This window comes from Marinicella marina (genome assembly GCF_030065545.1).
Lineage (GTDB): Bacteria > Pseudomonadota > Gammaproteobacteria > Xanthomonadales > Marinicellaceae > Marinicella > Marinicella marina.
Genome location: NZ_JASJNC010000009.1, coordinates 57,672 through 114,798 on the forward strand (window position 1 = coordinate 57,672; position 57,127 = coordinate 114,798).

At 42.8% G+C, this 57,127-nt stretch carries 59 protein-coding genes, 2 tRNA genes and 1 other RNA gene (1 of these 62 running past the window's edge); 45 read left to right on the forward strand and 17 right to left on the reverse strand.

Features of this window, described 5'->3' with window-relative positions; all coding sequences use genetic code 11:
* The 4 genes in view from QNI24_RS13635 to QNI24_RS13650 are tightly spaced (at most 12 nt apart) and all read left to right on the forward strand, a layout consistent with a single transcriptional unit that may run on beyond the window.
* A protein-coding gene (locus QNI24_RS13635; protein WP_267177361.1) for a sensor histidine kinase crosses the window boundary here: on the forward strand, positions 1-246 show its final stretch. It extends 882 nt beyond the left edge of the window; the window shows 246 of its 1,128 coding nt (coding positions 883-1,128); the start codon falls outside the window, past its left edge; it ends in the stop codon at positions 244-246.
* A gap of 12 nt (positions 247-258) precedes the next feature.
* Entirely contained in the window at positions 259-900 is a 642-nt protein-coding gene (locus QNI24_RS13640) for a response regulator (protein ID WP_267177360.1), read from the forward strand.
* Positions 901-909: 9 nt separating this feature from the next.
* Positions 910-1,485, forward strand: coding sequence for a MiaE family protein (locus QNI24_RS13645; protein WP_267177359.1), 576 nt, complete (start codon positions 910-912; stop codon positions 1,483-1,485).
* Positions 1,482-2,714 carry a hypothetical protein gene (locus QNI24_RS13650; RefSeq protein ID WP_267177358.1) on the forward strand — a complete coding sequence of 411 codons (1,233 nt, stop codon included), beginning with the start codon at positions 1,482-1,484 and terminating at the stop codon, positions 2,712-2,714. Before QNI24_RS13645 ends, QNI24_RS13650 begins: the two co-directional genes overlap by 4 nt.
* Here the strand turns inward: QNI24_RS13650 and QNI24_RS13655 are convergent.
* Positions 2,674-2,764: transfer RNA gene (locus tag QNI24_RS13655), tRNA-Ser, on the reverse strand. The two genes, QNI24_RS13650 and QNI24_RS13655, sit on opposite strands and share 41 nt — an antisense overlap.
* Positions 2,765-3,192: 428 nt before the next feature.
* Between QNI24_RS13655 and nhaC the strand changes: the two genes are divergently transcribed.
* Positions 3,193-4,593 (forward strand): Na+/H+ antiporter NhaC, encoded by a 1,401-nt coding sequence (nhaC, locus tag QNI24_RS13660; RefSeq protein WP_267177514.1) that lies wholly within the window; start codon positions 3,193-3,195, stop codon positions 4,591-4,593.
* A 7-nt stretch (positions 4,594-4,600) separates the two neighbouring features.
* Here the strand turns inward: nhaC and QNI24_RS13665 are convergent, their stop codons facing one another.
* Together QNI24_RS13665 and QNI24_RS13670 are read right to left on the reverse strand one after the other, a co-directional pair.
* The gene (locus QNI24_RS13665; RefSeq protein WP_267177513.1) at positions 4,601-5,467 is read right to left on the reverse strand and encodes an acyl-CoA thioesterase; all 867 of its coding nucleotides are present in this window, start codon (positions 5,465-5,467) and stop codon (positions 4,601-4,603) included.
* Positions 5,460-6,029, reverse strand: a complete 570-nt coding sequence (locus QNI24_RS13670; RefSeq protein ID WP_267177512.1) for an N-acetylmuramoyl-L-alanine amidase — start codon at positions 6,027-6,029, stop codon at positions 5,460-5,462. The genes QNI24_RS13665 and QNI24_RS13670 overlap by 8 nt, the downstream gene beginning before the upstream one ends.
* Before the next feature lie 204 nt (positions 6,030-6,233).
* On the opposite strand from QNI24_RS13670, the gene QNI24_RS13675 reads away from it, so the two are divergent.
* The 28 genes from QNI24_RS13675 (at position 6,234) to QNI24_RS13810 (ending at position 32,159) form a co-directional block, all read left to right on the forward strand.
* Positions 6,234-6,755, forward strand: a complete 522-nt coding sequence (locus QNI24_RS13675) for a YceD family protein (RefSeq protein WP_267177511.1) — start codon at positions 6,234-6,236, stop codon at positions 6,753-6,755.
* 21 nt (positions 6,756-6,776) lie between these two features.
* Complete coding sequence (rpmF, locus tag QNI24_RS13680; protein WP_267177510.1) at positions 6,777-6,974, forward strand: 50S ribosomal protein L32; 198 nt, start codon at positions 6,777-6,779, stop codon at positions 6,972-6,974.
* A gap of 97 nt (positions 6,975-7,071) precedes the next feature.
* Positions 7,072-8,034, forward strand: a complete 963-nt coding sequence (locus QNI24_RS13685) for a phosphate acetyl/acyltransferase (protein WP_267177509.1) — start codon at positions 7,072-7,074, stop codon at positions 8,032-8,034.
* Between the two features lie 82 nt (positions 8,035-8,116).
* Complete coding sequence (locus QNI24_RS13690; RefSeq protein ID WP_458368010.1) at positions 8,117-9,094, forward strand: beta-ketoacyl-ACP synthase III; 978 nt, start codon at positions 8,117-8,119, stop codon at positions 9,092-9,094.
* A 69-nt stretch (positions 9,095-9,163) separates the two neighbouring features.
* Positions 9,164-10,087, forward strand: coding sequence for an ACP S-malonyltransferase (gene fabD, locus QNI24_RS13695; protein ID WP_267177508.1), 924 nt, complete (start codon positions 9,164-9,166; stop codon positions 10,085-10,087).
* A gap of 7 nt (positions 10,088-10,094) precedes the next feature.
* Positions 10,095-10,832, forward strand: a complete 738-nt coding sequence (gene fabG / locus QNI24_RS13700) for a 3-oxoacyl-ACP reductase FabG (protein ID WP_267177507.1) — start codon at positions 10,095-10,097, stop codon at positions 10,830-10,832.
* A gap of 138 nt (positions 10,833-10,970) precedes the next feature.
* A complete protein-coding gene (gene acpP / locus QNI24_RS13705) occupies positions 10,971-11,210 on the forward strand; it encodes an acyl carrier protein (protein ID WP_267177506.1) in 240 nt (79 codons plus the stop codon).
* A 96-nt stretch (positions 11,211-11,306) separates the two neighbouring features.
* Positions 11,307-12,554: a beta-ketoacyl-ACP synthase II gene (gene fabF / locus QNI24_RS13710; protein WP_267177505.1), complete on the forward strand. Its 1,248-nt coding sequence runs from the start codon at positions 11,307-11,309 to the stop codon at positions 12,552-12,554.
* A 22-nt stretch (positions 12,555-12,576) separates the two neighbouring features.
* Positions 12,577-13,902 carry an aminodeoxychorismate synthase component I gene (locus tag QNI24_RS13715; protein ID WP_267177504.1) on the forward strand — a complete coding sequence of 442 codons (1,326 nt, stop codon included), beginning with the start codon at positions 12,577-12,579 and terminating at the stop codon, positions 13,900-13,902.
* 2 nt (positions 13,903-13,904) lie between these two features.
* Entirely contained in the window at positions 13,905-14,720 is an 816-nt protein-coding gene (gene pabC, locus QNI24_RS13720; protein ID WP_267177503.1) for an aminodeoxychorismate lyase, read from the forward strand.
* Positions 14,720-15,733, forward strand: coding sequence for an endolytic transglycosylase MltG (mltG, locus tag QNI24_RS13725; protein ID WP_267177502.1), 1,014 nt, complete (start codon positions 14,720-14,722; stop codon positions 15,731-15,733). Before pabC ends, mltG begins: the two co-directional genes overlap by 1 nt.
* Positions 15,726-16,361, forward strand: a complete 636-nt coding sequence (gene tmk, locus QNI24_RS13730) for a dTMP kinase (protein ID WP_267177501.1) — start codon at positions 15,726-15,728, stop codon at positions 16,359-16,361. The genes mltG and tmk overlap by 8 nt, the downstream gene beginning before the upstream one ends.
* A complete protein-coding gene (locus QNI24_RS13735; RefSeq protein ID WP_267177500.1) occupies positions 16,358-17,326 on the forward strand; it encodes a hypothetical protein in 969 nt (322 codons plus the stop codon). Before tmk ends, QNI24_RS13735 begins: the two co-directional genes overlap by 4 nt.
* Positions 17,327-17,328: 2 nt before the next feature.
* Positions 17,329-17,685 carry a PilZ domain-containing protein gene (locus QNI24_RS13740; RefSeq protein WP_267177499.1) on the forward strand — a complete coding sequence of 119 codons (357 nt, stop codon included), beginning with the start codon at positions 17,329-17,331 and terminating at the stop codon, positions 17,683-17,685.
* A 1-nt stretch (position 17,686) separates the two neighbouring features.
* Positions 17,687-18,181 carry a hypothetical protein gene (locus QNI24_RS13745; protein ID WP_267177498.1) on the forward strand — a complete coding sequence of 165 codons (495 nt, stop codon included), beginning with the start codon at positions 17,687-17,689 and terminating at the stop codon, positions 18,179-18,181.
* Positions 18,168-20,720, forward strand: a complete 2,553-nt coding sequence (locus QNI24_RS13750; protein ID WP_267177497.1) for a putative bifunctional diguanylate cyclase/phosphodiesterase — start codon at positions 18,168-18,170, stop codon at positions 20,718-20,720. Before QNI24_RS13745 ends, QNI24_RS13750 begins: the two co-directional genes overlap by 14 nt.
* A gap of 48 nt (positions 20,721-20,768) precedes the next feature.
* The gene (rpoE, locus tag QNI24_RS13755; protein WP_410174836.1) at positions 20,769-21,398 is read left to right on the forward strand and encodes an RNA polymerase sigma factor RpoE; all 630 of its coding nucleotides are present in this window, start codon (positions 20,769-20,771) and stop codon (positions 21,396-21,398) included.
* Entirely contained in the window at positions 21,388-21,981 is a 594-nt protein-coding gene (locus QNI24_RS13760) for a sigma-E factor negative regulatory protein (protein WP_267177496.1), read from the forward strand. The genes rpoE and QNI24_RS13760 overlap by 11 nt, the downstream gene beginning before the upstream one ends.
* Positions 21,978-22,442 (forward strand): SoxR reducing system RseC family protein, encoded by a 465-nt coding sequence (locus tag QNI24_RS13765; protein ID WP_267177495.1) that lies wholly within the window; start codon positions 21,978-21,980, stop codon positions 22,440-22,442. The genes QNI24_RS13760 and QNI24_RS13765 overlap by 4 nt, the downstream gene beginning before the upstream one ends.
* Before the next feature lie 83 nt (positions 22,443-22,525).
* The gene (locus tag QNI24_RS13770; protein ID WP_267177494.1) at positions 22,526-23,887 is read left to right on the forward strand and encodes a Do family serine endopeptidase; all 1,362 of its coding nucleotides are present in this window, start codon (positions 22,526-22,528) and stop codon (positions 23,885-23,887) included.
* 101 nt (positions 23,888-23,988) lie between these two features.
* A complete protein-coding gene (gene lepA / locus QNI24_RS13775) occupies positions 23,989-25,773 on the forward strand; it encodes a translation elongation factor 4 (RefSeq protein ID WP_267177493.1) in 1,785 nt (594 codons plus the stop codon).
* 13 nt (positions 25,774-25,786) lie between these two features.
* Complete coding sequence (lepB, locus tag QNI24_RS13780) at positions 25,787-26,602, forward strand: signal peptidase I (protein WP_267177492.1); 816 nt, start codon at positions 25,787-25,789, stop codon at positions 26,600-26,602.
* Positions 26,603-26,675: 73 nt separating this feature from the next.
* Complete coding sequence (locus QNI24_RS13785) at positions 26,676-27,032, forward strand: DUF4845 domain-containing protein (protein WP_267177491.1); 357 nt, start codon at positions 26,676-26,678, stop codon at positions 27,030-27,032.
* 11 nt (positions 27,033-27,043) lie between these two features.
* Complete coding sequence (rnc, locus tag QNI24_RS13790) at positions 27,044-27,703, forward strand: ribonuclease III (RefSeq protein WP_267177490.1); 660 nt, start codon at positions 27,044-27,046, stop codon at positions 27,701-27,703.
* The gene (era, locus tag QNI24_RS13795) at positions 27,700-28,623 is read left to right on the forward strand and encodes a GTPase Era (protein ID WP_267177489.1); all 924 of its coding nucleotides are present in this window, start codon (positions 27,700-27,702) and stop codon (positions 28,621-28,623) included. The genes rnc and era overlap by 4 nt, the downstream gene beginning before the upstream one ends.
* 14 nt (positions 28,624-28,637) lie before the next feature.
* A complete protein-coding gene (gene recO, locus QNI24_RS13800) occupies positions 28,638-29,297 on the forward strand; it encodes a DNA repair protein RecO (protein WP_267177488.1) in 660 nt (219 codons plus the stop codon).
* 82 nt (positions 29,298-29,379) lie between these two features.
* Positions 29,380-31,269: an acetyl/propionyl/methylcrotonyl-CoA carboxylase subunit alpha gene (locus QNI24_RS13805; RefSeq protein ID WP_267177487.1), complete on the forward strand. Its 1,890-nt coding sequence runs from the start codon at positions 29,380-29,382 to the stop codon at positions 31,267-31,269.
* A complete protein-coding gene (locus QNI24_RS13810; protein ID WP_267177486.1) occupies positions 31,266-32,159 on the forward strand; it encodes a hydroxymethylglutaryl-CoA lyase in 894 nt (297 codons plus the stop codon). Before QNI24_RS13805 ends, QNI24_RS13810 begins: the two co-directional genes overlap by 4 nt.
* Here the strand turns inward: QNI24_RS13810 and QNI24_RS13815 are convergent.
* The 8 genes from QNI24_RS13815 to QNI24_RS13850 form a co-directional block, all read right to left on the reverse strand.
* The gene (locus QNI24_RS13815; RefSeq protein ID WP_267177485.1) at positions 32,156-32,944 is read right to left on the reverse strand and encodes a hypothetical protein; all 789 of its coding nucleotides are present in this window, start codon (positions 32,942-32,944) and stop codon (positions 32,156-32,158) included. The genes QNI24_RS13810 and QNI24_RS13815 overlap by 4 nt on opposite strands.
* Positions 32,941-33,513 (reverse strand): sigma-70 family RNA polymerase sigma factor, encoded by a 573-nt coding sequence (locus tag QNI24_RS13820; protein ID WP_267177484.1) that lies wholly within the window; start codon positions 33,511-33,513, stop codon positions 32,941-32,943. Before QNI24_RS13820 ends, QNI24_RS13815 begins: the two co-directional genes overlap by 4 nt.
* A gap of 23 nt (positions 33,514-33,536) precedes the next feature.
* Positions 33,537-35,246: a vWA domain-containing protein gene (locus tag QNI24_RS13825; RefSeq protein WP_267177483.1), complete on the reverse strand. Its 1,710-nt coding sequence runs from the start codon at positions 35,244-35,246 to the stop codon at positions 33,537-33,539.
* Between the two features lie 132 nt (positions 35,247-35,378).
* Positions 35,379-37,424 (reverse strand): M13 family metallopeptidase, encoded by a 2,046-nt coding sequence (locus QNI24_RS13830; RefSeq protein ID WP_267177482.1) that lies wholly within the window; start codon positions 37,422-37,424, stop codon positions 35,379-35,381.
* Between the two features lie 96 nt (positions 37,425-37,520).
* On the reverse strand, positions 37,521-40,259 hold the full coding sequence (locus QNI24_RS13835; protein ID WP_267177481.1) for a hypothetical protein: 2,739 nt from the start codon (positions 40,257-40,259) through the stop codon (positions 37,521-37,523).
* Positions 40,259-41,245, reverse strand: coding sequence for a tRNA dihydrouridine synthase DusB (gene dusB / locus QNI24_RS13840; protein WP_267177480.1), 987 nt, complete (start codon positions 41,243-41,245; stop codon positions 40,259-40,261). The genes QNI24_RS13835 and dusB overlap by 1 nt, the downstream gene beginning before the upstream one ends.
* Position 41,246: 1 nt before the next feature.
* Entirely contained in the window at positions 41,247-42,458 is a 1,212-nt protein-coding gene (locus QNI24_RS13845; protein ID WP_283708746.1) for a TraB/GumN family protein, read from the reverse strand.
* Positions 42,459-42,763: 305 nt separating this feature from the next.
* A tRNA-Ser gene (locus tag QNI24_RS13850) sits at positions 42,764-42,854 on the reverse strand.
* Between the two features lie 227 nt (positions 42,855-43,081).
* Here QNI24_RS13850 and QNI24_RS13855 point away from each other — a divergent pair.
* Positions 43,082-43,531: a peroxiredoxin gene (locus QNI24_RS13855; RefSeq protein WP_267177478.1), complete on the forward strand. Its 450-nt coding sequence runs from the start codon at positions 43,082-43,084 to the stop codon at positions 43,529-43,531.
* 47 nt (positions 43,532-43,578) lie between these two features.
* Here QNI24_RS13855 and QNI24_RS13860 read toward each other — a convergent pair whose 3' ends face one another.
* The 6 genes from QNI24_RS13860 to purM all read right to left on the reverse strand — a co-directional run bounded on the left by QNI24_RS13860 (position 43,579) and on the right by purM (position 48,562).
* Complete coding sequence (locus tag QNI24_RS13860) at positions 43,579-43,869, reverse strand: polyhydroxyalkanoic acid system family protein (protein ID WP_267177477.1); 291 nt, start codon at positions 43,867-43,869, stop codon at positions 43,579-43,581.
* Between the two features lie 20 nt (positions 43,870-43,889).
* Positions 43,890-45,716 carry a M56 family metallopeptidase gene (locus QNI24_RS13865; RefSeq protein ID WP_267177476.1) on the reverse strand — a complete coding sequence of 609 codons (1,827 nt, stop codon included), beginning with the start codon at positions 45,714-45,716 and terminating at the stop codon, positions 43,890-43,892.
* 12 nt (positions 45,717-45,728) lie between these two features.
* Positions 45,729-46,109, reverse strand: a complete 381-nt coding sequence (locus QNI24_RS13870) for a BlaI/MecI/CopY family transcriptional regulator (RefSeq protein ID WP_267177475.1) — start codon at positions 46,107-46,109, stop codon at positions 45,729-45,731.
* 119 nt (positions 46,110-46,228) lie between these two features.
* Positions 46,229-46,918 carry a hypothetical protein gene (locus QNI24_RS13875; RefSeq protein WP_267177474.1) on the reverse strand — a complete coding sequence of 230 codons (690 nt, stop codon included), beginning with the start codon at positions 46,916-46,918 and terminating at the stop codon, positions 46,229-46,231.
* Positions 46,911-47,525 (reverse strand): phosphoribosylglycinamide formyltransferase, encoded by a 615-nt coding sequence (gene purN, locus QNI24_RS13880; RefSeq protein ID WP_267177473.1) that lies wholly within the window; start codon positions 47,523-47,525, stop codon positions 46,911-46,913. Before purN ends, QNI24_RS13875 begins: the two co-directional genes overlap by 8 nt.
* Complete coding sequence (gene purM / locus QNI24_RS13885; RefSeq protein WP_267177472.1) at positions 47,525-48,562, reverse strand: phosphoribosylformylglycinamidine cyclo-ligase; 1,038 nt, start codon at positions 48,560-48,562, stop codon at positions 47,525-47,527. Before purM ends, purN begins: the two co-directional genes overlap by 1 nt.
* Positions 48,563-48,681: 119 nt before the next feature.
* Here purM and QNI24_RS13890 point away from each other — a divergent pair, with 119 nt between their 5' ends.
* The 11 genes from QNI24_RS13890 to cmoB all read left to right on the forward strand — a co-directional run bounded on the left by QNI24_RS13890 (position 48,682) and on the right by cmoB (position 56,970).
* A complete protein-coding gene (locus tag QNI24_RS13890) occupies positions 48,682-49,704 on the forward strand; it encodes a DUF2066 domain-containing protein (protein ID WP_267177471.1) in 1,023 nt (340 codons plus the stop codon).
* On the forward strand, positions 49,701-50,270 hold the full coding sequence (locus tag QNI24_RS13895) for a CDP-alcohol phosphatidyltransferase family protein (RefSeq protein WP_267177470.1): 570 nt from the start codon (positions 49,701-49,703) through the stop codon (positions 50,268-50,270). The genes QNI24_RS13890 and QNI24_RS13895 overlap by 4 nt, the downstream gene beginning before the upstream one ends.
* A 2-nt stretch (positions 50,271-50,272) precedes the next feature.
* Positions 50,273-51,406, forward strand: coding sequence for an AI-2E family transporter (locus QNI24_RS13900; protein ID WP_267177469.1), 1,134 nt, complete (start codon positions 50,273-50,275; stop codon positions 51,404-51,406).
* Between the two features lies 1 nt (position 51,407).
* A complete protein-coding gene (locus QNI24_RS13905) occupies positions 51,408-52,103 on the forward strand; it encodes an HdaA/DnaA family protein (RefSeq protein WP_267177468.1) in 696 nt (231 codons plus the stop codon).
* 53 nt (positions 52,104-52,156) lie between these two features.
* Positions 52,157-52,252: signal recognition particle sRNA small type (gene ffs, locus QNI24_RS13910), an RNA gene on the forward strand.
* Positions 52,253-52,277: 25 nt separating this feature from the next.
* The gene (gene dnaX / locus QNI24_RS13915) at positions 52,278-54,005 is read left to right on the forward strand and encodes a DNA polymerase III subunit gamma/tau (protein WP_267177467.1); all 1,728 of its coding nucleotides are present in this window, start codon (positions 52,278-52,280) and stop codon (positions 54,003-54,005) included.
* Position 54,006: 1 nt separating this feature from the next.
* Positions 54,007-54,330 (forward strand): YbaB/EbfC family nucleoid-associated protein, encoded by a 324-nt coding sequence (locus QNI24_RS13920; protein WP_267177466.1) that lies wholly within the window; start codon positions 54,007-54,009, stop codon positions 54,328-54,330.
* A complete protein-coding gene (gene recR, locus QNI24_RS13925; protein ID WP_267177465.1) occupies positions 54,330-54,917 on the forward strand; it encodes a recombination mediator RecR in 588 nt (195 codons plus the stop codon). Before QNI24_RS13920 ends, recR begins: the two co-directional genes overlap by 1 nt.
* A gap of 24 nt (positions 54,918-54,941) precedes the next feature.
* Positions 54,942-55,286, forward strand: a complete 345-nt coding sequence (locus QNI24_RS13930; RefSeq protein WP_267177464.1) for a histidine triad nucleotide-binding protein — start codon at positions 54,942-54,944, stop codon at positions 55,284-55,286.
* A 9-nt stretch (positions 55,287-55,295) separates the two neighbouring features.
* Positions 55,296-56,009, forward strand: coding sequence for a carboxy-S-adenosyl-L-methionine synthase CmoA (cmoA, locus tag QNI24_RS13935; protein WP_267177463.1), 714 nt, complete (start codon positions 55,296-55,298; stop codon positions 56,007-56,009).
* A gap of 37 nt (positions 56,010-56,046) precedes the next feature.
* Positions 56,047-56,970, forward strand: coding sequence for a tRNA 5-methoxyuridine(34)/uridine 5-oxyacetic acid(34) synthase CmoB (gene cmoB, locus QNI24_RS13940; RefSeq protein ID WP_283708747.1), 924 nt, complete (start codon positions 56,047-56,049; stop codon positions 56,968-56,970).
* Positions 56,971-57,127 lie beyond the last annotated feature (157 nt).

Genomic DNA, 57,127 nt, shown 5'->3' on the forward strand with positions numbered 1-57,127 from the left:
CGATGCGCACAAGAATTAATCACCAATACCATGAAACATGCCCAGGCCACACATTTATTGGTCAAATTGGAGCGCACCGACGAGTTTATGGTTTTAATGGTCCAAGATAACGGTGTGGGTCTGGGTAATTCCAAAATGGGTAATGGCATGACAGGGATGGCTGAACGTGTTAAATTATTGAACGGTGAATGTGATTACGTTTCACAAAATGGCTTAAAATGCACCCTAACATTTCCAATTGGATAAACTGAGACACAGATGATAAAAGTTTTATTGGTTGATGACCAAAATTTAGTGAGACAAGGTGTACAAGCTTTGTTGGATATAGCTGATGACATTGAAGTTATTGGTGAAGCAAAATCCGGGCAAGAAGCTTTGGTTATGGTGCCAGAATTGAATCCGGATGTGGTGCTGTTGGATATGCGCATGCCAGGCATGTCTGGCTTAGATGTTTTGCATGAGTTATCACAAGCTGATCAATTGCCTCCGACCATCATCTTAACTACATTTGATGATGAAGAACTTATCTTGGCCGGGGTCAAGGCTGGAGCCAAAGGTTATTTACTCAAAGATGTGCCTTTAGAGGAGTTGGTTGAGGGCATCAAACAGGTGGCTGAGGGTAAAACCATAGTCAGGCCACAGATTACCAAGCGCATACTGGAAAGCGTAGAAGGTCTGAAGAATGACTTCATCAGTTTTGAAAGACCAGATCCATTGACTAACCGAGAAACTGAAATTTTACGCTTGATGGCTGGTGGTTACAGTAACAAAGAAATCGCTAACTCAATTTTTGTAGCCGAAGGAACGGTTAAGAATCATGTTTCGAATATATTATCAAAGCTGGGTGTTCGTGATCGGACACGGGCTGTGTTGAAAGCATTGGAATTAGGGCTGATTTAAATGAGCAACATGGAATATGAACTTCGGGTGGCAACATCACCCGAATGGGTTAAAGTGGCCAAAGCCAATTTTGATACTTTTTTAAAAGACCACGCTGCCTGTGAGCGTAAAGCGGCGGCACTGGCCATGTCTATGGTGCAGCATTATCCTGATAAGCCTGATTTGATCCGCGGTATGATTGATTTGGCCATGGAGGAAATGGCGCACTTTCGTGAAGTGATGAAAATCATGCTTGATCGGGGCTTACAACAAGACAATGATGAGAAAGATCCTTATATCAAAGCGCTATTGGGCATGATAAGAAAAGATGGTCGCGTGTACTTACTGGATCGTTTACTGATTTTTAGCATCGTGGAAAAACGCGGTCATGAGCGTTTCATGATGATGGGTGAGTCGTTAGAAGAGCCTAAAATGAAAGACTTTTATGTGCGATTGGCCAAAGCTGAATACCGTCATTACACCTTGTTTGTTAAATTGGCGCACCAATACTATGATTCAAGTGAAGTCCTTGAAAGGTTGGATGAATTACTGGATGCAGAAGCAAAAATAGTTAAAAACTTGCCTTTTCGTGCTGCGGTGCATTGAAGCAAGCAACCAAGAAACAACTTCAAACCTATATAGACAAATTTTCTCGTGCGGTTGACTTGAGTGCATGGCCGCTTGATCAATCATGGCAAAACGTCATGATACTGCCTGTTTGTGCTGAATCTCATGAATCAGTGGTTGACGTTTTTCAACACCTCTCACAACCTTCGGTGTTGGTTATTTTGGTGCTCAACCGGCCTGAAAAACACCCCCAAACCAATGCTTGGTCAGAGCAAAACAATAATTTCAAGCAAGCATTGTTGTCAGATTATAATAATGTTCAGCATATCAGTGCTGACCATTGTTTATTGACGGCTGGTACGTTACCAGATGTGTTGTTTTTGGACTTCAATCGATCTCCTTTCAATCACAATGAAGGTGTGGGTTTGGCCCGACGCATTGCAGCAGATACGGCATGCGCTTTGATTGGGCTTGATTGCATTAAAGCGCCATGGATTTTCAGTACAGATGCCGATGTCACTTTACCCAGTGGCTACTTTAAAGTGGTTGATGATTATCCAGATGCAGCTGCTTTGAGTTTAGGTTTTAACCACCACAGCAAAGACAAAACCATGGCTGCCCATCAACAAAAATATGATTTCAAATTGAAATACTATCAGCTGGGCGTTAAGTTCATCGGTGCCGCTTATGATTACATTCCATTGGGCAGTACATTGGTCATCAATGCAATTGCCTATGTCAAAGTGCGCGGCTTTCCGGTTCGCAGCGGCGGAGAAGATTTTTATATATTGAATAAGTTAGCTAAAGTGGGAAACATCGAACAGCCCGCTGAACCCGTGGTGCAAATCAAGGTGCGCCAATCAGACCGGGTGCCCTTTGGTACGGGTCCTGCCGTAAGGCAAATCGCAACAAATCAACAATCAGGTGTTGCAATGAATTACTACCATCCAATGATATTTGTGCGTTTAAAACAATGGCGCGATGAATTATTTGCTTATTACAATAATAAGGCGCTACCTCAGGATAAGGCGTTGAATGATTACTGGGACATACAACAAGTGATTAATAAAGCTGAAAAGCAAATTCAAACAGCAACCAGATGGCAACAATTCACTCACGAATGGTTGGATGCTTTCAGAATTTTAAAATCGGTGCATTTTTTGCAAGCATTTCATCCCAATCAAACCCGCCAGGAGTTGTCACAGCATGAGCGATTTATTGAAATAATGGCGGTGAGAGAGGGATTCGAACCCTCGATACGCTATTAACGTATACCCGCTTTCCAGGCGAGCGCCTTCAACCACTCAGCCACCTCACCGCACTGGGGTGTGGATTTTACCTGTTTTTGATTGGGAATGGAATCATTGAGTTTGTAATTGTGAGAGAGGGATTGATAAAATACGTCCTGTATTTTCCACTTCGTGCGCCTGCGGCGTCACTTTTGTTCCTGACGAAATTTTCGAACCCTCGATACGCTATTAACGCCATAAAAATAACTTGGCCCGCTTTCCAGGCGAGCGCCTTCAACCACTCAGCCACCTCACCGCACTGGGGTGTGGAATTTAACTGGTTTTTGGCGCGGAATGGAATGTTTGAATTCCTAATTCTGCCAGATGAATGGTCTAAATGGCTATTGGCTTGTTTCTCATTGAAGAAGAAGGGTGTTTTGTTGCTTCAATTCCAATTACCCTGCGCAGCCAAAAAGAAACTATAATGAACAATGATCCCAATAGAAAATTTATATAGATGAACAAAAAAGTCAGCTTCTTACACGCATTCATGGTTTTTGTTGGCTTGTTGTTGTGTATCACCACTGGCATGTTCTTTTGGGGTGGGCAGTTGCATGTGGCTTTGTTCCTTGGTTTGATTTGGGTGGTGGTCAATGCCACCGCTTTGGGTTATCGCTACCTGACCATCAGAGAGATGATGAACGGGGCCATCAGCAGGGCTTTACCAGCATTCTATATTTTTATGCTGATTGGTTTGGTGATCGCTGCTTTGATGAAAAGTGGCACTGTTGCGACGCTGATTTACTATGGCCTGGATTGGCTTTCACCCCAATGGTTTCTACCTGTGGGGTTTATATTGTGTGCATTGATGTCAGTATTAACTGGCACTTCATGGGGTACCGTGGGCACGCTTGGTGTGGTTTTTATGGGGATGGCAGCGGCTTTAGAGATACCGCTATATTGGGCTGCAGGCATGGTGATCTCAGGCGCCACCTTTGGCGATAAAATGTCACCCATTTCTGATACCACCAATTTGGCCGCCATGAGCAGTGACACTGATTTATATGCCCATATTCGTTCAATGATGATGACCACCGTACCCACATTTGTGATTGTGTTGTTGTTATTTGCAGTCATCGGTTATCAGTTTGTTTTGAGTGATGACACTTTACAACAAGCACAAAACATGCAAATTACATTGGCTGAGGAATTTTACCTGAATCCATTGGTTACACTGCTGCCGGTGGTGGTGATGGCTGTTTTGAGTTACCGCAGAATGCCTGCTGAAGTCAGCATGACCTCATGCGTTTTGGTGGCGGTGCTGATAGCTGTATTGGTTCAGCAGACGCCACTCACAGTTGTGGTCAATGCGCTGTGGTCAAACACGCCTGCGACTACTGGTATTGATAGTTTAGATGCCTTGTTGGGTCGAGGGGGGCTGTATGCCATGGCTTGGACGCTGTTGCTGGCGATCATCGCTGTGGCTTTGGGCGGCGTGTTGCAAGGTGCGGGATTTGTTTTGGCGTTGTTGCGCGGGTTGATAGCGCGTATTCAATCTACCGGGTCTCTGATTGCCAGTACCATCGTGACTGGTTTATTGAGCGTGATTGCGATGAGTGAGGCTTACATTGCCATCATCCTGAACAGTGAAATTTATAAAAAAGTATACCGTGAAAGAGGCATAGATACAGCCGTGTTGTCGAGGTCGGTCGAGGAGGGTACAACATTGATGGCGCCTTTGATTCCATGGTCGACTGCAGGTGCTTTTTATGCGGCAACTTTGGGGGTCGCAGTGGTTGAATATGCACCTTTTGCCTTGTTGAATATTATCAATCCATTGTTAGCTATTTTATTTGCCTACTTAGGGCTGGCACTCATAAAAAGTAGCAAAAAAAACCGCCGTTCAATAAGTTTTTGAATTGGCTTTAATCTTTTGGTTTGTCCCACAATCGCATCAAACCTTGTTGCGCGGTTGAGGCCACCAAATTGCCTTTGATGTCAAACACATGCCCAGTAGCAAAACCGCGAGACTCTGATGCGCTGGGACTGTCACAGTCATAAAGCAACCAATCATCTATTTGAAACGGGCGGTGAAACCACATGGCATGATCAAGGCTGGCAAATTGTAATTTGGGGTCTAAATAGGAAACGCCGTGAGGTAAGGTAGCGGTTGAAACCAAGTGGTAATCTGAGACAAAGGTAAGCAGCGTTCGATGCATGTCTTGATCTGCATCCAGTGGGTAGCGGGCTTTGAACCAAATGCGTTTGATTGGTTCTTTGGGTTCACTGTCAAATGGGTCAACATCATCAACGAAACGAAACTCAAAAGGACCTTGGGTGGTTAATGTTCTTCTCATCCTTGGAGACAACTGTTTAATCTTATCGCCTGGTATCAAGGTTTTTTCAGTTAATTCATTCGGCAATGGTATATCTGGCATGGGTTTTTGGTGTTCCATACCTTGTTCAAACTTCTGAAAAGAACAAGCCAGTATCAAAATAGGTTTGCCATTTTGTATGGCAGAAACACGGCGGTTTGAAAAAGTCCTGCCATCTCGAGCACGTTCCACTTGGTAAATGACTGGTTTGTTGCAATCACCTTCACGCAAGAAATAAGCATGCAGAGAATGAACTTGGTGCGCTTCAGTAGTTAAGTAAGCGGCTTTAAGTGCTTGTGATAAAGCCTGGCCACCAAAGATTCTGCCCGTTCCGATGTCCAGAGATTGACCCCTGAATAAATTAACCTCCAGGTGTTCAAGATCGAAGTATTTAAGTAACTTTTCTAATTCATTCATATTTTTTTGCCGTGCTGCCGATGTTAATAAGTTGTGTTTTTTGGGTGATGTATTGCCACGGAAAGAGTGGGCCTGGATCAATTTTTCTGCGTACTTTAATGGCAGGGTCATTGCTCGCAGTGACTCTGCTTTGGTCTAAATCCTCATGTCCTGTGATGTGATTCAGGCTGGGTATGGTGCGATGTAGATGATTAATCAGTGCAATCAGTTGATCTATCTGCTCATCAGGATAAGCTTCGTCAGGTTCTTGGTTGTTGCTATTGAGCCAATCGGGGTACCTGCCGGTATTGACTAATTCTACGCCAATCGACTGTTTGTTGTGGCCTTTGACATGGTGGGCTATTTTTTCCGGCTTGACCCACTGTTCAATGGAGCCATCTCGATCGATGTAAAAGTGACCAGAGTTACCGGTGCCACTGGGATACAAGATTTTTTCACCGTAGGTTCGGGCTGTCGTTAAGTCAGGTAATTCAGTGCAGTGGATGACCAATAATTGAACTTGTTCGATGGGTCTGGAATCTAATTTTTCTTCATATTCCAGTGGTTGTTTATTGATTTGCAAGTCAGTTCACGTCTAGTTGATTGATGGCTATGATAACAAACCCAATGGTGATTTAAAATCATTGCAATAAGCCTTCTTAACCTGGCAGTGAATTTTGCTGGTATTTTTCGATATTATTTTCATCTCCATGGCCTTATAATTATTAACAATTAACGTGTAAATTGGTTTGCAATCAAAAGCTAAAACCTTTAGAATTCGCCGGCTATGGCTAAATCACTACCAGAATCTATTGATTTGAATGCAGCTGTTAGAAAAGAATGGCAGTTAAGTGGTGAATTATTACTTTCAGATTTGGACAGGATGCCAGCAGAGTTAATTGCTTCTGCTGATGCGCCAATCAAGTATGAAATCCAATTCAGACATTCAAAGTCGGTATTGGGTGAAGCGATAATTCGCATTGAAGCACAGTTAGAACTCATATGTCAGAGAAGCTTAGAGCAGTTTAAGTTCGAACTCATCACTCATAACACCATTGGTTTTATCAGTGAGATTGAGGATGAAGCAAAACTCGATGCTGATGTGATGCCCTCTTGGGTTGAGGACATGCAAGTTGAGCCTAAGGCATTATTGGAAGATGAGATATTGTTAAAGATACCTGATATTCCATTGAAACCTGGTGCTGAACTTAACAGCGAGTATTTGGTTAACGGTGATGATGAAGAGCCCACAAACGAAGAAACACAAAGTCCTTTCGCTGCATTAAAGCAGTTAAAAGACAAAAATTAAGTAAAATTTTGGAGAATCAAAATGGCAGTACAAAAAAGCCGTGTTACCCCTTCTAGAAGAGGTATGAGACGCGGACATGATAAGTTAAAGACACGTGCATTATCGGTTGAAGCTGAAACAGGTGAAACTCATTTGCGTCATCACGTAAGTCCAGAAGGATTTTACCGTGGTAAAGAAGTGATTCAATTTGACGTCAAAGAAACAGACGCTGAGGCATAAAAGCTACATTACAATTTTTTTGTAGTGCATTGAAAGAACGAGTAAATGGGTAAAGTCAACTTTACCCATTTTCTTTTGTGGCATAATAAAAATAATAATGAATCACCACAGCATCATAGCCGTTGACTTGATGGGCGGAGACCACACCGCAGTCAGCCGGCTGCATGCCTTAGAAAAATTTCACACACAACACCCCCAAATTAAGCTAAGGGCCTATGTCGATGAGGCTTTTGCCAAAAATCAACAACAGTCAATAGAAAATCTTGAGGCCATCGCGGAAGTGATTGTGGCTGATCAGATGATTACAATGGATGAGTCGCCTTTGTTGGCATTGCGCAAAAAACGCATGAGCAGCATGTCCTTATCTATCAAGGCTGTGGCTGATGCTGATGCAGATGCAGTGCTGACTGCAGGCAATTCAGGTGCCTTGGTAGCACTGGCGAAATATTGGTTGAAGTCAGATGCGGGCATTGAAAGACCGGCACTGGCTACTGTACTGCCTGGTGTGCCCAAACCGACGCTGTTACTTGATATTGGTGCAACCCTTGAATACAACGCAGAGGAGCTGTTTGCCTTGGCTGAAGTGGGGGCTCAAATAGCGCCTCAACTTTTAGCTTGTGGCAAGTCGCCAGAGGTGGCCTTGTTGAATGTTGGGACCGAACACATCAAAGGACATGACACGGTGCAACAGGCCGATCGATTGATGCAAGATTCAGACATCAATTATCTCGGGTTTTGTGAGGGCACTCACTTGTTCAAAGGTTACGCCGATGTGATTTGTTGTGACGGATTTGTTGGCAACATCACCTTAAAAGCTTGTGAAGGTTTGATGCAACAACTACAAAGTAACGCCACCAAGACTTGGTGGCAGCGATGGATTGAGAAAAAGTTTTGGCAATATAATGGTGTTAATTTGAATCCAGCCCAATATAATGGAGCGTTGCTGTTGGGATTGGATGGATTGGTGGTCAAGGCACACGGTAACAGTGATGAAATTGATTTCTATCACGCTTTGGTGCAGACAGCAACGTATATCGATAAGGTTAAATTAGCACTTTAACAAGCTTGAGATGGTCTCATAACAAGACACAAGATCTTGTTTAAACCCCAGGCTTTAAACTCTTAGAAAATAGTGGGACAAACTGAGCATGAGAATTTATTCTAAAATCACCGGTACCGGCAGTCACCTGCCCGAGAAAATTCTAACCAACGCTGATCTGGAAAAAATAGTTGATACCGATGATCAGTGGATTCAAGATCGCACAGGCATCAAGCAAAGACATGTGGCTGGTGAAGGAGAAACCACTTCAACACTGGGTTTGGCGGCAGCCAAAAAAGCATTGGAAGCTGCAGGTTTAACCGCTGATGACATCGATTTATTGGTGGTCGGTACCACCACGCCAGATTTGGTATTTCCCAGCACGGCATGCTTGATTCAAAAAGGATTGGGCTGCAGCGGCATCACTGCCATGGATGTGAATGCGGCTTGTAGTGGCTCTATTTATGCCTTGGGCGTTGCTGATAAATTTATCCAGTCAGGTCAACATAAGAAAGCCTTGGTTATCGGTGCTGAAACTTTAACCAGAATGGTTGATTGGAGCGATCGGACCACCTGTGTGCTATTCGGTGATGGTGCCAGTGCCATGGTGCTTGAAGCCAGTGAAGAGCCTGGTGTTTTATCGACGCATTTACATGCCGATGGCATGCATGATCACTTGCTTAATGCCACCGTTGGGGTGTCCACAGGCTTGAAAAACGAACCCAATGGCGGTTTAAAGATACGCATGAAGGGCAACGAGGTGTTTAAAACTGCGGTGATGACGCTGGGACGCATTGTTAAAGAGACCTTGAAAGCCAATGATATGAAAAAAACTGACATTGATTGGCTGATACCGCACCAAGCCAATTTACGAATCATTACCGCCACAGCCAAGAAATTGAGCATGAGCATGGATCAAGTCATCGTTACTGTGGATAAACATGGAAACACATCAGCGGCTTCTGTTGGGCTGGCTTTGGATGAGGCCATCAGAAGCGGCAAAGTCACACGTGGGGACGTGTTGTTATTGGAGGCCTTTGGTGGTGGATTCACTTGGGGTTCTGCACTCATTAAATATTAGTACCAACACTTTGGTTCTGTTGTCCAGAATCGAGTGTGGTTGTCTTTAACAACAAAAAAAATAAATTATATGAATAAAATTGCTTTTGTCTTCCCTGGTCAGGGATCACAATCCGTCGGTATGATTGATGCTTTGGCAGATTTTTCACATGTGGCCTCTCATTTGAGGCAAGCTGGTGATGTTTTGGGCGTTGATTTGCTGAAAATGGTTAATGAAGGCCCTGCTGATGAACTCAATAAAACCGAGTGGACACAGCCGGCTTTATTGGCCGTTTCAGTCGGTGTTTTTGCTGCTGTGAGCGCCAAAAAGGAAGTTTCTATTGAGGTTATGGCAGGTCATTCCTTGGGTGAGTACTCGGCTTTGGTCTGTGCTGGTTCATTGGCTTTTAACGATGCCATTGCATTGGTTCACAAACGTGGTTTGTATATGCAGGAAGCAGTTCCTGCTGGCACTGGCTCAATGGCGGCGGTGCTTGGATTGGATGCGGCGCTGATTGAAAAAGCTTGTGAAGATGTGGTTGGCACGGTCAGTCCGGCCAATTACAACTCGCCAGGTCAAATTGTTATTGCTGGCGAAATCAAAGCAGTTGAAGAGGTCAGTGCATTGTGTGCTCAAGCTGGGGCTAAAAAAGTCATGCCCTTGGCAGTCAGCGTACCATCTCATTGTGAGCTGATGAAACCAGCAGCTGAAAAGTTATCTGCCGATCTGGCAGCCACTGATTTGGTTGTCCCAAATATTCCGATTTTACATAATGTTGATGTGCAATCGCATCAAGACACTACAGCGATCAAAGACCGACTGAAACAACAGCTTTATCAACCTGTCAGATGGACCCAAACCATGCAGTCATTGCAACAAATGGGAATCACGCATATCGCTGAATGCGGTCCCGGAAAAGTATTGTCTGGTCTGTTCAAACGTTTTGATCGCGCCTTACAAGTAACGCCATTATTGAACGCCAAGGGCATCGAATCAATTACATCTGAGGAATGAGGTTATTATGAATTTATCCGGTCAAATCGCTTTAGTTACTGGTGCCAGCAGAGGCATAGGTAAGGCCATCGCTGAGAAACTGGCTCAAGCTGGTGCCACGGTGGTTGGAACTGCCACTTCACAAGCCGGTGCTGAAGGCATTTCTGCCTACTTATCAGAATACAATGGTCAAGGCCAAGTGTTGGATGTTGCTGACCAAGACAGCATAGATACATTGCTTAAATCAATGAAAGATACTGTGGGTTTGCCAACAGTGCTGATTAATAATGCCGGCATCACCAATGACAAATTGTTGATGCGCATGAACGCCGATGACTGGGATCAGGTCATCAACACCAATTTATCATCAATATACAAAATGAGTAAGGCATGTATCCGCGGCATGATGAAAGCTAAAAACGGTCGAATCATCAACATTGGATCAGTCATTGGCAACTTAGGTAACCCCGGTCAAAGTAATTACGCGGCAGCCAAGGCAGGTATGCTGGGTTTTTCTAAATCATTGGCGCGCGAGATTGGTTCTCGTGGCATCACTGTCAATGTAGTGGCACCAGGTTACATTCAAACTGATATGACCGATGAGCTGGATGAGGTGCAACGAAACAACCTGATGGAACAGGTGCCGTTGAAACGTCTTGGATCTACAGCAGACATCGCCAATGCTGTTTTGTTTCTGGCATCTGATGCAGCGGCCTACATCACCGGTGAGACCTTGCATGTGAATGGTGGCATGTATATGTCTTGATTAATGACACATAATCATACAGACGTTTGAAACAAATTAAGACCACAAGCTTGAATTCGCCGATGTTGGCACAATTTAAGGGTGGAATATTTTATAAACCTTGCATACAATATGCTTTTTTACATAGGTAAACACTAAATGAGTGACGTAGAAAACAAAGTTAAAGAAATCGTTGTTGAACAATTAGATTTAGACATTGAAGTTTCAGATTTGAACAATTCTTCATCTTTCGTAGACGATTTGGGAGCCGATTCATTAGATACTGTTGAATTGGTCATGGCATTAGAAGAAGAATTCGAGTGCGAAATTCCTGAAGAAGATGCAGAAAAAATCACCACGGTTCAACAAGCCATAGATTACGTGACTGAAAACGCCTGATCTTTTATAGATTGAATACAATGAAAAGCTGCGATTTATTCGTGGCTTTTCGAGTTTATATGGCCTGCGAAAGCAGCCATTAAGCGGGGACAAATTATGACAAAACGCAGGGTTGTAGTAACTGGTATGGGGATCATCTCACCAGTTGGTAACACATTAAAAACTGCTTGGGACAATATTGTGAATGGCGTCAGCGGAATTGGCCCCATCACACACTTTGATACCAGCGACTTCAGCGCAAAGATAGCAGGCGAGATCAAAGATTTTGATGTCAAACAGTATATCTCAGCCAAAGAAGCCAAGAAAATGGATCCATTCATTCACTATGCCATGGCGGCAGGTGAAGATGCCATCGCCGATTCTGGCCTCACCATCACAGAGGAAAATGCTGAACGGGTTGGGGTTTATATTGGTGCAGGCATTGGCGGCATTTTGGGCATTCAAAACACCACTGAAACTTGGTTAAGTAAAGGCCCAAGAAGAATTTCACCATTTTTTATTCCCAGTACCATCATCAACATGGCTTCGGGTAATTTAAGTATTAAGTATGGGTTGAAAGGCCCTAATTTGGCCATGGTGTCGGCCTGTACATCTGCCACTCACAGTATTGGCATGGCCTACCGCTCGATTGTTTATGGGGATGCTGATGTGATGGTCTGTGGTGGCGCAGAATATGCTTCAACCCCAATTGCTATCGGCGGTTTCTCACAGTCCAAAGCTTTATCAACCAGAAACGATGACCCCACCGCTGCATCCCGTCCATGGGACACTGAACGAGATGGATTTGTGTTGGGTGACGGTGCTGGCATCATGGTGATTGAAGACTATGAGCACGCACTTAAAAGAGGTGCTCACATCTATGCAGAAATTTCAGGTTTTGGCATGAGTTCAGATGCGCACCACATGACCGCGCCATCACCTGGCGGAGAAGGGGCGGCAAGGTGTATGGTTAATGCCATCAACGATTCAGGTTTTAACGCCAGTGATTTTGATTATGTCAACGCCCACGGTACTTCGACGCCACAAGGTGACAAAGGTGAGAGTGATGCTGTTAAGGTCGCTTTCGGTGATCATGCGCACAAGTTGGCTGTGTCATCAACCAAATCAATGACTGGCCACCTTTTAGGCGCTGCCGGTGGTATAGAAGCCATCTTCAGTGTCATGGCATTGAAGGATCAAATTTTGCCACCAACCATCAATTTGAACAACCCTGACCCTGAATGTGATTTGGATTATGTGCCCAATGTGGCACGTGAATCCAAGGCCGATGTGGTTATTTCTAACTCATTTGGCTTTGGTGGAACCAACGGCTCTTTGGTGTTTAATCGTTTGCAAGCCAAATGATCAGATAGGTGTTGAAACTCAATTGATTAATCGCAAGCTGACCACAAAGCCCGATTTGTTGGCACTGACTGCAAGTCAACCGGGCTTTTTTCCGGCCCTACTAGAAAGCCAATCATTGAATGAAAAAATCGGCAGGTATGATATTTTATTTGCCGCACCCAGCATTGAGTTGGTGGCTTATGATGGACCTCAATTACAACAGCTGTTAGCAACAATTGACACCGCATTCAGCACCAATAACAATGAAAACCCTTTTCAGTACGGGTGGTATGTGTACTTTTCTTATGAGTCCGCCTATTACCTTGATCAGAAGTTAGCAGGCCTGGCACCCAGTGAAACTCACGAGCCGCTGGCGGTGGCGATTTATTGTCAGGGTTCACTGGTTATTGATCATTTCAAGCAAGAACAGCACCTGTTCGCTGACTCAGAAACAGTTGCTGATGCCATAGAGATGGCTATGGCAGGTGAACTGAGGCCTTTGGATCAACGGCTGTATTTAGATGAAGTGGCAGAAGCGCCAGGTAAGGATTTTGAACAAGCGGTTACTTATGCCAAAGCATTGATTGTTTCTGGCGACATTTATCAGGCCAACTTATCCAGGCAATACCAAGCTCACATCGCAAACGTCCATGTGCCAGCGGATTTATACGCTCAATTGCGTTTGGCAAATCCAGCGCCATTTGCCGGGATGTTACAAATCGGTGATTTTGCAATCATCAGTTCTTCACCAGAACGTTTATTTAATGTCAAAGATTTGCGTATTGAAACCAGACCAATCGCAGGCACCAGACCGAGGGGTGTTGATGATGCAGCAGACAAACAATTGATTGAGGAGCTGTTAAAAACGCCAAAAGAACGTGCTGAGCACATCATGCTAATTGACCTTGAGCGCAATGATTTAGGCCGGGTTTGTGAAACTGGCAGTGTAGAAGTGGATGAATTGATGGTGGTGGAGACTTATGAGCATGTGCACCATATTGTCTCTAATGTCAAAGGGCAGCTGCCGCCAGGGCAGCGGTTTATTGAGGTGTTAAAAGCACTGTTCCCTGGTGGAACCATCACCGGTTGTCCTAAAATTCGTTGTATGGAAGTCATCCATGAAATAGAACAACGCGACCGCGGCGCCTACACCGGCAGCATGGGTTATATCAATCATGATGGACAAGTTGATTTAAATATTTTAATTCGCACCATCACTGCGCATGATGACACCCTGACATTCAGTGCCGGAGCAGGTATTGTTTTCGATTCTGACCCAGCAGCGGAGCTGGCCGAAACCAGGCACAAAGCCAAAGGCATGATTCACGCACTGCTTGGCGATTCTGATCAGCAGCTTGGCAACAATTGATTGTGATAATCAGCGCTTCATTCGATACCAAAGACCCCAGCCAGTGGTTTAACCGGGCCTTGCAGTATGGTGATGGTGTGTTTGAAACCATGCGTGTGCAAGAGGGAAGGATACCATTGTTGCAATGGCACATGCAGCGCCTACAGCACAGTTTAGTCAAACTCAAGCTGAATGCCTTCAATGATATCGAGATAGACCAAGCATTGGCTGCAATTAAAAACCTTGGACAACAATCTTGGGTGATGAAGTTGGTGGTTTTCAGGGCCTCACAAAAACGCACTTACCAGCCCCTGACAAAAGACCATGAGTGGGTATTGAGTGTCGAGCCACTGGTGGTTGATGATGTTGCTGAGCCAATGCAGCTGGGTGTGGCTGATAATCATTTAAGTCATCAAGAGCGATTGGCTGGTATCAAACACCTAAGCCGTCTTGAACAAGTCATGTTGGCTGATGAATTGAATGATCAGCCTGGGTGTGATGATTTATTGGTTTTGGATAGGCTTGGTAACATCATTGAGACCACTTATCAAAATATTGTTCTGATAAAAGACAATAAGCTGTTTACCCCTGATTTAAGTCATTGTGGTGTAGCAGGGGTTGCTTTGTCATGGTTGAGCTCAGCGGAAAAAGTCAGGAAAATAGACATCAAAGTCACAGAGCTCATGGCTTTTGATGCCATGATGGTTGGTAATTCAGTTCGAGGTTTCAGGCCTGTGGGTTTGGTTAAAAACATAACAGCAAAGAACGACATATCATTTGCCACAGAGCATCCGATACAAGATAATATAAGTCGAGTTTGGTTAAATCTATTTTCTTGATGAAAAAATTGTTCCTTAGTTTTGTGTGTTTGATTTTATTGCTTGGCATAGTAAGCGGCTCTTACTTGTATTACCAATACAATCAATTTCTGATCCAGCCAGTGTTCAATCAATTGCCGGTGGTATTAGAGATAAAAAAAGGTACCGGTTTCAGTCAGTTTGTCCAAATGGTTCATGCCAAAGGGGGTCAAGGCAGCGAATTGAACTGGAAAATAATGGCGCGCTTTAATCAATTAGACAACAGCATAAAAGCAGGTGAATTTGAAATAACCGCAAGTATGTCACCACGTGAATTGGTAACTTACATTGATGAAAATAACGTTAAAACCTACAGCATAACGATAGTTGAAGGCCAACAATGGAGAGAAATCAAAAGAACCTTTCTGACCAGCAGTCTGAAATCTACACTACATGACTTGAGTGATGCTGAATTGAAGATCAAGCTGGGTATAGAAACTGGCAACCTAGAAGGTCAGTTTTTACCTGAAACCTACCAGTTCGTCAAAGATGACACTGATTTAGATGTTTTGAGCAGGGCGCATGAAGCGCTTAAAGTGGTGCTTGAGGAAGCCTGGGAGCAGCGTGCCAATGACTTGGCGCTGAAAACACCTTATGAATTATTAACACTGGCATCAATCATCGAGAAAGAGACTGCCAAAAGCAGTGAACGAAATGTCATTTCAGGCGTTTTTAATCGGCGCTTAAAAAAAGGCATGCGCCTGCAAACAGACCCTACTGTGATTTATGGCGTTGGCAGTGCCTATGCAGGGGATATCACCTCGGCACACCTGAGAACTGATACACCATATAACACTTACACAAGAGCTGGTTTGCCGCCGACCCCCATAGCGGCAGCAAGTGCAGCCTCCATCAGAGCAGCTGCTCACCCTAACCTAGGCAAAGAGTTGTATTTTGTGGCCAACAACAAAGGTGGGCATAAATTCAGCGAGGACTATGAACAACACAAAAAAGCAGTTGCTGATTACCTTAAAGGGTTGCGTTTGAATGACTGATTTAAAAGCTCAATTTGTAACCCTTGAAGGGTCAGAGGGGGCGGGTAAAACAACTGCCATGCATGTGATAACTGAATGTCTTGATGCTTGGCAGGTGCCTTATATCACCAGCAGAGAACCTGGTGGTGAATACAATGCAGAACAAATCAGAGAATTGCTGCTACACAGTGAGCATTTGGATGCAAAGACCGAATTGTTGCTGATGTTCGCTGCCAGAAATGAGCATTTAGTTAAGGTCATCAGACCAGCGTTGGCAGCCGGTAAGTGGGTGGTTTCTGACCGCTTTGTTGATGCCAGTTATGCCTACCAAGGCTATGGTCGCGGTATTGAGTGGAGCAACATTGAATTTCTGGAACAGATGATTGTGGCTGAAACCCAACCTGACTTAACCATCTTGATGGACGTTGATACCCAAGTCGGGCTGGAACGAGCGGCTAACAGATCGGTGAAAGATCGGATTGAAAAAGAAGCGATGCCATTTTTTGAAAACATCAAAAAAGGCTATGCGAAGCGGTTGCAAGCTGAACCCCATCGAATCAAATCAATTGATGCAAACGCCAATCTGACAGCAGTTAAGAACGATATCGTTGCGGTGATGCAAGCGTTTAAAAACGGGCTGAATCAATGAACTATTTTTGGCTGGATAAATACTTGGAACAGTGGCAAAGTGCCATTCAAACCAATCACAAGCCGCAAGCAGTGATTATCAGTGGTCCTAGTGGACTGGGTAAAGAAGTATTGTTGAATCAGATTTTAGCTGATTTGGTATGTCGAGAAGAAGCGGGGCATTGTGGAAAATGCCAGAATTGTTTGTTATTCAAACAAGGTCATCACCCAGATATCAATCGCATTGAGCCTGAAAATGAGCTGATTAAAGTTAAGATGATCAGAGAGTTAACTCAGTTTTTTACTGCGACACCACATTGTTCAAATTATAAAATTGCGGTCATCAACGATGCAGATAATATGAATATAGCAGCTGCTAATTCATTGTTGAAAGTGTTAGAGGAACCTCCCAGTCGGGGTATTCTATTTCTTTTGACTTCAGTAGAGCACCAACTGATGCCAACCATCAGAAGTCGCTGTATCAATATGCAGCTGACACTTGATGAAGCAGAAAGAAGCCAGTTGAAACCTTGGTTGGCAAAGCAACATGGTGATATTGACGCAGTGGATAAAGCCCTGTTGTTTAATGATTTTCAACCATTATCTGCGATGACAATGCTGGCTAACAACCACTTGCAAGAATTGGATGAAATGTTGGATTTGATTGCCCAAGCGGTTGTTGATAAAGCCTCAGTGACCAATGCTGCAAAAAAGCTAACTGAGCATTCAACAGAGCAGTGGGAGTTGTTACAGCGTTATTTGATGCTGTTGGGAAAGTCTTATTTACGACAAGATAGTAACCATAAATATTTACAACATGCATTAAATCAAATAATTAAAAACAGCCCCAAAGTCTTTCATATTATTATAAAAATTGCTGAATTGGTTCAAATTATTATGCTAAACTTAAATACTCAAATAAAGAGTCAGTTGTTGATTGAGTCAATGCTGATTGAAATTAAAAAAGAATTGAACCCGGGGAGGTAATTATGGCGTTTGCAGGCGGTATGGCAAAAAAAGGCATCTTATCTTTGAATATTCAAGGAGCTGCGGAACTGCATCAATCATTCATGCCTTTTGTATCCAATGGCGGCTTGTTTGTGAAAACCACCAAAAACTACCAAATTGGTGATGATGTTTTCATGATTTTAACTCTGGACGAGGATGAGCGCATGCCCATTACTGGAAAAGTGATTTGGATTACGCCCAAAGGATCTCAGGGTGGACGGTCACAAGGGATAGGTGTTCAGTTCAATGATGATTCTGATATGGAAGTCATTAAAACAAAAATACAAAGTATCTTGGCCCCATATAATGGACAGGAAATCCCCACTTTGACCATGTAAAATGAGTGAATTTCTAAGCAGTCATGAATTACTTAATTTAGAAGATGAGTTGAGGAGTGCGAATCAACCACTTTACGTGCACAAAAACTCCAATGATGGCTTAGACAAAAGCATCAAATCCCTTTCTTTAAGGACTGGCTGGGCTTGTTATCTTTGGACCGACGGATTGGGTTTGCAAAACCTGAAAAGTACCGAGCCACCAGCACCGAAGACCGGTGAATTCAAAGAAGCGATCAGGTTCGCTTTAGAGCGAAAACATTTCTCTGTTTTTGTTTTTCCCATCAATGGTAAAGATGCTTGGCTGGATGCCAAACTGTTCTTTTCAAGACACACCCCTGAATTGAATGGTGTGGTTAAATTCATGTTCATCTTACCAAAAGAAAAAAACCACAAATACTTTATGGATTTTGGCAAGATTGTGACTTTTAACATGGGCTTAGATGGAAACTTTGTGCTCAGGGATGGGCAATGGGTAAGTGCCAATGACCTTCCATAATAAAACCATACTGATCGCATGTAGCGATAAAAAAGACCGTTTGCAGTTTTTTAATTATTTTGATGAGCTGGATGCCGACAAGATTTTTACTGCATCAGATTTATCTCAAATGGAACAAATGCTCAACAGTGAAGATGACTATGCTGTTTTGGTATTTGAAATTTCTAAAGATTGGGTGCAAAGCAACCAAAAAATCATGAGGTTAAAGGAGGCGCATCCTGCGCTCAAATTAGTGGGTCTGGTGTCACCGCAAATTGGCTTGAAACAACAACAGTTTCAAGAAATAAATGCGCAAGTCAATGACTTACTTTTTTCTCCAGTGATGCAACATGAATTGGTTGCAAAGAACGTTGCTTTTGAGCATCTTGAGATAACCTCACAAAATACAATAACGCCTCGTGATGAGCTAGAATTATTTCTCAGTCAAATTTTTCAACCTTCAGGTCTGTCACAAATGTTGATTGATGTAAATTCACATCAAATCAGTCACATCAATGACGCACTAAAGAATGTCTTTGCAGTAAAAGAAGCAGATTTGGAAGGCAAGGTTTGGTACGAAACTGTCATGGTCAACCCAGGCAGCGATATTTTACACTTAAAATCAGAGCTGACTGAAAAAGGCCTTTTGAATGTGAACTTAAATGTTGACTTTGGTAAAGGTGCAAAAGCAGTTAAATTGTACATTAACTACACCACAATAGCTGACACGCCGGTTTACTTGGCTGAGCTGCACGACAAAACAGAACAATTATACCAGGCGAAGTATTTGCGTTACTTGGAATTAGTGACTGCACTTAATTTTGATGATAAGACGCATCTTGACAAAATGAAATCGTTGTTGCGTTGGGCCAGGGTTGATTTTTGTTTTATCATCGGCAAGAATCGTGCAGATGAATACAAAAAAATTCAGTGGGATGCATCACTGAATAATTATGCGCAAAAATTCATCACTGCCAGCCATGAGTTTCTTTTACGCAAAGTGAATCATGAAGAGACTTATGGTGTTGATGAGGGCGCTTATAAAGCCATTCCTGGAGATGATTTTTTAAACTTTTACTCTGTTGATTCTTTCATAGTTTGTGACAGTTTTGTTGATGATAAGAACGATGCTGTGTTGATTGCAGGTTGTATACAAAAAAACAAAAAGTGGAAATCTCTTAAGTTGCTGTTTAAACAGCTTTCAATGCACTATAAGCAATCTATGGCCTTTAAGGTGTTGAAACATTCTCATGAGTCTGAGAGTCAGTATGATGTTTTGACCAACTTATTAAATCGGCGTTATATCGTCAAAGCCATTGAGCAATCTATAGAAAAAAGTGACGAATTCAAAGCAGTGATGTTTTTAGATTTAGATCGCTTCAAAGTAATCAATGACTCATTGGGACATGATGTAGGCGATGATGTGTTGATTAATGTCGCTAAAATTCTGAAAAAACACGTAAACGGCTATGGGGTTGCATCAAGGTATGCCGGTGATGAATTTTTGATTTTGCTAAACAGTCAGGTTGATAAAGAAAAAACCATTCAAATTGCTAATGATATTCTGAAGTCAATTGCCAACCCGATAAAACTCAACAATGGCAGTGAAATAAACCTCACAGTCAGTTTGGGCATCTCCTTTTACCCTGATCATGGGCAAGGGGTGAATAAGCTGATTAAACATGCAGACATTGCACTTTATGATGCCAAACTCAATGGCAAAAACAGATTCACCATCTATCAAACTGATTTAGATGGCGATCACACCAAACAAAACGAAGAGATGGTGAAAAATCTACAGAATGCCATCAATAATGATGAAATCGATGTTTACTATCAGCCTAAAATAAATGCAAACACCGAAGACATTATGGGCTTTGAGGCGCTGGTCAGGTGGGAACATCCAGATTTAGGCATCATCAGTCCAGGTTTATTTATTCCTTTGGCTGAACAATCAGAATTGATCAATGACATTGGTATGTTGGTGATTGAAAAATCCTGTGTGATGCTCAAAAAATGGCAAGACGAGTTCAACATCCCACTGAATATGTCTGTCAACCTTTCTCCGGTTCAACTTAATGATAAATTACTGACCGAAAAGATTGCTGAAGTCATTAATAATACAGGTATTTATCCCAGTAATTTAGATTTTGAAATCACAGAGAGTGAAAAATTCAAAAGTGTTAAAGATGCCCTTTTGATGTTTAAAAAGATTGTTAACCTAGGCTGTACCTTATCTATTGACGATTTTGGTACGGGTCATTCTACACTTGATTATTTAAGGAAAATACCGGCAAAAACTTTAAAAATTGATCAGGTTTTTGTTAAGAACATCGGTCTCAGTCCAGATGATGAAGCCATCCTGGATGCCACCATAGATATGGCCAAACGCGTCGGCCATGACATTGTGGCAGAGGGCGTTGAAACTGAAGAACAGCGCCTTTACTTGACTCAAAAAGGCTGTGACTATTTTCAAGGTTATCTATTTTGTAGGCCTTTACCGGCCAAAGAAATTCATCGAATTTTACAGCAAAGAGCAGAAATTCTAAAAAATAACTGATTCTGATGAACTATTTCACCCATCACGCAGTCCAAGCAGGCACATCAAATGAATCCGAGTGATAAAGATAAAATGTCAGAAAAAACGCTGGATGCTGAACTGGTAGCGCAGGCCAAGGCAGGAAAAATGTCTGCTTTTGAATTGTTAGTTAATAGATACCAACAACGAGTGGCCAATGTTATCGCTAAATTCATCAAAGACCGCCATGAAATACAAGATGTGGCGCAAGAAGTATTTATCAAAGTATTCAGGGCGTTACCCAACTTCAGAGGTGACAGTTCTTTCTACACCTGGATATATCGAATTGCAGTCAACACATCAAAAAATCACTTGGTGGCTAAATCCAGACGCATACAAAACACCCAAGTCGAGTTTGAAGATGCAGAATCTTTTGGTAGTAATGAAGATTATCGGAACTTAGACACCCCTGATGCGGTCTATTCGCGTGGAGAGTTAGAACAAACCATGTCGAAAGCCATTTCACAACTGCCTGAAGACCTCAAACAAGCGATTGTGTTGCGTGAAGTTGATGGTTTGAGTTATGAAGAAATTGCTGTAAAGATGGACTGTCCCATAGGTACAGTAAGATCACGAATTTTTAGAGCGCGAGACGCCATAGATCAGGCCATGCGCCCATTATTGTCAGAACAAAGTACGAGAAAACAACATGTCAGATAAGTCAAAACAAAATATTTCTGAATTAATGGATGGTGAATTGTCCAATGATTGCAGTCGCTTCCTCATCAAGCGCATGCAGTCGGATGAATCATTGCAGTCCAGTTGGAATAACTACCACATGTTGAGATCTTGTCTACAACAAGAGCATGATGCGCCAGTGATGCATAATTTGGGTGCGCAGGTAATCGGACAACTCAATAAGGAAGCTGATTTTACAGAGTCGGTAGAAACTAACCATAAATCAGGCTGGCTTAAATCTTTGGCGGGTGCCGCCATTGCAGCATCTGTTGCGGTTGTTGCGGTTTTTACCTTCAACCAAAATCAAGTAACCCCAGGTGTTGAGCCACTACCTATTTATGCCAAAACCTCTGAACAATTGGTCAACCCACCAAACGCTGCCATGGTCAGGGTGGAACAACCTGTTAGGTATACACGTTATCCTTCGTTGACGCCACAAATCCAAACATATCTCACAGAAAGTAATAACCAGCCACAAATTCCTGTTTATTATAATGCTGAGTATGCCAACAAGATCATCATTCAAACGCGTCAGAAAGCCCAACAAAACATTGCTGAGGAATGAAGCGATTAGGCAGTGTGGTGGCTAAGAACAGCCACACCATTGTGGTGAAACTGATGCAGGCCGAACGTTGTGTGGGTTGTCCTGTGAATTGTAATAAACCGCTGGTTGATTTATTTGGGATGCGCAAAAACCTATTTGTCTTATCAAAAAAAAACCAACGTTATGATCTACATGACCCGCAAAACCTAATCAATGATGAACTCAAACTAGAACAATTGGTTAGCATCAACATCAATCAAAATGATTTGATGTTTTCGAGTTTGTGGTTGTATCTGTTGCCATTACTTTTCTGTTTGCTGGGTATCTCCGCTGGTCATTACTTGGCTTCGCTGTGGCACCTTTCAAGCGATTTCACTGCTTTGTTAGGTCTGTTTATTGGCTTGGCGATGTCGTTCATGTTGTTGCGTGAAAAATTTAATGCCAAACACTTGAAATTTAGGCCAAAAGTCACGATTTTATAATTCATTGGCACTTCGCCCTAAATCTATAGTCTATGGCTAAGTAGTACAATTTTTGACTATCCACAAATAGCATGGAGTTTACAATGAGAAAACTATTTATTATCGCCATTCTGGCAACGTTCAGTGGCATTGGCTTGGCGAAACAAATGAGCTTGCCAGATTTCACCCAATTGGCAGAAACTACCGGTCCAGCAGTGGTCAACATTGTCGCGCGTGATAACGCCGAAGAAAATGAAACCAATGCACAACAACCAAACGAGGAATTATTCAGGTTTTTTGGTATCCCTAATCAGCCACAAAACCGTGATCGAGTCTCCGGTGGTTCAGGCTTTATCATTTCTGCTGATGGTCTGATTTTAACCAACAGACACGTGATTGATGGTGCTGACAAAATTACTGTGACTTTGCTTGATCGCCGTGAGTACGAAGCCGAGTTAATTGGTGAAGATGAGGCCAGCGACATCGCGGTATTAAAAATTGATGGGGAAAACCTGCCTAAATTGGCCATTGGCTCTGCCGAAGACCTAAAAATCGGTGAATGGGTGATGGCGATTGGTTCCCCATTAAGCTTTGAAAACACTGTAACCAAAGGCATAGTCAGCGCCAAAGGCCGTGCCATTGGTAACCAGCAATATGTGCCATTTATTCAGTCTGATGTGCCCATCAACAGAGGAAACTCTGGTGGCCCATTAATCAACTTAGACGGGGAAGTGGTGGGTATCAATACGTTGATTTTTTCCAGCACGGGTGGATACATGGGTATCTCTTTCTCAGTACCGATTGATGTGGCCATGAACGTGGCTGAACAACTACAAAAAAATGGCACAGTTAAACGTGGACTTTTAGGTGTAGGTATCGGTAATGTCAATCAAGCCATGGCTGATTATTTAGGCATGGAAAAACCAATGGGCGCCTTAGTTAATCAAGTTTCACCTGGATCTTCCGCAGAAAAAGCCGGCATAGAAATTGGTGATGTGATCATCAGTTTTGATGGCTCTTCAATTAAAACCAGCCAATCCTTACCGCCGGTTGTTGGTCGTGTGATGCCTGATACTGATGTTGCCTTGCAGGTTTTTCGGGATGGCAAAGTAAAAACATTGACAGCCAAACTGGATGCATTAAGCGATGATTTACAGGCTAACTCAAACAGCAACAATGATGATGAAGTGGCCGCTGGTATAGGTTTTTCAGTCAGCAAACTTTCTGAACAAGATAAAGAAAGGACTGGGGAAAACTCAGGTGTTATCGTGACAGATATCACCGATAAAGATGTAGAGCGAGCCAATTTAAGGGTTGGGGATGTGATTAAGAGAATTGGTAAAAAAGCAGATGTCAGTGATTTATCTGATTTCAGTGATGCCATAGATGAACTTGATGAGGATGAACCTTTGGTGCTGTTAGTGAGCCGAGGAGGTGGTAATACCTTTATAGTGATTGAACGCTAACCCCTAACAGTATAAAATATCGGCAAATCCCATGAACTTCATGGGATTTGTTGTTTTGGCCGCCCATAAACTGATTGCTACAGAGACCCGAATTTATTTTAATGAAAAACATCCGTAATTTTTCCATCATTGCCCATATCGATCATGGCAAGTCCACATTGGCTGACAGATTCATTCAAATTTGTGGCGGTTTGACTGAACGTGAAATGGATAAACAAGTGTTAGACAGCATGGACATTGAAAGGGAAAGAGGCATTACCATCAAGTCACAAGCGGTTTGTTTGGAGTATAAATCTAAGGATGGTGAAGTGTATCAGTATAATTTGATTGACACCCCAGGCCATGTGGACTTTTCATACGAAGTTTCTAGATCCCTAGCAGCCTGTGAAGGTGCACTTTTGGTGGTAGATGCGGCACAGGGTGTAGAGGCACAATCGGTGGCCAACTGTTACACAGCCATTGAGATGGGTTTGGAAGTGATTCCTGTCATTAATAAAATTGACCTGCCTTCAGCAGACATCGAGCGGGTCAAACAAGAAATTGAAGAAATCATTGGCATTGATGCCAGTGATGCCTTGTTGGTTTCAGCCAAAACTGGCCAAGGCATTGACACCGTACTAGAGGCCATAGCTGATTTAATACCGGCACCTGAAGGGGATCCAGAAGCACCCCTGCAAGCGTCTATTATTGATTCTTGGTTCGATAACTATTTGGGAGTGGTGTCTTTGATTCGCGTTTTTAATGGACAATTGAAAGTCAAAGACAAAGTCCAAATCATGTCTTTAAAAACCGATCAATTGTGCGAGGGCTTAGGCAAATTCACCCCGAAAAGAACCCCAGGTACTGAACTTAAATGCGGTGAAGTGGGCTATTTAACTGCTTCAATCAAAGACGTACATGGTGCACCAGTGGGTGACACCATCACTTTAACGCAAAACCCTGCAGAGGAGCCTTTGGCAGGATTTATGGAATCCCAACCTCGGGTGTTTGCTGGTTTGTTTCCAACCTCGGCCGATGATTACCAAGATTTACGAGAGGCTCTAGAAAAATTACGCTTAAACGATGCCTCATTGACCTTTGAGCCAGAGTCATCCACAGCATTGGGTTTTGGCTTCAGGTGTGGCTTTTTGGGTATGCTACATATGGAAGTCATACAGGAACGCATAGAAAGAGAATTTGATATTGACTTGGTTACTACTGCGCCAACTGTTGTCTATGAAATGATTGACAGAAAAGGCCAACAAGTGATGTTGGACAACCCTGCAGATTTGCCTGAAATTTTTGATGAAATCAGAGAGCCAATCATCACCGCTAATATTCTCCTGCCGCAAGATTATGTTGGTCCTGTTATCAGTTTATGCATCGAGAAACGTGGCACTCAAAAGAACATGCAATACTTGGGTAATCAAGTCCAATTAACCTTTGACTTACCTTTAAGTGAAGTGGTGTTGGACTTTTTTGATCGACTCAAATCAGTCAGTCGTGGCTATGCTTCGTTTGAATATGAATTCAGTCATTATGAAGCAGGTCCCTTTATCAGACTGGATGTATTGATCAATGGAGAGCGGGTGGATGCACTATCAGTTTTAACACACCGTGAAAATGCCCAACGCAGGGGCAGGGATTTAACTGAAAGACTCAAAGAGTTGATACCCAGACAGATGTTTGATGTGGCCATTCAGGCTGCCATTGGTTCACAGATTATTGCCAGAACCACGGTCAAAGCACTGCGTAAAAATGTCACCGCAAAATGTTATGGTGGTGATGCCAGTCGTAAGAAAAAATTGCTGGAAAAGCAAAAAGCAGGGAAAAAACGCATGAAACAAATAGGCCGAGTAGAAGTGCCACAAGAAGCGTTTTTAGCCGTGCTGAAAGTAGATAATTAGAGGATAACAGACAGTGAACGAAATACATTTTGATTTTGAGGCTTTTTTGACATTGGCCAGCGCCATTACATTGGTTTGTTGGTTGATTGGAAAGTTCAAATACAAAGGACAAGAACCCAAGGAAAAATCATTCATGACTTCACTGATTTCATTTGGTTATTCTTTTTTTCCGGTATTTATTTTTGTGCTGCTGGTCAGGACCTTTGTTTTCGAACCATTCAGAATTCCATCAGAATCTATGATGCCAACTTTGTTGACGGGTGATTTCATTTACGTCAATAAATACTCTTATGGACTGAAATTGCCGGTGCTGCATGATACCTTCATTGAAGTGGGTAAACCAGAGCGAGGGGATGTGGTGGTGTTTAGATTTCCTCCCAACCAAAAACAAGACTACATCAAGAGGGTCGTTGGATTGCCAGGCGAGGAAGTTTACTATGACACTTCTAGAAAGAAAGTTTACATCAACGGTGAAGCGATTGATCAAGAAGTAGTGGGCCAATACGAGGGATTTTTGGATGGTATGGCAGATGAGCGCATTGCTCGCTCTAATATCATAGAAAAAACAGAGTTTCTAAATGGCGAAGGACATCAAATGTTGACGGTCAATGGCCGTATGACCGGACAACCATTCAGGTTTTCAAGAGTCAAGGTACCTGAAGGGCATTATTTTGTGATGGGGGATAACCGTGATAACTCCTCTGACAGCCGTGTTTGGGGATTTGTTCCTGAGCGAAACATGGTTGGTAAAGCACAATTCATTTGGATGCATTGGCGCATCCCTCATTTCTTCGAGGGTTTAAAAAGAATTGGCACCAAGATTGATTGACATTGTTTTGTCAGCAAATCATAATAATTGTATAACTTTACATCGAAAAGATTTAAAAAATTGAGGTAAAACCATGAAATCATTAAAAAAAGCACAGGGTATAACGCTGATAGGGTTTGTATTTGTATTGGGCGTATTGGGCTTTTTATTCTATGCAGGTATGCAAATAGCGCCTGTTTATATGGATCATATGTCAGTTGTGAAAGCCATGAAGACTGTAGCTGATGAAGGTGGTAATAAATCACCTGGTGAAATCAAAAGCAGAATATCAAAATTACTCTACATCAGTTACATTGATCAAGTTAAACCTGCAGACTTCAAAGTCGTGCGTGGTAACGGGCGTGAATTACAAGTCAAGTACGTGGTCGAGAAACCATTCATGGCCAATTTGTCTTTTAAAATGACTTTCGAAGAAAGCGTGTCGTTATAAATATTAGCTAATTGAAAATACTCGGACAAAGCATCAACTGGCAAGATGCCAGTTTGGTGCAGCAAGCATTGACCCACAGAAGTGTGGGCAAAACCAACAATGAAAGACTGGAATTTTTGGGTGATTCGGTTCTTTCTCTGGTTGTTTCTAATTACCTCTACCGCAAATTTCAAAATTTAACCGAAGGTGAACTGTCGCGGCTGCGATCACAAATTGTCAAAGGCAAAACGTTGGCAGAAGTGGCCAGATTTTATGAACTGGGCCCTATGATTAAGTTGGGCGCCGGTGAGATTAAATCGGGTGGGGTGAATAAATCATCGGTACTGGCCGATGCAGTTGAAGCTGTTTTTGGTGCTGTTTTACTGGATCAGGGTTATGCCATTGCCGATCAATTCATTGCTGAAGTCATGCAACCTTGGTTAGAAAAAATTGATCCCAGTATCATCAAAAAAGACGCCAAGTCAGAACTACAAGAAATACTTCAACAACAAGGTTACAACACCCCAAACTACAAACTGTTAGAATCTTTCGAAGTGAAGAATGAAACGCGGTTTAAAGTGGTTTGTCAGGTTGAAGAACTGGAATTACAAATTGAGTCAACTGGTGGCTCCATAAAAAAAGCAGAACAATCAGCGGCCAACAAAATGATAACAGCCTTACGATCAGTATGAATACCTCAAACACCAACCAAGCACCTTATAAATCGGGGTATGTGGCAGTCATTGGCAGACCCAACGTAGGCAAATCTACGCTGATTAATCAAATACTACAGCAGAAGTTATCTATTGTTTCTCATAAGCCACAGACCACAAGGCACCAAATTTTAGCGATTCATTCGACACCTAACGCACAAATTGTCTTCATTGATACACCTGGCATACACAATCAAAAAGGCACTGCATTAAATAAGCACTTGAACCAGACTGCACAGTCCTCATCGCATGGTGTTGATGCCGTTTTGTTTTTGGTAGAGGCGCTTAAATGGACCGATGAAGACTTGCGTGCTGCCAAAGTCATGGCCCAGTCATCGGCTAAAAAAATTCTGGTAGTTAACAAGGTAGACAAAGTAAAAGATAAACAACAGATGATTCCATTTGTGGAAAAAATCATGGGTGAGTTTCAGCTTGATGGGGTGCACTACATCAGTGCGTTGAAAAATAAACACATTGATCCCTTGTTGCGTGCCATTCATCAATTATTACCAGAGGGGCCACCCATTTTTGATGAAGACCAAGTGTCAGATCGTTCAACCCGATTTTTCATCACTGAATTAATCAGAGAACAGTTGATGGAACGTTTTCATCAAGAGTTGCCTTACAGCGTCACTGTTAACATCGAAGCCTATGAAGTGAAAGGTAATATGCACCACATACATGCCAACATCTGGGTCGAGAGGAATAATCAAAAACGCATCATCATAGGTAGCAAAGGTGAGGCCATCAAACAAATTGGTATCAATGCCAGGCGCGAAATTGAACAATTCATTGAACAAAAAGTGAATTTGAAACTCTGGGTCAAAGTGAAATCATCATGGACCGATGACATCAGAGCCATTGAATCATTGGGCTACACCGATGAGTTCAAAGACTGATATTGATTGAGTCAATGCTATCCGACGCATGCTATATTCTTCATAAAAGGGCTTACAAAGACAGCAGTGAATTAATCAAATGCTTGACTGCTCATCATGGCCTGGTCGATGCTGTGGCCAAAGGCAGCCGCAATCCAAAATCAAAACTCAAAGGTCAATTACAACCATTCATACCTTGTGCCATTACCTTGTCAGGTAAATCTGGTCTCAAAACTTTAACCAATGCAGAACAAACAGGTATCAATGCACCCTGTGCCTATCTCAACCATGTTTCCATGCTGTACTGCAACGAGTTATTGCTGTTGTTGAACCTTGACCAGGAAGCCTGCGAGGTCATTTATCCGGTTTATGCGCAGACCATTGCTCAATTGAAAGCCAAGGGTCAAGTCAGTTTGATATTGCGTAAATTTGAATGGTTTCTCAGCGGCGTCCAAGGCTATGAATTATCCTTGCCGAATCAATCTGTAGCTTCTGATTTAATCACTTTTGATCCATCATTGGGTCTGCAAGTCACACGTGGCAAACAAGGGTGCAGCCAACAAACCATCACTGACTTTTTGGCTAATCAAACAATTGATAATGAACAATTAAGGGCTATGAACCGATTGATGCGGGCAGTGGTCAATCATTTGGTCAATGGTAAAACCATTCAAAGTCGCTTGTTGTTAAAATAAGCCCTTAGTCGATTGCTTCGCGCATAATGACTTTGTCAGTTCTTGGGTTATAATATTCGGCTTTATCCAGCGCACTGATCTCATGTCAATTAAAAAAATTCTGATCGCCAATCGCGGCGAAATTGCTGTTCGTATCATCCAAACTTGTCGCCAGCTTGGTATCAAGACGGTTGCGGTTTTTGCCGATGCTGATCGAAATGCGAAACACGTTGACATGGCAGACGAATCAGTTCATTTAGGAAATACCGATTTGGCGGACTCTTACCTGAATATTGATAAAATCATTGCAGCAGCGAAACATACAGATGCCGATGCGGTTCACCCCGGCTACGGATTTTTATCAGAACGAGCAAGCTTCGCTACTGCATTGGCTGAGGAGGGAATTAAATTCATTGGTGCCCCTGCAGATGCTTTGCGTTTGATGGGTTCAAAATCCGCTGCTAAACAAACCATGATAAAAGCGGGTGTACCTTGTGTTCCAGGCTACCAAGAAGAAGATCAAGATCCCAAAGTGTTGGCACATGCAGCCAGCGAAATCGGTTTTCCTGTTTTAATTAAAGCAGTGGCTGGTGGCGGCGGTAAAGGCATGAAAATCGTCCATGAAAAAGCAGATTTTCTGACCCAACTTGATTCTGCCAAGCGTGAAGCTATGAATGCCTTTGGCGATGATCAAGTTATTTTAGAAAAATACATCACCAAACCGAAGCACATCGAGGTTCAGGTCTTCGCTGATCAACATGGCAATGTGGTTCATCTGTTTGAACGTGATTGTTCAACCCAGCGTAGGTACCAAAAAATAATAGAGGAAGCGCCAGCGGCTGGGCTCAGCGACGCCACTCGAACAGACATGTTGAATGCGGCAATCAAAGCCACTCAAGCCATCGATTATGAAGGGGCGGGTACCATTGAATTCATCATGGATGGAGATGACTCATTCTATTTTATGGAGATGAATACCCGCTTACAAGTTGAACACCGGGTCTCTGAGTTAATCACTGGGGTCGATTTGGTTGCCTGGCAAATCCACGTGGCTGATGGCGGTAAATTACCGAAGAAACAACATAAAATACATGAAACTGGTCATGCCATCCAAGTTCGATTGTATGCCGAGGACCCACAAAACAACTATTTACCTTCAACTGGCTTACTAGAACAAGTCACTTTGCACCAGGGCGAGCATACTTTGGTGGATTCTGGCGTGCGCACCAGTGATTCAGTTACGATTCATTATGATCCGATGATTGCAAAATTGGTGGTTTGGGCCAAAGATCGAAAAAAATGCATCCAGAAGATGCAAGAAGTGCTGAATAAAAGCGCCATTTTTGGGGTCAAAACCAATGTTGGATTTCTGTCTCAAATATTGGCAGCAAAAGCATTTAAAAAGCACCAAATTTTCACCAACAGTCTTGATAATGACGAGATTGATTTATCCATGCAGTTGTCACCTGAGGTGGTGGCTGTTTATGCAAATCATATGTTGCAACAAGGCAATGGTACTGCCTGGGAAATGGCTGATGGCTGGCGTTTACAAGGCACAGAACCCTTGAAAATAACCCTTGAATACCAAGGTGATGAATTTGAATATCTGATCAGGCAAGAGGCCGAAGGGTATGTGGTCAATGAGCAATCTCATTGTGTCATTCATGCAGATGACATTTGTCATGTCCACCGCAATCAGGTGCAGGTAGTGCACCAGCAATTGCGCTATGAATTTTCATTGCCTGATCATGAGGCGCAAGCATCGGCATCCAATGCCAATGCCATTTATGCACCCATGCCAGGAAAGATCATAGACGTTAAAATCGCTGTTGGCGACCCAGTTAAGCTGGGACAAACTTTGGTGGTGATGGAAGCGATGAAAATGGAACTTGAGCTTAAAGCTGAACGTGATGCAGTCATTGCTGAGGTGCCTGTGGTATCGGGTGATCAAGTCATAGCCGATGCTGTTTTGGTTGAACTGGAAGCGTCATGAACTACCCCACCAGAGTCAAAATTGTTGAGGTATCACCCAGAGATGGGCTGCAAAATGAAAAACAAGTCATTGATGTCAGCGATAAGCTGCAGCTGATCAATGATTTACAACTGGCGGGTGTTAAACACATTGAAGTAGCCGGATTTGTCTCACCCAAATGGGTGCCACAATTGGACGATGCCAAAGCTGTTTGTGCTGGTTTAGTCAAGGAAGAGGGGGTGCATCATTCGGCACTGACCCCTAATTTAAAAGGCTTGGATGCGGCCATTGAGGCAGGTATCGAAGAAGTGGCCGTATTCACTGCAGCATCAGAGACATTCAATCAAAAAAACATCAATTGCAGCATCGCTGAATCATTTGAGCGTTTTGCACCAGTGATGGAAAAAGCCCATGCCCACAACATCAAAGTACGCGGTTATGTGTCCTGTGTCTTGGGCTGTCCGTATGAAGGAGCGATTGATCCAAAAGTGGTGGCAGAGGTGACGCATAAACTGCATCAAATGGGGTGTTTTGAAGTGTCCTTGGGTGACACCATTGGAACGGGCACCCCACTGAATGCGCAAAAGATGCTGGGCTTGTGTGCTGATTTGGTGCCTATGGATCAACTGGCCTTACATTTTCATGACACTTATGGCCAGGCCCTGGCCAACATCCAAGCTTGTCTAGAACTTGGTGCGTCGGTGGTTGATGCATCGGTGGCTGGCATTGGTGGTTGTCCCTATGCCAAGGGCGCAACGGGTAATGTCAGCACCGAAAATGTGGTCTATATGCTTAATGGGATGGGCATCGAAACGGGCATTGATTTGGCACAGCTGGTCAAAGCCGGTCAACGCATATCTGAGGTTCTGGGTCGCCAGCCAAACAGTCAAGTGGCGCTGGCAATTGGTTAAGATTCACTGTTGTTGGCCTCAGCAATCGCCAACCGGTAAATCATGTCCTCATAATCGAAATCTGGCCAGTTTTCTTGCATTTCAGTCAGCAGTTGGTCGGCTAAATCAAACTGGCCTTGTTCTAAATAACGGCCAAACTGAGCATATTCTAAGGCCATCAACGGGTCCATATTGCTGGGTTTGATGGTTCGTTTTTTGGCTTTTAACTCGTCCTTAAGTAATGCTTTATTGGCCTCAACTGATTCATGGTCAATCATTCTGCCGGTTATAGAGCGTTGGCTTTCGACCTCCATTACTTGCTCAAATTGGTCTATATAGGCAGCTGGTTCCGCTTGGGCTTCATCAAGCGCGGATTTGATGCGGCTGCCGGAGACGGTGATTTTATCTTCCTCGTTCAGTTGCTCTTGCTCGTCATCTACAAAGTCAGCATGGGCCGACTCAAGCGCTTGTTCAAACCTTTGCTCATTGCGTTGTTCAAGCGCTGGTGTACCCATGCTTTTGGCACTGGGTTGTGGTGCTGCCTGTGGCATAACTGAGGTTTCTTTAGACTGAATTAAAGATTCGTTTTGACTCATCAGCCACAACAGTGGCATCACCAAAACCACTGAAGCAGCTGCCAGCCAGGGTTTCCAATCACGTTTTTTATTTTTAGCCTCAACGTTTTGATTTTCAGTTTGGCTGGATTTGGCGTATTTAAGGATGGCATCATCTAGGGCCTTGGGTGGTTGCTCGTTGTCAGCACGCAGTAAATCAGTGATTCTTTGGTCTTCATTTTCGTTATTCATTTGAAGTGCTCCAAGGCCAGTTTAATTTTGTTCACCGCATAGCGGTATTGGCTTTTAACTTTCTCGTGAGGTTGTTGGGTAATTTCAGCAATTTCTTTGATGCTCAATTCACCGTCGCATTTTAACAAGAAGGCATGCCGTTGGCTGTGTGGTAGTTGACTGATGGTTTGATTTAACTGCCTCGACATTTGTTTTGCGGTGAATTCATTCTCAGGTGATGGCAAACCAGTATCAGCCAATTCATCGGGCTCCGAGTTATCCAAGCGGCTCAACTCAGCCATTCGTCCGGTTTTTCTGAATTGGTCAATCAACAGCCGCCTGGCAATGGTGTAGGCCCAAGTGGTGAACTTCTGCTGTTCATTGAATTTATCTTTGTTGTTAATGATCTTGAACCAAAGCTCTTGATACAGTTCGTGGGCGTCTTGTTCGTTGTTGATGGATTTTGTAATGAAGCGATAGAACGGGCCTTTGTGCCTGGCATACAGCATTTCAAAGGCCCGTTGGTTGTTGATGTCATGCTTTTGCTTGAAGGTTGACATCAGTTGTTCATCATTGAGTTGATCTAACATACCATCATTTTATGACAGCTGTCTCAATTAACCAAGCCTTTGGCCAATGAAACCAATTGTAAGAACTCACCTCGGTAGCCATAATCATCGGCACCTTTTGAAGCGCGAGCCAATGACATCACGTCATCGTAACCAAATGAATTTAAATAGGTTCCATCGCGCAATAATTGTCCAAAAGCAGCCACCGATGCAGCGAATTTAAATTCGTCAGAGACTTGTCCTAAGTCCTTGATATCAGCCTTCATGATGGGCCATTGTAGTAATTGACTGTTATCTGCATCCGGTTGTTTGTACCTGATTTTCAAAAAGGCAATTTCATCTTGAATGTTGTTGGTTACCACTTGTTTTTGGTACCTTGATTCACCCAACCAACCTTTTTTACCCTGCAGCACAATTTCATAAATGGCTGTGACCGTATGGCCCGCACCAATTTCACCGGCGTCCACTTTGTCGTTGTCAAAATCTTCGGTATTCAACTGACGATTTTCATAACCAATCAGACGGTATTCACTGACCACATCAGGATTGAATTCGACCTGAATTTTCACGTCCTTGGCGATGGTGAATAGGGTGGAGTTTATTTGTTCAACCAGTACTTTATTGGCTTCTTTGATGGTGTCTATGTAGGCATAATTACCATTACCCACGTCGGCTAATTGTTCCATCAAATGGTCGTTGTAATTTCCTGTGCCAAAACCCAGTGTAGTCAAGGACACGCCTTTTTGGCGTTTCTCTTCAACCAATTCTTTCAATGCTTCAAAATTGGTGGTGCCGACGTTGAAGTCACCATCGGTGGCAACCAAGATGCGGTTGATGCCATCTTTCACCATGTTTTGTTCGGCCAGTTGATAAGCCAAATGGATACCAGCTGCACCATTGGTAGAACCGCCTGCTGACAGTTGGTCCAAAGCCGCAGCAATTTTAGCTTGGTTGTTACCACGCGTGGGCTCTAACACCACACCAGCAGCACCAGCATACACAACGATGGCCACATGATCTGCTTTGTTCATTTGGTTGGTTAAAAGTTTAAGTGATGATTTCAACAGGCCCAATTTATCAGGGCTATTCATAGAACCAGATACATCCACCAAAAACACCAAATTAGCTGCTGGTCTTGCTGTGGCTGGTTGCTCATAGCCTTTGATACCTATGTGCAGCAAATGGGCGTTGTCATTCCATGGTGAAGGTGCCAGTTCGGTGTTGGCCATAAAAGGCTGATTCATTGCTTCGGGTGCTTGATAATCGTATGAAAAGTAATTAATCAATTCCTCTACACGAACAGCATCTTTACGCGGGATTTGTCCTTGATTGAGCATGCGGCGGACATTGGCGTATGAACCGGTATCCACGTCAATGCTGAATGTCGAGATGGGGGTGTCTAACACCGACTGCACGGTGTGGTTTTCGAATTGTTTGTAATTTTCGCGGTCAAGTGGTGGCATCTTTACATAAGCGGTATGGGATACATTGCCGACCAACATATCCATTGAAACTTGCGGTGCTGCTGCATGACCCACAGCTTTGATGCGACTGCCTGTCACGGTGATGCCATCGGCATCCACTGCTATTTCTGCCAATTCGTTGGTTGCTTTGGCTTCTTGGCGTTTTTGTGGTTGCTGCTCAACAACAGGTTTTTTGGCTAAGGCCTCTTTTTCTTTGAGGTTATTGTCTGCTTTTTGGCCAGCACAAGCGGTCAATAAACATACGAAGGCGATGGTGAATGTTTTTTTCATGGTGATTCCTCAGTTAGTAATTACAAGCTATATACGTAATCAGACATGAAAAGGGTTAATTAATTTAGTTTATTTATTCAGGGCAAAAAAAAGGCGGTCATTAACCGCCTTTTATTTTAAGTTAAATGGTTGTTACCAAATCTTAACTCGTTCTTCAGGTGGCAAGTACATGCCATCACCTGGTTGCACGTTAAAAGCCTCATAGAACTGCGGTAAATTTCTTAAGATACCATTGGTTCTGAACTCAGAAGGAGAATGTGGATCGGTGTCGATGCGACGCAACAGTTCTTCATCACGGTATTTGCGCATCCATACTTGAGCCCAACCCATGAAAAAGCGTTGTTCAGGGGTGTACCCATCAATCACTTTATTATCGGTGTAGTTAGCTTTGAACGCTTTGTAGGCAATTGCTAAGCCACTTAAATCACCAATGTTTTCACCTTGGGTGAATTCGCCTTTAACTGGGGTCCCATCGACCACGGTGAAGCCATTGTATTGTTCCACCAACTTATTGGTCAGTTTTTCAAAATTGGCACGGTCCTCATCTGTCCACCAATTTTTCAAATTACCATCACCATCGTATTTTGAACCTTGATCATCAAAACCATGACCCATTTCATGCCCAATGACAGCACCAATACCGCCATAATTAACCGCTTCATCGGCTGCCAGATTAAAGAACGGTGGCTGCAAGATGGCTGCTGGGAAAACAATTTCATTTTTGGTGGGGTTGTAATAAGCGTTGACGCGCTGTGGGTTCATGCCCCATTCGTTGCGATCAATGGGTTGGCCCAACTTGTCACGGTTACGCTTGGTGAAAAAGCGAGTGGCTTCTTTCAAATTACTCACCAAATCAGTGCCTTGAATGTTCAGTTCAGAATAGTCTCTCCACACATCTGGATAACCAATCTTAGGGTCAAATTTAGCCAGTTTATCCAAAGCTTTCTCTTTGGTTTCCTCGCCCATCCAATCCAGTTCTTTGATGCTCATACCATAGGCATCACGCAAGTTTTCAATCAAGCCCACCATGCGCTGCTTGGCTTCGGCAGGGAAATGTTTTTTCACATACACTTTACCAACCAGCTCGCCAGTCAAGCCATTAACCAAATCAACACCGCGCTTCCAGCGAGGCTCTTGTTCAGTGGTACCAGTTAGGACAGTGCCGTAAAAACTGAAATCCTCTTGTTCAAAGTCTGCACTGAGGTAATTGGCTGTATTACTCAATAAATGCCATTTGTAATAGTTTTTCCAGTCAGCAATTGAATATTTTGCTAAAACTTCATTCACCGTGTCTAAGTAGGGTGGTTGGGTGATGACCAGTTGTTCTGGTTTTTCAATCATGCTATGGGTTAACCAAGCATCCCAATTGACGTTAGGTACTTTATTTTGCAAGTCGGTAAAAGCCATCTTATTGTAGGTTTTATCGCGATCACGGTTTTCAATGGGTGTCCATTGGCCTGCTGCCAAGTCTTTTTCAATGGAATAGACTGTTTTCATGCTTGCTTGTGGTTGATCAAAACCAGCGAGCTTGAACATATTGGTGATGTGTTGTTGGTATTTCTGACGAATATTCTCAGGTTTTTCGCCTTCATTGAAATAGTAATCACGATTCGGTAGACCCAGACCACTCTGGCCCATATAAACTATGTGCTCGTCAGATTTTTTCTGGTCAATATAGACATACATGCCCAAAGGTGCATTGCCACCATAGATGTCAGCATAGCCCATGTATTCACTCAAATCATCGTTGTTTCGAATGGCATCAATTTTGGCGAATTCTGTTTGTAATGGGGTCAAACCTTTTTTGTTGATTTGTTCGGTGTCCATGAAGGCGCGGTAGATATCAGCAATTTTTTGTTCAGAACTGCCTTGTTCATTGTCCATTGCTGCCGACTCTTCAATGATGGCTTTGACTCTTTCTCGGCTTTCTTCTGCTAATTTGGTGAAAGCACCGTAGTTGGATTTGTCTGCAGGTAATTCAAATTCTGCCAACCATTTACCATTCATGTGACGGTAAAAATCATCCTGAGCTCGAACGGCTGGATCCATGTTGCTCAGGTTGATACCTGATTCAACTTGGTTTTCCTCAATCGCTGCCACAGGAGCCTCTTTGATGGCATCTTTTTGACAGGCCACCAAGCCCAACGTTAAGCCGGTCAATAATAGGGTTTTCTTCATAATTCCTCTCTTAATCAATTAACCGAGTTATTGTAGATAGGGTGTGCCCTAAATAAATGTGTCTATGGTCACGTTAATCAGTCTAAATCAGTCATTTCATTGTGATAAATGATTGGTCATGGCTTTGATGGCTTTTTTTATTCTCTTGTTGTTACTAGAGACAAACTCAGCATCATTTTTTGGTGTGATATACCACTGGTGGAGCCAATCACTGACTTGTTCTTGGTCGCTGCCAGCCTTTTCTCCTGACATCCGCTCTGACAATACTTTAACTTGGTAGGCCATGCGGTCTTCCATAAATTCAGCCGGCGTTTCAAGGCCGCTGATGAATTCAGCTTGTATCAAAAGCTCAGCTAAGTCGATTTGCTGGTTTTGTTTTTCCTGGCGTGGCGCGAAGTAGGCCGTCAATTCGTCAGTCAAAAGCGTATTGACCAGCTGATCTTTCTGTTCTTCAGTGATTTTGCCGGTTTCATAATCAGTAAAATGCTGGTCTAATTTTTGTTTGGTTTTGTGTTCTTTTTGAATCACTGATGATTTTAATTTTTGTGTTTGCTCAGTGATCAATTGCAGTAGTTGTTGTTTGTCGTTGTTGAGCAGTGATTCAGCTTGACCCAATTCAGTCCATGCTTGGTTGAATTCTTGCTTGATTTTCTTGAGGGCTTCTGTGGTTTTGGCCTTATTGACCATCGGCTTGAATTTTTTTATGATTGAACTGGCCTGTTTCGTCTGTTCCATGATGACGGCTTGTTGGGCTTTTTGTTCATTCTCGCGGCGCTTGAATATGACATCATTGGCTTTACGGAATTTTTTCCACAATTTGCGTTCAATGTGTTGTTTCACAATACCTGCTGTTTTCCATTGTTGTTGCAGGTTTTTAGCAGCTTCAATGGCTGCTGCATGATCTTCAGTGCTTACTAACTCTTGTGCGAGTTCGATTAACTGCAGTTTTTTCTTTTCAGCTGCAGCATAAAACTCATTGAGCTTGGTGTCCACACGATTGATGGCTTGACGAATTTTCTTCGCTATCTTTCCGCGCTTTTTCGGTGGTAACTGGTCCAATGTCTTTAAAAATTTAATGGCACCTCTGCTTAATTCAGCCAAATCTCGTTCTGAAGTATTATCTAAATCAGTGTCTGCTATGGTCTTGATATGTGCTTCAATCTGGTTCAGGTAAGAATCTTGTTGTTCACTGCGTTTTTCAAAAAACGGTTGGGTCGGCTCAAACAGGGCTTTGGAGACCAGCCTGAATTCTTGCCACATTTTTTGGTTGCGTGCTGGAAACTTATCACCTGGAAGTTTTTCCATGTTCTCAAGCGCATACCAACGCTCATTGGCTTCTTTTAATTTTTTCAAAACAGCATCTGGGTGCTGCCCTTTGCCCAGCATATCTTTTAACTCATCGATGATGTCTTGTCGGGCTTTGTCGTTGCTCCATTTCTGCCAATTACGCAGATCTTTCAGTTGTTGCCAAACGCTGTCTAATTTGAATCTGTTGTTTTCAATCAGTCGGTGTTTGTAACCAGCTGTCTTTTTCAGCTCAGCAATTTGGTTGGTCATTTCTTTGGCTTTGACCAAATGGCCGTCTTTGATTTGTGCAATGGTTGGCTCAATTAATTCGATGGCTTTTTCAGCCGCTTGTTGGCGTAATTGGGCCGAGTGTTCTATTTTCTCTGCCAGTTTTAAACAACTGTCATTGAATTGTTGGCTGATGGCGGTAAAAGCTTCACTGTTTTGGATTTTACGGGTGAGTTTTTGCCAACGTTTTTTGAATTGATTGAGTGATTCTGGTTGAACTATGGCTTGAGAAAGTTGTTTGTTTAAATCATCTAATACCGCTGTCACGCCGGCTGGGATCATCTGTTCTTTCTGTACTTTATCACGTTGACTGATCAAGCTATCAATGGCATTTTTATGACGTTCAATCTCGAGCTCACTCAAGTCGCTGACCACCAAATCTTGGTATTTAGTCAGTGCATTCTGTATCTGATGCAGCGACAGGTCAGTATTTTTTGCGACGAATTGTTCCAATTCATTTAATTGTGCTGCAGCCCTTTGGCGTTTTTGTTGTTGTAAAAATTGCGCTCGATGCTCAGGATCTAAAATCATTTTAGCTGCTTCAAATGCACCATTAAAACGTAATTTGGTACCCTCAGAGACACCGCCTTCAATGCGTTGCCATTGTTCTCTGATCAGAGGCAATTCAACGCCCTCGGCTCTGCCGTGAACAACATGTTCCAGTTGTTGGCACAATGACAGGGCTTCGGTGTTGTGGTCTGTCACAGCGGTTCCGAGTAATTTATTGTTAATTAATTGATACAACTCATGGTTGTGTTTTTGGGCCCGGTTAAGTAGTTTTTTAAGTTTATTCGGCGTTTCAATTTTATCTATAATCAACTGTTGTAACGCCACTTCTTTTTCTTTGAACAGCAATTCACCCAACAGTCCTTGTTGTTTGATGTGATCCAAAGCATACTTTCTGATTGTTTTGCTGTGAGCTGACTCAGCAAGTGCTTGAATGGTCTGCGGATCAGTGATTGCATTGACGATGGCTGTTTGTTCGTCATTAGTTTCATTGGTGAACCATATAATGAGTTTTTTACTGGCTTGTTTTTTGATGTCTTTGTTGGGATGCTGATTCAGTATCTGCAATAACACTTGTGGATCAACGATTCTACCTAATGCCACTTTTTGTACTTTTTGACTGGCATCTGCATAAACAATGTCACCCAATGAAGACATTAAATCGGGGTCTTTGCTGTTTTGTATCGCGGTCAATCTGACTTGTTCGTTTGGGCTTTGCCATTTAGGTTTGTTGAACCATTTCATAATACTCATTATGCTGCTCTCCTCAGTAAATTTTGATCTATGAACTTCAATTGTTCCTCCGCACTGTTGATTTTCATCAAACTACGGGTGGTGTTGTCCATATCAAGGTTCAATGCTGGATTTTTCAAAAACCACTTGATGTGTTTTCTGGCAATCCTTAAACCAATCTCTGGACCATAAAAACCATGTAAGTTATTGATGTGTTCATACATGACTTTAATGACTTCTTTGTGTTTTGGGCTTGGCAGGTGCTGACCTGTTGCTAAAAAATGTTTGATTTGTTGAAAAATCCAGGGGTTGCCCTGGGCTGCACGGCCTACCATGATGCCGTCACATTGGGTTAAGCTCAGTACTTGCTTGGCCTGTTCAGGTGTTTCAATGTCACCATTAGCAATCACCGGTATGTTGATGGTTGCCTTGGCCTCAGCAATCAAATCAAAGGTGCTTTCACCTTGGTATTTTTGTGCTTTTGTCCTGCCATGAATAAACAGTGCTTGAATACCGCTTGATTCAGCTATTTGGGCAATTTCAATGATGTTTTTATGCGCCTCATCAATACCTAAACGGGTTTTTAAGGTTACCGGAACGTCTACCGCATCAACTACACGCTGACAAATTTCTGCCACCAATTGTGGTTCGGCCAACAGTGCGGAGCCACAATTTTTTCGTGCGACTTTTTTTTGTGGGCAGCCCATATTAATATCGATGATTTGCGCGCCATTATCTATGTTGTGTTTAGCCGCTTTGACCATCGCACCTGGATCTGACCCAGCAATTTGAACAGCAATAGGGCCTGGTTCACCATCATGGTTCATGCGGTATTGGGTCTTGGCTGTTTTTAACAGGGATAAATCACAACTCAGCATCTCTGAGACTGCATAGGCTGCTCCCAGCTCTCGGCACAATTGTCTGAATGGTCTGTCAGTCACACCGGCCATGGGTGCCAGTATAACTGGATGGGGTATCGCATAGGGGCCGATGAAGAACGCAGACATGTTAAATCAATTGGTTGAATATTTTGAAGCCAGAAACCCAAGTGGCTACAGCAGAGCCTAAATTAGTCAAAAGAAATACCAACAATACCCGAGTCACCGGATTTTTCCACCAGCCTTTCAAATGCATGGCGTCCTGCTGCAGGGCTTCAAACTGATGGATTTTGGGTTTTCTGATCATGGTTTCTACCAAGGCTGCAACCATGCCGGCTGCAATGGTCGGATTCAGAGAAGTGAATGGAGCAGCCAATACTGCTGATAAAATGGTCAAGGGGTGTCCACCGGCTATAGCAGCCCCAACACCTGATAAAATACCGTTGTATATGAACCATGTTTTGATTAAATCAACCCCCAAATCAGTGTTTTTACTGAAGCCCCAGGCAAAGCCAGTAAGAATGATCAGAGTGATTAACCAAGGCAGTATTTTGACCCATTTGGATTTTGGCGGCAGGGTGTTGAGTTGATTGATGGTTTGGTTTTCATCTTGCTCTTGCTCTATGTAATTTGTGAGGCCTTTCAGGTGCCCAGCACCAATCACCACCAACACATTTTCCACACCATTTTCTGCTGATTTATTCTGTAATAAACTTTGTTTTAATCTGGCTGCCATGAATTGGTCCCTTTCATCAATCAGTGATTTATAAAGTGATTCAGAATTTTCTGAAAAGTCGTTGAATGTACTTTCCAACATGTCACCAGACTTTAACTTTTCTATTTCTTTTTCGCTGATTTCTTCTTTTTCAAAAAAACCACCAAAACCAAAAACCAAATTCATTTTCTCAGTAAATCGCAAAGATCGCCAAGTTCTTTTCATGGTGATGCCGACACTGCGATCAATCTTCCACAAATTCAAATCATGCTCTTTTGCTGAGTGAATGGCTTGTTTCATCTCAGCACCGGGCTCAACCCCTAATTGTTCAGCCAAACGGTTTTGGTAAGCACTCATAGCTAAATTGGTCGCGATCAACCCTGTTTGTTTGTTTTTTATGATGCTGATTAGATCTAGATTCTTGTAGCGATTTTCATCAGTTATGGCTTGGTACCTTAATTCATCTAACTCAATGGCCACGGTATCGAACTCACCCGTATCAATCAAGGACTTAACCACTTCAGCACTTTTCTTTGAAACGTGTGCGGTGCCAAGCAGCAAAAAGTTGACGCCATCGACTGCTAACTTTTTATGTGGCTGGTCTGTCAATAAATCATTCAGATTCAATGTAATGTCCATTAAACAAAAAGCCGATATTTTAGCATCATGTAAGGGGTGTAGGTGGTTTGGTTTACGGGTATTTTGTTGGGATAGTTTTTATGGTTTGGTGTAGATGAATACAGAGGCAATGCAAAGCCTTAACTTTTTCTTCGATATTGACACAATAATAAAAGTTTTACAATCATAAGGTGTTATCAAGTTGAGGTCTGCCAAGCTCAATCTGAAGGGCAGAATAGGTCGTACATTCGACCGCTCATAAGAATGGGTAGGGTGTATATGAAATAATATTTATGGGGGGAGATTAAAAAAAATGGCGGAGAGACAGGGATTCGAACCCTGGATACGCTATTAACGTATGCTGGTTTTCAAGACCAGTGCATTCAACCGCTCTGCCATCTCTCCGCATATTCGATATTTTATAGAGTTATCGACTCTGGGCTTTCTTAGAAGTTAAAACTGACATTTATCAGCTCGTCATTCAAGAGGTTGCGTACTTTATCCTAAAATATAAGCCAAATCCAGATTTTTTTGCCTCTTAAACTGTTTTTTTTTCAATGCGCATATCCATGTCTTTTTATTTTTGTTTAAAACAGCTAAAATACGTGTTTTTAGTCTTTAAAGAGATTTCTATGGCATTAGACACTGGTGATAAAGCACCTGACTTTTCATTGATAGCGGACAATGGAAAACCATTCAAACTTTCATCTAAGTTGAAAGGTAATGCACTTCTGGTATTTTACCCTGGCGATGGCTTGCCAGTTTGTAAGCAACAGTTGAGTGATTACCGCGACAGTTATTCTGATTTCAATGAATTGGGGGTCGAGGTCATTGCCATCAGTGGTGATGATGCTGGAACCATCAAATCTTTCAAGAAAGAACATAATCTGCCATTCACACTATTGAGTGATGCAGATGGTGAAGTTTCTAAACAGTACGATTCTTTTGGTTGGTTTGGTGTTAAAAGATCAGTTTATTTGGTTGATAAAGATCTTGAGGTCAAATACAAACACATTGAATCGGTTTCAATTTACAGTCGATCTGTTGAGGAATTAACTGAGATGATTAAGCGCAAGGTTTAATATCTTTCAAATAAGGGTATAAGAAAACCGGCTAATTGCCGGTTTTTTTATGCGTGTTCATTGCCAAACTTTTCATTCAGCTTGTTGATTATTTCAGCTTCAATGATGCTTTTGAATGGCGACATAAAAAAGCCAAGTTTGGCGTTGATGTCGATGCAATCCTCAAGCAATTCAAGTCTACCAGTAACGCCTGATCCTTTCAAAATACACTCGTGTTCATCAACAAACTCATGTTTGATGGCATATTTGTCCTCAAGTGCTGAAAGTAGGCCCTTTACGGTTTCCTTGGAATGGTCTATGTGGCAATCCAAAGGGTAATGAATGTGAATCTCTGACATGTTGGGTTAATCTCGGTGGTTTATTTATTACAAGGAACGGGTTTGGATAATCGAGAGCCTGTTCTGGCTACCTCACAATTTTTCTCCAATTCCTCTGAGAGGGCAAAACTGAATATTTGTTGGTAGGTTCTTTTTAACATGGAACTGTTCAGTGCTGCCGTATCAAAGCGCCAGTATTTCATTGCTTTTTCAACTTCTTTCTCAAAAGCGACATGGGTATTGGTGACTGAGTTGAATTTGATGTCATAGGCTTTGCCATCATGACGGATTTTAAAGGTAGCGATGACATCTTGTTCCACTTGGTTGTACCAAAAGCTTTGTGGGTACAAAGGCGCCACATAACGTTTGAATTTAGGTGTGATACTGAGTTGTTTGTCTTGATTGAATGAGTTTAACTCTTTGCTTACTGATGAAGTCAAGGGTGCATTTGATGCGATACTGTTTTCGGCAAATGCGATGGCGCCTTGTTGGTCATTGGTGGTTGATTGTTGATTCAGGATAAATGAATCATCCAGTCTGGTTTGTGAATCTATCAATGAAACAGATTCAGCCAGTTGATCCATGCTTGGTAATTCTGGCTTTTCATTGTCTTTTAAGTTTAACGCTTCCCATTCACCTAGCTGAGCATCTACCATTTTAGTAATCTCGTTACGCATGGCCATATCGGAGTTGTCATTGGTGGGTTCAGGCGGCGCTCGATCAATGATGGTTGTGGTGTTATTCACTGGTGCTTTGAGCTGTGGATAGAAAGCATTGTTGCGTAATAAGGTTCTTGATTGCGTTGATTTGGATTCAGGCTCTGTTGTGTTGGCAGTTAATTCCTTGGTTGAAATGACTGCGCCATCTTTGATGTCACTGCTGGCATTGAGGGTGGGTTGTAACAATAATACTGAAAATGCGATCAACATCAAAAGCGGAGCAAAAATCATCAATGATGACTGGCTGGATTTGTTTTGTAATAAGAATTTCACTCGGGTCAGTAACAAGCCATCGTTGATGCCAAGATGGACGCTGTGCTTAAGTTTTAGTCCATTACTGAATTCTGCAATATTAGTTAATGCTTTGGCATAAGTCAGTGTTTCGGTGTCATTGGAAAGCACCATTTGATCACAACACTGTTCTCTGACATGTCTGATGTCATTGTTCATCCATCTGATGCCTGGGTGGAAGAACAGCAACGTATCAGCACATAACTGAATGATGTTGTGGATGAAGTCATTGCGTTTAAGGTGGCACAATTCGTGCTTTATGATGGCCTCTAATTGTTCTCTGGGTATTTGGCTGATTAAACTCAAAGGAACCAATACCGTAGGTTTGAGTACTCCGTAGGCTGCGGGAACCAAAACTTGTTGGCTGATTTTAAGAGCGGGGATGACAGGTAAATCTAATTTTATCGCAATTCGCTTGATGTAGGATTTTAGCTCGCTTGATAGCAGGGGATCACAGTCGTGCCTGATGGCTGCTAACTGAAGCCATGACCTGACCAGTCTGATGCTCAAAAATAATACGGTCGCTGCCCAAGCCAATACAAAATAAGGCAGGCTTTGATTGACAAAGTACATTCCCAAGCTGCTTAAGCTGAGTTGTTGGTGGGATATGACTGTTGGCGCCAGTACCACCATTCCTGCCGTTGGGTCGGTGGTTGCGGAGAATTGCAGGGTGTTTATTAAAGGTGTAATCAGTGACAACAGCACCATTCCCATTCCAGTCCAGTATTTGGCCTGTATGGATTGTATGTTACGGGTGATAATCCAATAGGCGAGGGTAATTAATGTTCCCTGCCATAAGAAGTGAACCAGCGACCATCCAAGGCTTGATATTAAATGCTGTAATTCTGTACCGAACATGTTTCTCCTTGCTTATTTATCCTCAACTTTTGCTAATAATGCTTTGATTTCATCAATTTCAGAAGGTTTGGTTTTTTCGTTGCTGCCTAATGCCTGGATAACCAGAGAACTGATTGAGCCACCAAAGAGTCTGTTTTTCAGGTCGTCTAACATTTGTTTCTGGGTTTCTTTTTTGCTGAGCGTGGGTTCATAAATGTGGGCTTTGTGCTCACTGTTGCGGTTGACCAATCCCTTTTGGTGCATCACTTGCAGCATTTTTAAAGTGGTTGTGTAGCTGGTTTTGCCATTTTTAATAATTTCTTCATGTATCTGTCTGACGGTTGCCGGCGATATGTTCCACATGATATTAAGAATGGCTAATTCTGTTTTAGTAGGTTTTGGTAAGCTGTTCATAAATCTCTTGAGTTAGGTTTAACGAAGTTCCTCGTATATCATAGCTTATTCCATATGATTTATTCAATCTCTAAAATAATACCGCTTGCTCAAGTTCAGTGATTAAGCTGTGTTTGTGTTTATTTTAAATTGAAAGTCACAGTTTTTAGCTTGGTTTCAATATCAGGTTCTCCGTTAACTTGGTGGAGGGTCCTGACTGGAAAACAGTGCCTGTTCTTATCTAACCAAATGTGGGTGCTGCGTTGTCTGCTGGCAGGATACTGTCGTTCAACTCGAAATAACGATTCGTCTTGGTCAAAAACACGAAACTGATAGGCTTTGGGTTGGCTGGACTTCAAAACATCAATCTCAATGAAACGCTGACCCTGACAGACTAAGGCGCTTATCCAAAGCGGCAACATGTGTGCACTGATGGGTTTAGTGGTGCTATTAAATGTGAATGGTTTCTTGCCTTTGCCGCTGATGGTATTTAGCTTGGATTCAAAACGATAGGATTTTTTGGCAAAAGCAACTTTTTGCTTCATGCGGTGAGTGATATCGATGATTTGCTCATTGGCCAGATTAAATTCGGTGGTTTCTTGCCGGTTGAAGCCTGTCAGTGAGGCCAGTCCATTGGTTCCTTTGGTTATGTCCTTTAAGGTGTATTGATTGTTATCATTGATGCTGAGGGTGGTGGTTTGCTGCGCAGTGGGCTTGTCATCGCGGCTGATTGAATAAGTGGCCTTAAAAGGCGATAGACTTCCTTCAGCATATGCTGGTGTCAGCCAGCATAAGAGAGATATTTGTAGGGTCATCAACAGTTTAAACATCGTCAATGAGCAAAGGTTTGTTGGTTTTTTTATCGTACATGAATAAGTCGCCGTCTTGCCAGTATAAGTGTTTCTTGGCGATTAGACCCACAACAGTGGTTAAAAGTTTATGTTCTTTACTGATTAATTGCTGCGCCAGGGCATCTGCATCGAGGCTCAATTCAACAGCAAGACGTATTTGTGCCAAAATCAAGCCACTGTCTAATTGATCATTAACCACATGGACTGTGGCGCCGTGCCATTGGTCTTTATTGAATAGCACTTTTTCGTGGGTATGCAACCCAGGGTATTTAGGCAATAATGAGGGGTGAATGTTTATGATTTGGCCAGCTGCATCAATGGTTTCATTTGATAAAATGCGCATGAATCCTGCCAAAACAACCAAATCTGCTTTGATTTCATGCAGTAATTTCTGTAACTCAAGTTCGGCTCGTTGTTTGTCAGACCAATCAATGAATGTGTTGGTGATGCCATTGATTTGCGCTACCTCTAGTCCTTTGGCCTTGGGGTTGTTGCTGATAACGTGACAGATTTGGTAGTTGTCTTGGTGCTTAATCAAAGCCTCAAGGTTGCTGCCACGTCCAGAAATTAATACGGCAACTTGCATTAAACCAACTGTACGTCTTGCCCTTGATGTTGGATGGTTTTGCCGATGGTCCAAGCATTCAGGCCGGTCGCATTGATGGCTTGAATAACTTTTGATTCGTCTTCAGCAGCCACTATCAAACATAAACCAATGCCACAATTAAACGTTCTGAGCATCTCTGTTGGGCTGATGTTACCGGTATTTGCCAACCAATCAAACACTGCTGGTCGGTCCCAACTGTTTTGTTCAACCTCAATGGCCAGCCCTTCTGGGATTACCCTGGAGATGTTTTCCATGATGCCGCCACCTGTGATGTGTGCGATGCCGTTGATTTGGTGGCCTTTTTCTAGGATTTCCAAAACCGGTTTGACATAAAGCTGTGTGGGTGCCAAAAGTTTTTTACCTAATGTAGCGCCATCAAAGTCTTGTTGTAAGTCCACTTGGTTGTCATCAATGATTTTGCGAATCAGAGAGTAGCCATTGGAGTGTGGCCCAGATGATTCAATACCAATGATGCTTTGGCCCACTCCAATTTGGGAGCCGTCGATGACTTTTGTTTTGTCAACGACACCCACCACAAACCCAGCCAGATCGTAATCATCACCTTCGTACATACCTGGCATTTCTGCTGTTTCGCCGCCAATCAGGGCACATCCTGATGTTTTACAACCGGCTGCGATGCCGCCTATCACCTGGGTGGCTTGATCATTATCCAGTTTGCCACAGGCATAATAATCCAAGAAGAACAGGGGTTCAGCACCCAAGACAATGATGTCGTTGACACACATTGCAACCAAATCGATACCAATTGTACTGTGGTCACCCAATGCGTGGGCGAGTTTTAACTTGGTACCAACGCCATCCGTACCTGAGACCAAAACGGGGTTCTCACAAGCCACTTGCGATAAATCAAACAGGCCACCAAAACCGCCAAGTGAACCCATGACGCCAGGCCTGTGCGTTGCTTTTACCAGTGGTTTGATGTTTTCAACCAGTTGATTGCCGGCGTCGATATCAACCCCTGCATCTTTATAAGTGTATGATTTTTGCTCTGACATGCTCTGTTTGGTAGATAAATAAAACAGCTGCAGATTTTATGTCATTGCATGGAGGAAGGGTAGAAAATAGCAAAAATATATTTACTTTCCGTAAATTTAATTCCTTTATAATTGGCAGCATGAAAATATTTGTCATATTGTTATTTTTGGTCAGTTCGAATATTGATGCTGCCAATATAGTTACCAATCAGTCTGCCAGCTTGGTAGTTCCCTCTGAACAAACTCTGTGGGAACAACAGCGTCAGGGTCTGATTGCTGTGCTGAGCATGAAAAGTGGTTTGAGTCAGAGGACCATTCAGGCTGAATATGATGTCAATGAAAATTTCAGAACGGCCATACTCAGAACGTATATGGAACGACTGCCAGAAAATATGAATGGCGATAAACAATGGCTGAATTTAACCGTTGATGAAATGAAACTGCAACAACTGATGTTGGAGCAACGCATCCCCATTTGGCCCAACAGGCGAGGTGAAGTGTTTGTTTGGGTGGTCAATGAGTCAAACGATCAATCTTTGCAACATGCTAAGAATGATGCACCAGCGGTTTATTGGTTGTCACGATGGTTTAAATATTTAGGTATTCCTACTCAGTTTTATGATGCCAGTGCTGATGATTTGCTGAACTTTAAGCCCGAGGATGTTAGGTTTTTAAATCCTGATTTGATAGATTTCATTCAGGCCAACAATGAAATCAGCAAAGTATTATTGGTGTTCATTAAAGATACTGGCAATGGCTATTCCTATCGTTACGGTCTGACCGAAACAGGTGAACAAGTTGTCATTAAAAATCGTCAATTTATTGATTTATCTGCAGGTATGTTGTCATTGGCGAATGACATCCAAGCTGCCATGGCCGATGATCAAAGGTTGTTTCCGGATGAGTTCAAGCCAAGTACCGTGTCACTGATCATCAATGACATCAACTCCGCCAATAAGATGCTGGATTTGATCAGTTACTTGGATGAGCACCCTTTGATTGATAACTATTTAATCAATCAATCCATAGGCGAGCAAGTGCAACTTATGGCAGAGATAAAAGTTTTGCCTGACACCTTTGTGGCGTTTGTTGAAAAGGAGGGGGCGTTGATACATCAACCACTTACAATCGGTAGCAGCATATTGTTTAAGATCGCAGAATGAGCACATATTTAAGGCAAATTCCCAACGCCATAACCATTGCACGTATGTTGTCTATGATTCCTCTGGTGTGGCTGATGTGGCACAAAGAGTACAAGGTGGCATTGGTGGTGGCTTTGTTGGCCGGTGCATCAGATGGATTGGATGGTTTTCTGGCGAAAAAATATAACTGGCAAGGCAGATTGGGCAGTATTTTAGATCCTTTGGCTGATAAGTTGATGATGTTGTGCTGTTACACTGTTTTTGTTCTTCAAGGTGTGCTGCCAAGCTGGTTGTACTTTATCATTGTCATTCGAGATGTGGTGATTGTTTTGGGCACCACATATTATAATTTCCGCATAGGACGCTTGAAAGAAGCCACGCCTTCTTTAGTCAGCAAATGTAATACAGCCCTTCAAATTTTATTGATTCTGGTGTTATTGATTACTTTGTCGTCATGGTATGACTTGAGTATCATGCACTGGCCGCTGATGATTGCTGTGGCTTGCTTTAGTTTGATGAGTGGCATGCATTATGTCTGGTTGGGATTGAACATGGCCCGTAAAGCTAAAATACATAAGGAGGATTAATAATGACTAATCAAATCAATAAACAATGGTACATCTTGGCTCTGGTGATTTTGACCGGCTATTTGGTGTATTTGTTGTCACCGATTTTGACGCCATTTGCAGTGGGTGCTTTGTTGGCATATCTGTTTGATCCATTGGCTGATAAGTTAGAAGCCTGGAAAATGAGTCGTTCACTGGCTGTTGCTGTGGTCTTCTTGGTGATAACCATCATAGTGATTGGTATAGCATTGCTGTTGGTGCCCGCGCTGGAACGACAGATATCAAGTTTTATAAAAAATCTGCCGCTGTATTTTGAGTGGCTCAGGAACAACATCAATCCATGGCTACAATCTACTTTTGGCATTCAAACAAATTTCTTTGATATGAGTGAGTTAACTCAGTTAATTAAATCTCATTGGGAGAGTGCAGGTGGCATTGCACAATCGGTTTTATCTTCAGTCACTAAAAGTGGCTTGGTGATTGTTAATTGGTTCATGAATTTTTTACTGATACCAGTGGTTACTTTCTATCTGTTACGCGACTGGGATATCATCACAGAACGGGTGAGCCAGTTGGTGCCAAGGCCATACTATAACCGGGTGTCGAATATCAGCAGTGATGCCAATACCGTGCTCAGTTCATTTTTGCGCGGTCAACTCAGTGTGATGTTGGCTTTGGGTACCATCTACACAGTGGGTTTATGGCTTGTTGGTATTGAATTATCCTTGTTGATTGGCATGGGTGCTGGCATCATTTCATTTGTGCCTTATTTGGGTACCATAGTTGGTTTGATTGGCGGTGTGATAGCAGCGGTGGTTCAGTTTGGTGATGTCAATCATGTGGTTTATGTCTTGATTGTTTTTGGTGTGGGACAGCTCTTGGAAGGTTTTGTGTTGACACCATGGTTGGTCGGTGACCGCATAGGTCTGCATCCAGTGGCGGTGATTTTCGCGGTTTTGGCTGGCGGTCAATTGTTTGGTTTTGTAGGGGTGTTACTGGGCCTGCCTTTGGCTGCTGTGATTATGGTGTTGTTGCGACATGGTCATGAAAAATACATGGAAAGTAAATTGTATGGCAGAGAACAAGACTTCAGTCTTACCAGTCAGGCCGATAAAGTGGCAGCCAAAGAAAACAGCGAAGGACCATACAAGTCTTGATATGACGCAGCAAGCTGCTTTGCCATTTAAAAATCAATCATTGAATGACTTTGCGCATTTTAGTGGTAATCCTGCTGTGGTAGAGGTGCTCAAGGCTTACCAACAATTGCCACAATTTACTTACATACATGGACCACAATACAGCGGTAAAACCCATGTGTTGAACGCCATGGAACAATGGCTGACTGAACGATCTGAAGCGGTGTTTTTGGTCCAATCAGAGAGCTTGATGCAGCTAGATATGTCCATGGCCCTACCTAAAAATGTGAGTTTTGTTTTGATTGAGGACATTGATAAATTGGCTGGTGAGCCAGCTGGGGAGTTGGCTTTATTTAATTTTTTTAACCATTGTAAAAATTACCGAATCCACTTGCTTATCAGTAGTTGTATTGATGCCAACCACGAGGCTTGGGGTTTGCCTGATTTGAGTTCACGGCTTAACTCAGGGTTGACTCTGAAATTAAAACCGCTGGCAGGGGAAAAGGCCTTTGAATGCCTGGCTCAACAGTTTAAATTCAATGGTATTCCGGTGGAAAAAGCCGTTATACAATTTTTACAAACCCATTACAGCAGTGCTTACCCAAAGCTTTATCAGGTTTTTTTGGCACTGGCAGTCTCCTCTCTACAACAAAAGCGGAAAGTGACTGTACCATTGGTTAAATCTGTCATCGCCCAACAATCTGTCGCTGATTCATAACTGATGCTAGACAAAGTCTTCCTCTTCATAGATAATACCGCCTCGGTGACTCTCGTTTGTCACCTTGCAACGAATAGTGGTGAACCCGGTCAGGCCCGGAAGGGAGCAGCCGCAGCCATGATTTTGTGTGCAAGGACCGGCTGGCGGGAGTCCCTTTAATCAAACTCATTCCTTATGAACTATCAAGTACTTGCCAGAAAATATCGCCCGCAAAACTTTCAAGAAATAGTTGGCCAAGAACACGTCGTTCAAGCTTTAGTCAATGGCCTTGAAAACAACCGGCTTCACCATGCCTTTTTGTTCACTGGAACCCGCGGTGTAGGAAAAACAACCATTGCCAGGGTGTTGGCCAAAGCTTTGAACTGCCTCGAAGGCGTTTCAGGTAATCCTTGTGGTGTTTGTCAGCACTGTCAGGAAATTAAAAACGGCGAGTTCATTGACTTGATTGAAGTTGATGCGGCCTCACGAACTGGGGTCGATGACACCCGCAGCTTATTGGAAAATGTGCAGTATTCGCCGAATAAAGGGCAGTATAAAATTTATTTGATAGATGAAGTTCATATGTTTTCTAAAAGCAGCTTCAATGCGTTGCTTAAAACCCTTGAGGAACCACCAGAGCATGTGAAGTTTTTGTTGGCTACCACTGAACCGGATAAATTGCCGGTAACAGTTTTGTCTCGCTGCTTACAGTTCAATCTTAAACGCCTGACCCAAAAACAAATTGGTGATCACTTGGTATCGCTGCTACAACGAGAATCTGTTGCATATGATGACAAGGCCATTCAGTTAATTGCCCGAGTGGCAGATGGTTCTATGAGAGATTCATTAAGCTTATTGGATCAATCACTGGCTTTTGGTGCTGGTCAAATTAAATATGATGAGATACGCAGCATGTTGGGCACCATTGAACAGTCTCATGTCACAGAATTGTTGCAATTAATCTCTGCCCAGGATCACAGTGGCACGGTTGATAAGATGGAGTGGCTGAATGACATGTCAGTTGATTACACACAGCTTTTGGAGGACTTGTGTTTGTTGTTGCATGAAATCTCTTTGGTGCAAACATTGGGTCGTGTAGCAGGAGGCGCCCAATTTGATATGGTAGATGTTAAAAATTTCGCAAAGGAATTACAGGCTGAAAGCATCCAGTGGTACTATCAGTTAGTGATAAAGGCCTTGGCCGATATCAAATACACGCCCAGTAAAAAAATCAGCTTTGAGATGGCCATCATCCGTATGCTGACATTTGTCAACAGTTCTGGTGCGGTTGGAACCCAAGCTGTCAATAACACCAATCAGCAGACTCAAACCACCGCCCAGAACGGCAATCATTCTGCTCAAACAGCTCATGGCAAAGCAACAAACACAGCAAAAACAACAGACACATCAATAGCTAAGCCATCAACCAAGCCTGGAACTGCGGCAGTCAATCAAGTTTCTGAGACTGTCGATCATGTCAGTGGTGTTGTTGACGATAAGGTAGATGCTACACCAGCAGCTGAAAAAACACAGCAAATTGTCAGCCATGATTTGGCTGCTCTGACTGCAGAAAATTGGCCAGTAACCTTTCAAAAAATGCAACTAAGAGGTTTGGCCAGAGAGTTGGCCAGAAACTTAGAGTTACTTGAAAACACAGGAAATGTCATTACATTTGCAGTGGATGAGGCAAACGGTAATTTCATGACTGACAAAACCAAGAAAGCCGTTGAAGATGAACTGTTGGCAGGCTCTGATCTTTACAGCATTAAATTTGTGATGAAAAACCAAGCCAATACCATTGCCAGAATGGCTGCACAAGAACAAGCTAAAAAACAAGATAACAGCGATAATTTAGACCCTGTAGTTGCGGGTTTACAACACCAGTTTGGTGCACAAATTATCCAGAACAAGTTAGGTGATTGAGATGAAAGGTACACTAGGTAACATGATGCAGCAAGTGCAAAAAATGCAAGAACAAATGCAAGAAGCACAAGCTGAAATGGTCAACAAAGAGGTCACAGGCACGGCCGGTGGTGATATTGTTAAAATCACCATGAACGGACAACAACAGGTCAAGGCGATTAAAATTGATCATGATTTAATCGACGGTGATCATGAGATGATGGAAGACTTGTTGGTAGCAGCTTTCAATGATGCCTTAAATAAGATTGCTGAATTACAAAAAGACAACCTAGGTGGGTTAACTGCAGGGCTGAATTTACCGCCTGGTTTTAAAATGCCGTTCTGATGTCCTTAGTAAGCGATTTGATGTCGTCACTGCAAATCCTTCCTGGCGTTGGGCCCAAAACAGCCCAACGCCTCACTTTCCATTTATTACAAAAAGACCAGGCAGGTGGAAAGAATCTGGCAGAAACATTACTGGAAGCCTTAGAGAAAGTAGGTGAATGTGAGGTGTGTAGAACCCTTACTGAGAACCAACAATGTAAAATTTGCACCAATTCACAACGTAAGTACCATAAGATTTGTGTGGTCGAGACACCTGCTGACATAATTCACATCGAAGCTGCCACAGATTTTTCAGGTAAGTATTTTGTCTTGCATGGCAAACTATCACCTATAGATGGTATGGGCCCGGCTGATTTAAAGTTGAATATGTTGGTTGATATGCTGGCTAAACCTGAGTGTGAAGAACTCATCATCGCAACAGGTTCAACCCTTGAGGGTGAGACCACCGCACAATATTTGGCTCATTTGGCTGAGCAGGGTGGCATCAAAGCAACGCGTTTGGCTCATGGTGTGCCACTTGGTGGAGATTTGGAGTACATAGATAACAGTACTTTAGCGCATGCTTTTGCCAGTCGCACAAATATATAAATGCATTAAGTATAAGGAGCAAACATGGAACCAACTATATTTGATTTAATCCTCAGTAAAGAAATCCCTGCTGATGTGGTTTATGAAGATGATTTTGTTATGGGTTTTAAAGATGTCAATCCTCAAGCGCCAGTTCATGTGTTGTTTATACCAAAGGTGCAAATCAAAACCCACAACGATTTGAATGCAGATAATATGGATTACGTCAGCAAAATTCATTTGGCCATCAATGCCTACGCCAAACAAATTGGGGTGGCTGAAGACGGCTATCGCATTGTGATGAACTGTAACGGTCAGGGTGGTCAAACTGTTTTCCATATCCACATGCACTTTCTGGCTGGTCGTCAAATGCAATGGCCGCCAGGTTGATGTTGACTTATGACTGAAAAAGATCGAGTCTTTGCTGAATCATTCAGTCAAATCAAAGCCTTTGAGTTTGACCAAAAAGTGGTGTCTGTCTTTCCAGACATGATCAAGCGCTCAGTGCCTGGTTATGACACCATTCTAAAAGGCATAGCCATGCTGGCAATGAAACATGTCAAACCAAATTCCAATGTCTATGACTTGGGCTCTTCATTGGGAGCGGTTTCACTCACTATTGACCAGGCCATTGGGGCTCAAGGTGTGGACATCCATGCCATTGATAATTCACCAGCCATGGTCAAGCAACTTAAAGCCAGCCTTAACGATGTTGAATTAAATAACAATCTAGATGTGCATGAGGTAGATGTATCGGGATATACATTCAATGATGCGAGCATGGCGGTCAGTAATTTCACCCTCCAGTTCATGCCTGTCAGACAAAGAAAGCAAGTCTGCGCTGAAGTTTATCAAGGTTTGAACCCGGGTGGCGTATTTGTTTTATCTGAAAAAGTGCGTTCATCGGCCACTTTGATTGATTATTATCATGGCTATAAGAAGATCAATGGCTATTCAGATATGGAAATTGCGCAAAAACGCCAAGCATTAGAGGATTCTTTGTTGCCTGATAATTTAGAACATTGGCTATTGCGCCTTGAGGCTGTAGGCTTCAAACAAATTGAAGTGTGGTTCAGGGCTTTTAACTTTATCTCGTTAGCAGCTGTCAAATAATATGTTCAAACAACGATTGGCATCCATCTGGCCAGCCATGAGTGGATCATCATTAGAGCCACACAAGGAGGCCCTCAAATTATTAACTCATTCAGCCATAGATCATATCAATCAAGGAGATTTAGCCAGGTGGTTGGCGGCTTATGACAGTTTGCCTGAATTGACCGATGTTCAATGGCTAAAACATCAACAGGCCATATCAGTTAAGTCAACCAGTCAAGTTTCAGCACAATTGACTGAAGCATTAAAGGCTTTACAACCGTGGCGCAAAGGTCCATTTTTACTGGATGATGTTTACGTAGATGCTGAATGGCGATCCGACTACAAGTGGCAGCGCCTGCAGGAGCATTTGCCAGAACTGCAGAACAGAACCATTTTGGATGTGGGCTGTGGCAATGGTTATTATATGTTCCGCATGGCCGAAGAACAACCGAGACTGCTGTTGGGCGTTGAACCTGGACTGCTACAAAACGTACAGTTTTGGGCGATTGAAAAGTATGTTCAATCTGGCGCCGTTGTCTTGCCCTTGAGGGTGCAAGAGTTACCTGTGAATATGTGTTGTTTTGATGTGGTTTTTTCTATGGGTATACTGTATCACCGCAAATCACCCATGGCGCATTTGGAGCAATTGAAAAACTTGTTGAGTTCCGGCGGTACCTTGGTGTTAGAAACTTTAGTGGTTGATGGTGATGAGAACACCTGTTTGGTCCCTGTAGGCCGTTATGCACAGATGCGTAATGTTTGGTTCTTGCCCAGCCCTGATATGCTCTGTATCTGGTTACAAAAGATTGGTTTCAAGAACATGCAGGTGGTTGATGTCAGTGTCACCACCACAGCTGAGCAGCGCGGTACCGAGTGGATGCAGTTTCATTCATTGCCACAGTTTTTAAGTGCTGATGAGCAGTTAACAACAGAAGGTCATCCACCGCCAAAGCGCGTTATTATTACTTGTCAGAAATAAGCTGCAAATCTTTTTTTATCTAAATGTCATAAAGGGGTTTACAAGGTTATTTTGTTCGCTATAATGCGCACTCTCTCGGCCAAGCTGGTTTGTAAAAAGTGGTTTGGATGGGGGTTTAAAAATTAATTTTGAATGATTGATAAAAAAGTCTTGCAAA

Excerpts from the sequence above, each read along its gene's own strand:
- fabF (WP_267177505.1), top strand. The coding sequence starts at position 11,307 with ATGACAAAACGCAGGGTTGTAGTAACTGGTATGGGGATCATCTCACCA.
- recR (WP_267177465.1), top strand. The coding sequence starts at position 54,330 with ATGTCCTTAGTAAGCGATTTGATGTCGTCACTGCAAATCCTTCCTGGC.
- QNI24_RS13810 (WP_267177486.1), top strand. The coding sequence starts at position 31,266 with ATGAACTACCCCACCAGAGTCAAAATTGTTGAGGTATCACCCAGAGAT.
- purM (WP_267177472.1), bottom strand. The coding sequence starts at position 48,562 with ATGTCAGAGCAAAAATCATACACTTATAAAGATGCAGGGGTTGATATC.
- QNI24_RS13860 (WP_267177477.1), bottom strand. The coding sequence starts at position 43,869 with ATGTCAGAGATTCACATTCATTACCCTTTGGATTGCCACATAGACCAT.
- QNI24_RS13930 (WP_267177464.1), top strand. The coding sequence starts at position 54,942 with ATGGAACCAACTATATTTGATTTAATCCTCAGTAAAGAAATCCCTGCT.
- QNI24_RS13640 (WP_267177360.1), top strand. The coding sequence starts at position 259 with ATGATAAAAGTTTTATTGGTTGATGACCAAAATTTAGTGAGACAAGGT.
- fabG (WP_267177507.1), top strand. The coding sequence starts at position 10,095 with ATGAATTTATCCGGTCAAATCGCTTTAGTTACTGGTGCCAGCAGAGGC.
- fabD (WP_267177508.1), top strand. The coding sequence starts at position 9,164 with ATGAATAAAATTGCTTTTGTCTTCCCTGGTCAGGGATCACAATCCGTC.
- QNI24_RS13645 (WP_267177359.1), top strand. The coding sequence starts at position 910 with ATGGAATATGAACTTCGGGTGGCAACATCACCCGAATGGGTTAAAGTG.
- lepA (WP_267177493.1), top strand. The coding sequence starts at position 23,989 with ATGAAAAACATCCGTAATTTTTCCATCATTGCCCATATCGATCATGGC.
- QNI24_RS13895 (WP_267177470.1), top strand. The coding sequence starts at position 49,701 with ATGAGCACATATTTAAGGCAAATTCCCAACGCCATAACCATTGCACGT.
- QNI24_RS13900 (WP_267177469.1), top strand. The coding sequence starts at position 50,273 with ATGACTAATCAAATCAATAAACAATGGTACATCTTGGCTCTGGTGATT.
- recO (WP_267177488.1), top strand. The coding sequence starts at position 28,638 with ATGCTATCCGACGCATGCTATATTCTTCATAAAAGGGCTTACAAAGAC.
- QNI24_RS13685 (WP_267177509.1), top strand. The coding sequence starts at position 7,072 with ATGAATCACCACAGCATCATAGCCGTTGACTTGATGGGCGGAGACCAC.
- era (WP_267177489.1), top strand. The coding sequence starts at position 27,700 with ATGAATACCTCAAACACCAACCAAGCACCTTATAAATCGGGGTATGTG.
- dnaX (WP_267177467.1), top strand. The coding sequence starts at position 52,278 with ATGAACTATCAAGTACTTGCCAGAAAATATCGCCCGCAAAACTTTCAA.
- QNI24_RS13665 (WP_267177513.1), bottom strand. The coding sequence starts at position 5,467 with ATGAATGAATTAGAAAAGTTACTTAAATACTTCGATCTTGAACACCTG.
- QNI24_RS13675 (WP_267177511.1), top strand. The coding sequence starts at position 6,234 with ATGGCTAAATCACTACCAGAATCTATTGATTTGAATGCAGCTGTTAGA.
- QNI24_RS13745 (WP_267177498.1), top strand. The coding sequence starts at position 17,687 with ATGAGTGAATTTCTAAGCAGTCATGAATTACTTAATTTAGAAGATGAG.
- QNI24_RS13875 (WP_267177474.1), bottom strand. The coding sequence starts at position 46,918 with ATGTTTAAACTGTTGATGACCCTACAAATATCTCTCTTATGCTGGCTG.
- QNI24_RS13815 (WP_267177485.1), bottom strand. The coding sequence starts at position 32,944 with ATGAATAACGAAAATGAAGACCAAAGAATCACTGATTTACTGCGTGCT.
- QNI24_RS13740 (WP_267177499.1), top strand. The coding sequence starts at position 17,329 with ATGGCGTTTGCAGGCGGTATGGCAAAAAAAGGCATCTTATCTTTGAAT.
- QNI24_RS13785 (WP_267177491.1), top strand. The coding sequence starts at position 26,676 with ATGAAATCATTAAAAAAAGCACAGGGTATAACGCTGATAGGGTTTGTA.
- QNI24_RS13765 (WP_267177495.1), top strand. The coding sequence starts at position 21,978 with ATGAAGCGATTAGGCAGTGTGGTGGCTAAGAACAGCCACACCATTGTG.
- QNI24_RS13890 (WP_267177471.1), top strand. The coding sequence starts at position 48,682 with ATGAAAATATTTGTCATATTGTTATTTTTGGTCAGTTCGAATATTGAT.
- rpoE (WP_410174836.1), top strand. The coding sequence starts at position 20,769 with ATGAATCCGAGTGATAAAGATAAAATGTCAGAAAAAACGCTGGATGCT.
- QNI24_RS13820 (WP_267177484.1), bottom strand. The coding sequence starts at position 33,513 with ATGTTAGATCAACTCAATGATGAACAACTGATGTCAACCTTCAAGCAA.
- mltG (WP_267177502.1), top strand. The coding sequence starts at position 14,720 with ATGAAAAAATTGTTCCTTAGTTTTGTGTGTTTGATTTTATTGCTTGGC.
- tmk (WP_267177501.1), top strand. The coding sequence starts at position 15,726 with ATGACTGATTTAAAAGCTCAATTTGTAACCCTTGAAGGGTCAGAGGGG.
- cmoA (WP_267177463.1), top strand. The coding sequence starts at position 55,296 with ATGACTGAAAAAGATCGAGTCTTTGCTGAATCATTCAGTCAAATCAAA.
- QNI24_RS13770 (WP_267177494.1), top strand. The coding sequence starts at position 22,526 with ATGAGAAAACTATTTATTATCGCCATTCTGGCAACGTTCAGTGGCATT.
- QNI24_RS13750 (WP_267177497.1), top strand. The coding sequence starts at position 18,168 with ATGACCTTCCATAATAAAACCATACTGATCGCATGTAGCGATAAAAAA.
- QNI24_RS13870 (WP_267177475.1), bottom strand. The coding sequence starts at position 46,109 with ATGAACAGCTTACCAAAACCTACTAAAACAGAATTAGCCATTCTTAAT.
- QNI24_RS13855 (WP_267177478.1), top strand. The coding sequence starts at position 43,082 with ATGGCATTAGACACTGGTGATAAAGCACCTGACTTTTCATTGATAGCG.
- QNI24_RS13865 (WP_267177476.1), bottom strand. The coding sequence starts at position 45,716 with ATGTTCGGTACAGAATTACAGCATTTAATATCAAGCCTTGGATGGTCG.
- dusB (WP_267177480.1), bottom strand. The coding sequence starts at position 41,245 with ATGTCTGCGTTCTTCATCGGCCCCTATGCGATACCCCATCCAGTTATA.
- QNI24_RS13835 (WP_267177481.1), bottom strand. The coding sequence starts at position 40,259 with ATGAGTATTATGAAATGGTTCAACAAACCTAAATGGCAAAGCCCAAAC.
- cmoB (WP_283708747.1), top strand. The coding sequence starts at position 56,047 with ATGAGTGGATCATCATTAGAGCCACACAAGGAGGCCCTCAAATTATTA.
- purN (WP_267177473.1), bottom strand. The coding sequence starts at position 47,525 with ATGCAAGTTGCCGTATTAATTTCTGGACGTGGCAGCAACCTTGAGGCT.
- QNI24_RS13920 (WP_267177466.1), top strand. The coding sequence starts at position 54,007 with ATGAAAGGTACACTAGGTAACATGATGCAGCAAGTGCAAAAAATGCAA.
- QNI24_RS13825 (WP_267177483.1), bottom strand. The coding sequence starts at position 35,246 with ATGAAAAAAACATTCACCATCGCCTTCGTATGTTTATTGACCGCTTGT.
- QNI24_RS13735 (WP_267177500.1), top strand. The coding sequence starts at position 16,358 with ATGAACTATTTTTGGCTGGATAAATACTTGGAACAGTGGCAAAGTGCC.
- acpP (WP_267177506.1), top strand. The coding sequence starts at position 10,971 with ATGAGTGACGTAGAAAACAAAGTTAAAGAAATCGTTGTTGAACAATTA.
- nhaC (WP_267177514.1), top strand. The coding sequence starts at position 3,193 with ATGAACAAAAAAGTCAGCTTCTTACACGCATTCATGGTTTTTGTTGGC.
- QNI24_RS13905 (WP_267177468.1), top strand. The coding sequence starts at position 51,408 with ATGACGCAGCAAGCTGCTTTGCCATTTAAAAATCAATCATTGAATGAC.
- QNI24_RS13830 (WP_267177482.1), bottom strand. The coding sequence starts at position 37,424 with ATGAAGAAAACCCTATTATTGACCGGCTTAACGTTGGGCTTGGTGGCC.
- QNI24_RS13760 (WP_267177496.1), top strand. The coding sequence starts at position 21,388 with ATGTCAGATAAGTCAAAACAAAATATTTCTGAATTAATGGATGGTGAA.
- QNI24_RS13805 (WP_267177487.1), top strand. The coding sequence starts at position 29,380 with ATGTCAATTAAAAAAATTCTGATCGCCAATCGCGGCGAAATTGCTGTT.
- rpmF (WP_267177510.1), top strand. The coding sequence starts at position 6,777 with ATGGCAGTACAAAAAAGCCGTGTTACCCCTTCTAGAAGAGGTATGAGA.